Annotated in this window: 68 protein-coding genes, 1 tRNA gene and 1 pseudogene (2 of these 70 running past the window's edge); 51 read left to right on the top strand and 19 right to left on the bottom strand. The window is 71.7% G+C overall.

The features are described from left to right. From OG896_RS25080 to hutU, 3 genes are all read right to left on the bottom strand, one after another. Positions 1-725, bottom strand: partial view of a formimidoylglutamate deiminase gene (locus tag OG896_RS25080; RefSeq protein ID WP_329368932.1) — the 5' portion only. Its footprint begins 679 nt before the window's first position; 725 of the gene's 1404 nt are visible here — the first part of the coding sequence; its start codon is at positions 723-725; the stop codon falls past the left edge of the window. Further along, positions 716-1915, bottom strand: a complete 1200-nt coding sequence (locus tag OG896_RS25075) for an allantoate amidohydrolase (RefSeq protein WP_329374243.1) — start codon at positions 1913-1915, stop codon at positions 716-718. The genes OG896_RS25080 and OG896_RS25075 overlap by 10 nt, the downstream gene beginning before the upstream one ends. A gap of 182 nt (positions 1916-2097) precedes the next feature. Beyond that, the gene (hutU, locus tag OG896_RS25070) at positions 2098-3762 is read right to left on the bottom strand and encodes a urocanate hydratase (RefSeq protein ID WP_329368930.1); all 1665 of its coding nucleotides are present in this window, start codon (positions 3760-3762) and stop codon (positions 2098-2100) included. Between the two features lie 153 nt (positions 3763-3915). Between hutU and OG896_RS25065 the strand changes: the two genes are divergently transcribed. After that, on the top strand, positions 3916-5262 hold the full coding sequence (locus tag OG896_RS25065; protein ID WP_443057151.1) for a diaminopimelate decarboxylase: 1347 nt from the start codon (positions 3916-3918) through the stop codon (positions 5260-5262). A gap of 31 nt (positions 5263-5293) precedes the next feature. Here OG896_RS25065 and OG896_RS25060 read toward each other — a convergent pair whose 3' ends face one another. Then, complete coding sequence (locus OG896_RS25060; RefSeq protein ID WP_329368926.1) at positions 5294-5836, bottom strand: hypothetical protein; 543 nt, start codon at positions 5834-5836, stop codon at positions 5294-5296. 208 nt (positions 5837-6044) lie between these two features. Between OG896_RS25060 and OG896_RS25055 the strand changes: the two genes are divergently transcribed. After that, entirely contained in the window at positions 6045-7667 is a 1623-nt protein-coding gene (locus OG896_RS25055) for an LPXTG cell wall anchor domain-containing protein (protein ID WP_329368924.1), read from the top strand. Between the two features lie 91 nt (positions 7668-7758). Here the strand turns inward: OG896_RS25055 and OG896_RS25050 are convergent, their stop codons facing one another. From OG896_RS25050 to OG896_RS25035, 4 genes are all read right to left on the bottom strand, one after another. Then, the gene (locus OG896_RS25050) at positions 7759-8784 is read right to left on the bottom strand and encodes a MurR/RpiR family transcriptional regulator (protein WP_329368922.1); all 1026 of its coding nucleotides are present in this window, start codon (positions 8782-8784) and stop codon (positions 7759-7761) included. Positions 8785-8848: 64 nt separating this feature from the next. After that, entirely contained in the window at positions 8849-9340 is a 492-nt protein-coding gene (locus OG896_RS25045; protein WP_329368920.1) for a hypothetical protein, read from the bottom strand. Positions 9341-9573: 233 nt separating this feature from the next. After that, complete coding sequence (locus tag OG896_RS25040; RefSeq protein ID WP_329368918.1) at positions 9574-11757, bottom strand: MMPL family transporter; 2184 nt, start codon at positions 11755-11757, stop codon at positions 9574-9576. A 219-nt stretch (positions 11758-11976) separates the two neighbouring features. Next, on the bottom strand, positions 11977-13335 hold the full coding sequence (locus tag OG896_RS25035) for an acyl-CoA synthetase (RefSeq protein ID WP_329368916.1): 1359 nt from the start codon (positions 13333-13335) through the stop codon (positions 11977-11979). A gap of 89 nt (positions 13336-13424) precedes the next feature. Between OG896_RS25035 and OG896_RS25030 the strand changes: the two genes are divergently transcribed. Continuing rightward, the gene (locus tag OG896_RS25030) at positions 13425-13844 is read left to right on the top strand and encodes a hypothetical protein (protein ID WP_329368914.1); all 420 of its coding nucleotides are present in this window, start codon (positions 13425-13427) and stop codon (positions 13842-13844) included. Between the two features lie 418 nt (positions 13845-14262). On the opposite strand, the gene OG896_RS25025 is transcribed toward OG896_RS25030, so the two are convergent. Next, on the bottom strand, positions 14263-15651 hold the full coding sequence (locus tag OG896_RS25025) for a cystathionine beta-synthase (protein ID WP_329368913.1): 1389 nt from the start codon (positions 15649-15651) through the stop codon (positions 14263-14265). A 236-nt stretch (positions 15652-15887) separates the two neighbouring features. Between OG896_RS25025 and OG896_RS25020 the strand changes: the two genes are divergently transcribed. From OG896_RS25020 to OG896_RS25000, 5 genes are all read left to right on the top strand, one after another. Beyond that, entirely contained in the window at positions 15888-16949 is a 1062-nt protein-coding gene (locus OG896_RS25020) for an SGNH/GDSL hydrolase family protein (RefSeq protein WP_329374241.1), read from the top strand. A 520-nt stretch (positions 16950-17469) separates the two neighbouring features. Beyond that, positions 17470-18879, top strand: a complete 1410-nt coding sequence (locus tag OG896_RS25015) for an NAD(P)/FAD-dependent oxidoreductase (RefSeq protein ID WP_329368911.1) — start codon at positions 17470-17472, stop codon at positions 18877-18879. A 412-nt stretch (positions 18880-19291) separates the two neighbouring features. Continuing rightward, on the top strand, positions 19292-20767 hold the full coding sequence (locus OG896_RS25010; protein WP_329368909.1) for a cyclopropane-fatty-acyl-phospholipid synthase family protein: 1476 nt from the start codon (positions 19292-19294) through the stop codon (positions 20765-20767). Between the two features lie 224 nt (positions 20768-20991). Beyond that, positions 20992-21077 (top strand) — tRNA-Leu (locus OG896_RS25005). Between the two features lie 98 nt (positions 21078-21175). Beyond that, positions 21176-22975 (top strand): tyrosine-type recombinase/integrase, encoded by a 1800-nt coding sequence (locus OG896_RS25000; RefSeq protein WP_329368907.1) that lies wholly within the window; start codon positions 21176-21178, stop codon positions 22973-22975. Here OG896_RS25000 and OG896_RS24995 read toward each other — a convergent pair. After that, positions 22955-23428 (bottom strand): hypothetical protein, encoded by a 474-nt coding sequence (locus tag OG896_RS24995; protein ID WP_329368905.1) that lies wholly within the window; start codon positions 23426-23428, stop codon positions 22955-22957. The genes OG896_RS25000 and OG896_RS24995 overlap by 21 nt on opposite strands. A 1-nt stretch (position 23429) precedes the next feature. Next, a complete protein-coding gene (locus OG896_RS24990; RefSeq protein WP_329368903.1) occupies positions 23430-23858 on the bottom strand; it encodes a helix-turn-helix domain-containing protein in 429 nt (142 codons plus the stop codon). Between the two features lie 243 nt (positions 23859-24101). Between OG896_RS24990 and OG896_RS24985 the strand changes: the two genes are divergently transcribed. From OG896_RS24985 to OG896_RS24900, 18 genes are all read left to right on the top strand, one after another. Next, positions 24102-24332 (top strand): helix-turn-helix domain-containing protein, encoded by a 231-nt coding sequence (locus tag OG896_RS24985; RefSeq protein WP_329368902.1) that lies wholly within the window; start codon positions 24102-24104, stop codon positions 24330-24332. Then, positions 24329-24613 carry a hypothetical protein gene (locus tag OG896_RS24980; RefSeq protein ID WP_329368901.1) on the top strand — a complete coding sequence of 95 codons (285 nt, stop codon included), beginning with the start codon at positions 24329-24331 and terminating at the stop codon, positions 24611-24613. The genes OG896_RS24985 and OG896_RS24980 overlap by 4 nt, the downstream gene beginning before the upstream one ends. 95 nt (positions 24614-24708) lie before the next feature. After that, entirely contained in the window at positions 24709-24921 is a 213-nt protein-coding gene (locus tag OG896_RS24975) for a hypothetical protein (protein WP_329368899.1), read from the top strand. Beyond that, a complete protein-coding gene (locus OG896_RS24970) occupies positions 24918-25271 on the top strand; it encodes a hypothetical protein (protein WP_329368896.1) in 354 nt (117 codons plus the stop codon). The genes OG896_RS24975 and OG896_RS24970 overlap by 4 nt, the downstream gene beginning before the upstream one ends. Next, positions 25268-25648, top strand: a complete 381-nt coding sequence (locus OG896_RS24965; protein ID WP_329368894.1) for a hypothetical protein — start codon at positions 25268-25270, stop codon at positions 25646-25648. The genes OG896_RS24970 and OG896_RS24965 overlap by 4 nt, the downstream gene beginning before the upstream one ends. Further along, a complete protein-coding gene (locus tag OG896_RS24960; protein WP_329368892.1) occupies positions 25645-25995 on the top strand; it encodes a hypothetical protein in 351 nt (116 codons plus the stop codon). Before OG896_RS24965 ends, OG896_RS24960 begins: the two co-directional genes overlap by 4 nt. After that, complete coding sequence (locus OG896_RS24955) at positions 25992-27329, top strand: Rad52/Rad22 family DNA repair protein (protein WP_329368890.1); 1338 nt, start codon at positions 25992-25994, stop codon at positions 27327-27329. Before OG896_RS24960 ends, OG896_RS24955 begins: the two co-directional genes overlap by 4 nt. A gap of 74 nt (positions 27330-27403) precedes the next feature. Beyond that, complete coding sequence (locus OG896_RS24950) at positions 27404-27973, top strand: hypothetical protein (protein ID WP_329368888.1); 570 nt, start codon at positions 27404-27406, stop codon at positions 27971-27973. After that, positions 27973-28707, top strand: a complete 735-nt coding sequence (locus tag OG896_RS24945; RefSeq protein ID WP_329368886.1) for an exonuclease domain-containing protein — start codon at positions 27973-27975, stop codon at positions 28705-28707. The genes OG896_RS24950 and OG896_RS24945 overlap by 1 nt, the downstream gene beginning before the upstream one ends. Further along, positions 28704-29210, top strand: coding sequence for a hypothetical protein (locus OG896_RS24940; protein ID WP_329368884.1), 507 nt, complete (start codon positions 28704-28706; stop codon positions 29208-29210). Before OG896_RS24945 ends, OG896_RS24940 begins: the two co-directional genes overlap by 4 nt. Continuing rightward, positions 29207-29755, top strand: a complete 549-nt coding sequence (locus OG896_RS24935; protein WP_329368882.1) for a RusA family crossover junction endodeoxyribonuclease — start codon at positions 29207-29209, stop codon at positions 29753-29755. Before OG896_RS24940 ends, OG896_RS24935 begins: the two co-directional genes overlap by 4 nt. Further along, the gene (locus OG896_RS24930) at positions 29752-30000 is read left to right on the top strand and encodes a helix-turn-helix domain-containing protein (RefSeq protein ID WP_329368880.1); all 249 of its coding nucleotides are present in this window, start codon (positions 29752-29754) and stop codon (positions 29998-30000) included. The genes OG896_RS24935 and OG896_RS24930 overlap by 4 nt, the downstream gene beginning before the upstream one ends. Further along, positions 29997-30212, top strand: coding sequence for a hypothetical protein (locus tag OG896_RS24925; RefSeq protein ID WP_329368878.1), 216 nt, complete (start codon positions 29997-29999; stop codon positions 30210-30212). Before OG896_RS24930 ends, OG896_RS24925 begins: the two co-directional genes overlap by 4 nt. Continuing rightward, entirely contained in the window at positions 30200-30637 is a 438-nt protein-coding gene (locus OG896_RS40475) for a WhiB family transcriptional regulator (protein WP_443057150.1), read from the top strand. Before OG896_RS24925 ends, OG896_RS40475 begins: the two co-directional genes overlap by 13 nt. Before the next feature lie 111 nt (positions 30638-30748). Beyond that, the gene (locus tag OG896_RS24915; protein WP_329368876.1) at positions 30749-31195 is read left to right on the top strand and encodes a hypothetical protein; all 447 of its coding nucleotides are present in this window, start codon (positions 30749-30751) and stop codon (positions 31193-31195) included. A gap of 86 nt (positions 31196-31281) precedes the next feature. Continuing rightward, positions 31282-31632 (top strand): hypothetical protein, encoded by a 351-nt coding sequence (locus tag OG896_RS24910; protein WP_329368874.1) that lies wholly within the window; start codon positions 31282-31284, stop codon positions 31630-31632. A 113-nt stretch (positions 31633-31745) separates the two neighbouring features. Beyond that, complete coding sequence (locus OG896_RS24905; RefSeq protein ID WP_329368872.1) at positions 31746-32162, top strand: hypothetical protein; 417 nt, start codon at positions 31746-31748, stop codon at positions 32160-32162. A gap of 73 nt (positions 32163-32235) precedes the next feature. Beyond that, on the top strand, positions 32236-32409 hold the full coding sequence (locus tag OG896_RS24900) for a hypothetical protein (RefSeq protein WP_329368871.1): 174 nt from the start codon (positions 32236-32238) through the stop codon (positions 32407-32409). Positions 32410-32417: 8 nt separating this feature from the next. Here the strand turns inward: OG896_RS24900 and OG896_RS24895 are convergent, their stop codons facing one another. Further along, a complete protein-coding gene (locus OG896_RS24895) occupies positions 32418-32627 on the bottom strand; it encodes a type II toxin-antitoxin system prevent-host-death family antitoxin (RefSeq protein ID WP_329368869.1) in 210 nt (69 codons plus the stop codon). 66 nt (positions 32628-32693) lie between these two features. Here OG896_RS24895 and OG896_RS24890 point away from each other — a divergent pair, with 66 nt between their 5' ends. The 15 genes from OG896_RS24890 to OG896_RS24820 all read left to right on the top strand — a co-directional run bounded on the left by OG896_RS24890 (position 32694) and on the right by OG896_RS24820 (position 40893). Further along, a complete protein-coding gene (locus OG896_RS24890) occupies positions 32694-33272 on the top strand; it encodes an endonuclease domain-containing protein (RefSeq protein WP_329368867.1) in 579 nt (192 codons plus the stop codon). A gap of 103 nt (positions 33273-33375) precedes the next feature. Further along, a complete protein-coding gene (locus OG896_RS24885; protein ID WP_329368866.1) occupies positions 33376-34800 on the top strand; it encodes a hypothetical protein in 1425 nt (474 codons plus the stop codon). A 106-nt stretch (positions 34801-34906) separates the two neighbouring features. Then, positions 34907-35323 carry a hypothetical protein gene (locus tag OG896_RS24880; RefSeq protein WP_329368864.1) on the top strand — a complete coding sequence of 139 codons (417 nt, stop codon included), beginning with the start codon at positions 34907-34909 and terminating at the stop codon, positions 35321-35323. Continuing rightward, the gene (locus OG896_RS24875) at positions 35320-35499 is read left to right on the top strand and encodes a hypothetical protein (RefSeq protein WP_329368861.1); all 180 of its coding nucleotides are present in this window, start codon (positions 35320-35322) and stop codon (positions 35497-35499) included. Before OG896_RS24880 ends, OG896_RS24875 begins: the two co-directional genes overlap by 4 nt. Before the next feature lie 290 nt (positions 35500-35789). Beyond that, on the top strand, positions 35790-36134 hold the full coding sequence (locus OG896_RS24870) for a hypothetical protein (RefSeq protein ID WP_329368859.1): 345 nt from the start codon (positions 35790-35792) through the stop codon (positions 36132-36134). Positions 36135-36222: 88 nt separating this feature from the next. After that, a complete protein-coding gene (locus OG896_RS24865) occupies positions 36223-37125 on the top strand; it encodes a hypothetical protein (protein ID WP_329368857.1) in 903 nt (300 codons plus the stop codon). Then, positions 37122-37259 (top strand): hypothetical protein, encoded by a 138-nt coding sequence (locus OG896_RS24860; protein WP_329368855.1) that lies wholly within the window; start codon positions 37122-37124, stop codon positions 37257-37259. Before OG896_RS24865 ends, OG896_RS24860 begins: the two co-directional genes overlap by 4 nt. Beyond that, positions 37256-37636 (top strand): hypothetical protein, encoded by a 381-nt coding sequence (locus OG896_RS24855; protein WP_329368853.1) that lies wholly within the window; start codon positions 37256-37258, stop codon positions 37634-37636. The genes OG896_RS24860 and OG896_RS24855 overlap by 4 nt, the downstream gene beginning before the upstream one ends. 71 nt (positions 37637-37707) lie before the next feature. Then, entirely contained in the window at positions 37708-38202 is a 495-nt protein-coding gene (locus OG896_RS24850; protein ID WP_329368851.1) for a hypothetical protein, read from the top strand. Positions 38203-38246: 44 nt separating this feature from the next. Beyond that, on the top strand, positions 38247-38648 hold the full coding sequence (locus OG896_RS24845; protein ID WP_329368849.1) for a hypothetical protein: 402 nt from the start codon (positions 38247-38249) through the stop codon (positions 38646-38648). Beyond that, positions 38639-39136: a hypothetical protein gene (locus OG896_RS24840; RefSeq protein WP_329368848.1), complete on the top strand. Its 498-nt coding sequence runs from the start codon at positions 38639-38641 to the stop codon at positions 39134-39136. The genes OG896_RS24845 and OG896_RS24840 overlap by 10 nt, the downstream gene beginning before the upstream one ends. After that, complete coding sequence (locus OG896_RS24835) at positions 39133-39495, top strand: DUF6283 family protein (RefSeq protein ID WP_329368847.1); 363 nt, start codon at positions 39133-39135, stop codon at positions 39493-39495. The genes OG896_RS24840 and OG896_RS24835 overlap by 4 nt, the downstream gene beginning before the upstream one ends. 124 nt (positions 39496-39619) lie before the next feature. Next, complete coding sequence (locus tag OG896_RS24830) at positions 39620-39988, top strand: hypothetical protein (protein WP_329368845.1); 369 nt, start codon at positions 39620-39622, stop codon at positions 39986-39988. 43 nt (positions 39989-40031) lie between these two features. Continuing rightward, a complete protein-coding gene (locus OG896_RS24825; protein ID WP_329368843.1) occupies positions 40032-40436 on the top strand; it encodes a hypothetical protein in 405 nt (134 codons plus the stop codon). A 103-nt stretch (positions 40437-40539) separates the two neighbouring features. Beyond that, positions 40540-40893: a hypothetical protein gene (locus tag OG896_RS24820; protein WP_329368841.1), complete on the top strand. Its 354-nt coding sequence runs from the start codon at positions 40540-40542 to the stop codon at positions 40891-40893. Positions 40894-41025: 132 nt separating this feature from the next. Here OG896_RS24820 and OG896_RS24815 read toward each other — a convergent pair whose 3' ends face one another. Further along, positions 41026-41304, bottom strand: a complete 279-nt coding sequence (locus OG896_RS24815; protein ID WP_329368839.1) for a hypothetical protein — start codon at positions 41302-41304, stop codon at positions 41026-41028. 180 nt (positions 41305-41484) lie between these two features. Here OG896_RS24815 and OG896_RS24810 point away from each other — a divergent pair, with 180 nt between their 5' ends. From OG896_RS24810 to OG896_RS24770, 9 genes and pseudogenes are all read left to right on the top strand, one after another. Beyond that, positions 41485-43074: a hypothetical protein gene (locus OG896_RS24810; protein ID WP_329368837.1), complete on the top strand. Its 1590-nt coding sequence runs from the start codon at positions 41485-41487 to the stop codon at positions 43072-43074. A 249-nt stretch (positions 43075-43323) separates the two neighbouring features. After that, a complete protein-coding gene (locus OG896_RS24805) occupies positions 43324-43695 on the top strand; it encodes a hypothetical protein (protein WP_329368835.1) in 372 nt (123 codons plus the stop codon). A gap of 67 nt (positions 43696-43762) precedes the next feature. Beyond that, on the top strand, positions 43763-44062 hold the full coding sequence (locus OG896_RS24800; protein ID WP_329368833.1) for a hypothetical protein: 300 nt from the start codon (positions 43763-43765) through the stop codon (positions 44060-44062). 345 nt (positions 44063-44407) lie between these two features. Continuing rightward, positions 44408-45046, top strand: a pseudogene (locus OG896_RS24795) (DUF3560 domain-containing protein); the annotation flags it as partial. A gap of 354 nt (positions 45047-45400) precedes the next feature. Beyond that, positions 45401-45880, top strand: a complete 480-nt coding sequence (locus OG896_RS24790) for a hypothetical protein (protein ID WP_329368831.1) — start codon at positions 45401-45403, stop codon at positions 45878-45880. Positions 45881-45958: 78 nt separating this feature from the next. Further along, positions 45959-46702 (top strand): DUF6011 domain-containing protein, encoded by a 744-nt coding sequence (locus OG896_RS24785; protein ID WP_329368829.1) that lies wholly within the window; start codon positions 45959-45961, stop codon positions 46700-46702. A gap of 70 nt (positions 46703-46772) precedes the next feature. Beyond that, positions 46773-47285 (top strand): hypothetical protein, encoded by a 513-nt coding sequence (locus tag OG896_RS24780; RefSeq protein WP_329368827.1) that lies wholly within the window; start codon positions 46773-46775, stop codon positions 47283-47285. 11 nt (positions 47286-47296) lie between these two features. After that, positions 47297-47431, top strand: a complete 135-nt coding sequence (locus tag OG896_RS24775; protein WP_329368826.1) for a hypothetical protein — start codon at positions 47297-47299, stop codon at positions 47429-47431. A 265-nt stretch (positions 47432-47696) separates the two neighbouring features. Beyond that, positions 47697-48170, top strand: coding sequence for a hypothetical protein (locus OG896_RS24770; protein ID WP_329368824.1), 474 nt, complete (start codon positions 47697-47699; stop codon positions 48168-48170). A gap of 115 nt (positions 48171-48285) precedes the next feature. Here the strand turns inward: OG896_RS24770 and OG896_RS24765 are convergent, their stop codons facing one another. From OG896_RS24765 to OG896_RS24745, 5 genes are all read right to left on the bottom strand, one after another. Further along, positions 48286-48531, bottom strand: a complete 246-nt coding sequence (locus tag OG896_RS24765; protein WP_329368822.1) for a hypothetical protein — start codon at positions 48529-48531, stop codon at positions 48286-48288. Between the two features lie 564 nt (positions 48532-49095). Continuing rightward, on the bottom strand, positions 49096-49902 hold the full coding sequence (locus tag OG896_RS24760; RefSeq protein WP_329368820.1) for a phosphotransferase family protein: 807 nt from the start codon (positions 49900-49902) through the stop codon (positions 49096-49098). Between the two features lie 16 nt (positions 49903-49918). Next, complete coding sequence (locus OG896_RS24755) at positions 49919-50830, bottom strand: aldo/keto reductase (protein WP_329368818.1); 912 nt, start codon at positions 50828-50830, stop codon at positions 49919-49921. Next, complete coding sequence (locus tag OG896_RS24750; protein WP_329368816.1) at positions 50827-52026, bottom strand: JmjC domain-containing protein; 1200 nt, start codon at positions 52024-52026, stop codon at positions 50827-50829. The genes OG896_RS24755 and OG896_RS24750 overlap by 4 nt, the downstream gene beginning before the upstream one ends. Before the next feature lie 17 nt (positions 52027-52043). Further along, on the bottom strand, positions 52044-52190 hold the full coding sequence (locus OG896_RS24745) for a hypothetical protein (RefSeq protein WP_329368814.1): 147 nt from the start codon (positions 52188-52190) through the stop codon (positions 52044-52046). Positions 52191-52469: 279 nt separating this feature from the next. Between OG896_RS24745 and OG896_RS24740 the strand changes: the two genes are divergently transcribed. Next, the gene (locus OG896_RS24740) at positions 52470-53756 is read left to right on the top strand and encodes a transcriptional regulator (protein WP_329368812.1); all 1287 of its coding nucleotides are present in this window, start codon (positions 52470-52472) and stop codon (positions 53754-53756) included. On the opposite strand, the gene OG896_RS24735 is transcribed toward OG896_RS24740, so the two are convergent. Beyond that, positions 53757-54005, bottom strand: partial view of a hypothetical protein gene (locus tag OG896_RS24735; protein ID WP_329368811.1) — the end only. 267 nt of this gene lie beyond the right edge of the window; 249 of the gene's 516 nt are visible here — the last part of the coding sequence; its start codon lies off the right edge, out of view — the gene reads right to left on this strand; the stop codon is at positions 53757-53759.

Here is a 54005-nt window from a genome sequence, read left to right as displayed (position 1 = left end):
TCCGCGAAGGCGGCGTAGCCGTCGCGGTCGGAGAAGGCCCGCACGGAGTGCAGGGCCGCGCCGATCCTGGCGTGCTCGCCGCCCCGGAGCCGCGACCAGCGGTCGTACCACCGGTCGGCCGTGCCGTCGCCGAAGCGCCGCTGCACGCCTTCCAGCGGGAGGTAGCCGTCCGCTGTCAGGCCGCCGCGCAGGTAGGCGGTGTCCAGCAGGGTGATCCGGATACCCGCGTCGGCGGCGGCCGCGATCAGTGCCTCGCCCATCGCGTTGGGGTCGGCGTACGCGGTGCCGTCCGGCTGGTGGTGCAGGTAGTGGAACTCGCCGACGCAGGTGATGCCCGCGAGCGCCATCTCGGCGTAGACCGCGCGGGCCAGGTCGAAGTAGGAGTCGGGGGTGAGGTGCAGGGCGGTGGCGTACATGGTCTCGCGCCAGGTCCAGAACGAGGTCGGCGGACGCGCAGCGCCGACCGCCGGGTCGTTCCGCCCCGGCGGAGGCGTGCCGGGTTCGCCGCCGACCTGGGCGGTGCCGCGCAGCGCGCGGTGGAAGGCGTGGCTGTGCGCGTTGGCCAGCCCCGGCACGGTCAGGCCGCGCAGCACGGTGGCGCCCGGCGGCGGGGAGGCGGCGCCGGTGCGCACCTCGGTGATCCGGCCGCCGTCGGCGGTCAGCAGCACGCCCGGCTCGACCAGCGGGTCGAGCCAGGCGTGCTCCAGCCAGTACGTCACCGGCACGCGAGCCCCTCCAGTACGTCGGCGAGCGCGGTGACGCCCGCGGCGCAGTCGTCCTCGGCCGCGAACTCCGCCGGCGAGTGCGAGACGCCGGTGGGGTTGCGTACGAACAGCATGGCGGTCGGCACCGCCGTGGCGAGGATTCCGGCGTCGTGTCCCGCGCCGGTCGGCAGCACCGGGGCCGGCGTCGCGTCCGCGCCGAGCAGCGCGGCGAGCCGGTCGCGCAGGGCGTGCGCGAACTCGACCTCCGGGGTGAAGGACTCGCGGACCACGTCGACGGCGACGCCGTCGCGGGCGCCGCTGTCCCTGGCGGCCCGCTCGATCCCGGCCACGACCGCGGCGAGGGTCTCCTCGTCTGCGGCGCGGGAGTCGAGCCAGCCGCGGACCAGGGAGGCGATGGCGTTGACGCCGCCCGGTTCCACGGCGATCTTGCCGAAGGTGGCGAGCGCGCCGGCCAGCCGGGCCTGCTCGCGGGCGGCGAGCACCGTGCCGGCGTAGGTCAGCATCGGGTCGTGCCGGTCCTCCAGCCGGGTGGTGCCCGCGTGGTTGGCCTCGCCGCGGAAGTCGAAGCGCCAGCGGCCGTGCGGCCAGATCGCGGAGGCCACGCCGACCGGGTGGCCGCCGAGGTCGAGGGCGCGGCCCTGCTCCACGTGCAGTTCGACGAACGCGCCGACGCGGGCGAGGCGTTCGGGGTCGGCGCCGATGGCGTCGGGGTCCTGTCCGGCCCGCTCCATGGCGCGGGCGAGCGTGACACCGTCGGCGTCGCGCAGGTCGCGCGCGTCCTCGGCGGTGAGCCGACCCGCGGTCAGCCGGGAGCCGACGCAGGCCAGGCCGAAGCGGGCGCCCTCCTCGTCGCCGAAGTTCACCACCGCGAGCGGCCGGCGCGGCGCGGCGCCCCGCGCGCGCAGCTCGTCGATCGCGGCGAACGCGGAGACGACGCCGAGCGGGCCGTCGAAGGCGCCGCCGTCGGGCACGGAGTCCAGGTGCGAGCCGGTGACCACGGCGTCGCCGGCCGCGGGGTCGCCGAGCCAGGCCCACTGGTTGCCGTTGCGGTCGAGTTCGTAGTCCAGGCCGCGGACGCCGGCCTGCTCGCGGAACCAGGCGCGGCAGTCGGTGTCGGCGGGTGTCCAGGCGTAGCGGCGGTAGCCGCCGCTGCCGGCGTCGCGGCCGACCGCGGCCAGCTCCCGCCACATCGTCTGGAACCCGGGGGCCCGCACCTGCGGCTCCGCGGCCGGGTCATGTCGCCGCCCGGGTGCCGCGGCGGGCCGGCGCCGGTCCTCCGGGCGCTGCGGGCCCCTGCCTTCCGCGCCCGGGCGTTCCGCGCCCCTGCCTTCCGCGCCCGGGCGTTCCGCGCCCGGGCTCCCCGCGGCGTCGCTCATGTGGCGTCGCCTTCCCGCATGGGCACCCGCACGCCCCGCTCCTGGGCCACTTCCTCGGCGCGGTCGTATCCGGCGTCCACGTGGCGGATGACGCCCATCCCGGGGTCGTTGGTGAGCACCCGGCGGATCTTCTCCGCGGCGAGCGGCGTGCCGTCGGCGACGGTGACCTGCCCGGCGTGGATGCTGCGGCCGATGCCGACGCCGCCGCCGTGGTGGATGGAGACCCAGGACGCGCCCGAGGCGACGTTGACCATGGCGTTGAGCAGCGGCCAGTCGGCGATGGCGTCGGAGCCGTCGAGCATGCCCTCGGTCTCCCGGTAGGGGGAGGCGACGGAGCCGGCGTCCAGGTGGTCGCGGCCGATGACGACGGGCGCCTTGAGGGTGCCGTCGGCGACCATCTCGTTGAACCGCTCGCCGGCGCGGTCCCGTTCGCCGTAGCCGAGCCAGCAGATGCGGGCGGGCAGGCCCTGGAAGTGGACGCGTTCGCCGGCCAGCTTGATCCAGCGGGCCAGCGACTCGTTCTCGGGGAACAGGTCGAGGATCGCCCGGTCGGTGTGGTGGATGTCGGCGGGGTCTCCGGACAGGGCGGCCCAGCGGAAGGGGCCCTTGCCCTCGCAGAACAGCGGGCGGATGTAGGCGGGCACGAAGCCGGGGAAGGCGAACGCCCGCTCGTATCCGGCGAGTTTGGCCTCGCCGCGGATGGAGTTGCCGTAGTCGAAGACCTCGGCGCCGGCGTCCTGGAAGCCGACCATCGCCTCCACGTGCCGGGCCATGGACTCGCGGGCCCGCTGGGTGAAGTCGGCGGGCTTCTCGGCCGCGTAGTCGGCCATGTCGGCGAAGTCCATGCCGAGCGGGAGGTAGGCGAGCGGGTCGTGCGCGGAGGTCTGGTCGGTGACCACGTCGACAGGGGCGCCCATGGCGAGCAGTTGCGGCACGACCTCGGCGGCGTTGCCCAGGACGCCGATGGACAGCGGGCGGCGGGCGTCGCGGGCCTCGGTGGCCAGGCGCAGCGCGTGGTCGAGGGAGTCGGCGCGCACGTCGAGGTAGCGGTGCTCGATCCGGCGGTCGATGGCGCGCGGGTCGCAGTCGACGCAGATCACCACGCCGCCGTTCATGGTGACCGCGAGCGGCTGGGCGCCGCCCATGCCGCCGAGGCCGGCGGTGAGGGTGATGGTGCCGGCCAGGCTGCCGCCGAACCGCTTGGCGGCGACGGCGGCGAAGGTCTCGTAGGTGCCCTGGAGGATGCCCTGGGTGCCGATGTAGATCCACGAACCCGCGGTCATCTGCCCGTACATGGTCAGGCCGAGGGCTTCGAGGCGGCGGAACTCCTCCCAGTTGGCCCAGTCGCCGACCAGGTTGGAGTTGGCGATCAGCACCCGGGGCGCCCACTCGTGGGTCTGCATGACGCCGACCGGGCGGCCGGACTGGACGAGCATGGTCTCGTCCTGCTTCAGGCCGCGCAGGGTGCGCACCATGGCGTCGAAGGAGTTCCAGTCGCGGGCGGCCTTGCCGGTGCCGCCGTAGACGACGAGCTTGTCGGGGTGCTCGGCGACCTCGGGGTCCAGGTTGTTCTGGAGCATCCGCAGCGCGGCTTCCTGCTGCCAACCCTTGGCGCTCAGTTCCGTGCCGCGCGGTGCGCGTACCGGCCTCGGTCCGGTCATCGGGCAAGCCTCCTCGTGGTGGCGGCGTGGTGGCGGAAGACGGTGCGCGCGCCGCCGGGCGGCGCACCCGTAGCAATATATTCACATCCTCGTCTGATGAATACCTCTAGTCAACAGGACCCGGGTGGAAGTCCCGCGCGGGAAGGTGGTGGGATGGCGGGCATGACGGATGAGCTGGGGATACGGCGGGGGCACGCGCTGCGGGCCGCGGTGGAGCAGGGGCTGGCCGGGGAGGCCGAACCGGTGGTCGGGTTGCTGGACATCGCGGGCATCGCCGCCTCGGCGACGGCCCTGCATGCCGCGTTCGCCACCCCTGGTGTGACCGTGACCCATACCTTCGCGGTGAAGGCCGCCTCGCTCGTGCCGGTGCTCGGGCTGCTCGCCGAGTGCGGGCTGGGCGCGGAGGTGGCCAGCCCGGGCGAGCTCGCGCTGGCCCGCGCGGCCGGCATCCCGGCGGAGCGGACCGTGCTGGACTCCCCCGCCAAGACCCTCGCCGAACTGCGCGAGGCGCTCGAACTCGGTATCGCGGTCAACGCCGACAACCCCGAGGAACTGGCCCGGATCGACCGGCTGCGCGAGTCGGCGCCCGCCGGCTCGCCCTTCGCCTCGCCCGTCGGCCTCCGGGTCAACCCGCAGGTCGGCGGCGGCAGCATCGGGGCGATGAGCACGGCCACCGCCACCTCCAAGTTCGGCGTGGCGCTGCGCGACCCGGGCGCGCTGGAGTGGGTCCTGGACGCGTACGCGCGGCGGCCGTGGCTCAACCGGCTGCACACCCACACCGGTTCACAGGGCGTGCCGCTGGAACTGATGGTCGCCGGGGTGCGGGCGGCCTACGAGCTGGCCGAGCGGATCAACGCCGCCGCCGGACGGCAGCAGGTCACCGCGCTCGACATCGGCGGCGGCCTGCCGGTGAACTTCGGCTCCGACGCGACGGTGCCGTCCTTCGCCGACTACGCCGACCTGCTGCGCGCCGAGATCCCCGGGCTCTTCGACGGGCGCTACGGCATCGTCACGGAGTTCGGCCGCTCCCTGCTCGCCAAGAACGGCACGGTGCTGGCGCGGGTCGAGTACGCGAAGTCCGCCGGCGGGCGGCCCATCGCCGTCACCCACGCCGGCGCCCAGGTGGCCACCCGTACGGTGTTCGTGCCCGACTCCTGGCCGATCCGCGTGCTCGCGCTGGACGCCGAGGGCGCGGAGAAGACGGGCGAGCCAGTGGTCCAGGACGTGGCCGGGCCTTGCTGCTTCGCCGGCGACCTCGTCGCCAAGGGGCGCGCCCTGCCGCTGCTGGAGGCCGGCGACCATGTGGCGCTGCTCGACACCGGTGCGTACTACTTCTCCAACCACTTCGCCTACAACTCCCTGCCGCGCCCCGCGGTGTACGGGTACTGCGTCCTGCCCGACGGCGCGGTCGCGTTCTCGCCGGTGCGGGCGGCGCAGACCCAGGAGGAGCTTCTCGCGGAGAGCGGCGCCGGATTCCCGTCCCTGCGGCTGCGGTCGTAAGGACGCGGGGGCGGCGCGGCGCCCCCGGGGGTCAGGGGCGGCGCCTGCCGCCCCCGGGAGCCGCGTCGCCGGCGGCGATCCCCGTGAGCTGGTAGAGCGCGGGGTTGCCGTCGGGACGGAACCACAGCAGGGCGTCGTGGGAGCGCTCGATGCGGGCGACCCGGCGGGACCGCAGCCACAGCCCGGCGCCGACGCCCCCGAGGAGCATGCCCGCCGCGCAGGGCAGGACGACGTTCGCGGCGGCGGCGACCACGAACACCAGCAGCAGCCACCAGCGGCGGCGGCGCAGCCACGCCCGGGCGGTGACCCTGCGGTCCTGGAGGAAGACGGACTTCGCCGCACGCGAGGCGGCCTTGGCGCGTTCGGCGTGCCGGCGGCCGCGGACGAGGAAGGCCGTCACCGCGGCGATGACGAACAGCGCGGCACCGGCCAGCACACCGATCCGGCGGCCGGTCGGGCTGAACGTCACGGCGGTGCCCGGCACGGCAGCGATCACGCCCAGCCACCACAGCCAGACCGCCGCCACCCGCACCGCCACCGCCACCCGCGCCAATGTGTAGGCCCCGCGCACCACGTCGCGCTCCCTCCGTCGTCGTCCCGGCCCGCCGTCCCGGTGGTACGGCGGCGCCGGCCAAGTGCTGGGGAGGGAGACTACTTCGCGATTCTCAGATTTTCGTTAAACCAGATGTCATTCCGCTGAGCACAACCTTTTGCCGGGGCCGAGGGTCGCAAGGGGTGTTCCGTACCACCACCATGCTCCAAGGGACTTGGGGGAAGATCCCGTGATTCCGCTCCTCAAATGGCGCCGTTCGGCCGCCGCGCTGACCGCCCTCGCGGTCGCGCTGCTCGGCGCCGCCGCGGCGCAGGCGCCCGCGCATGCGGCCGAAGGGCCCACCCTGGCATTTCAGATACAGAAGACCAGCGTGGGGGTGCCGCAGCCGGACAACTCGGGGGACCCGCCGCAGATCAGTTGGGCGCTCGCCCCGCCGAAGAGCGGCCCGACCGTCACGAACGTGGTCGTCTCACTGGACCTCTCCGGGATCAGCTCCTTCATCACCGCCGACAACGGGTACCCGGATGACACCGTCACCTGGAAGAGCGCCGAGCTGGGCGTCGGCGGTGCGGGCGGGCTGGTCGACCTCCACGCCAAGCCGGGCGCCGCGCTGGGCACCACGGGCACCGCGGTCCTGTCCGGCACCGCGGACAACGCGACGATCACCCCCCTCACCGTGCGGGTCACCGTCGGCGCGGTCGGGCTGGTGGTCAACAAGCCGACCCAGGTCGACCACGCCAAGCCGGGCGACAGCCTTGAAGCGCCCCTCACCATCGCGAACACCGGGCAGCTCCCGGCCGACGGGGCCGACCTGAGGGTGACCACCACCGAGGGGCTCGGCTACGCGCAGCACTTCTCCAACTGCGTCTACAGCAAGCAGACCATCGACAACGGCTATGCGACGCTGAACAACAACGCGGTCTGCCACTTCGCCACCACCATCGAGCCCGGCAAGAAGTACCGGCTCTCCGCTCCGGTGGGCATCGACGTGACCAGCAGCGCGCTGTGGGACCTGGTCCGCTTCACGGTCAGCCCGAAGCCCGGCACGCCGACCGGCAACAACGTCCGCGCGGACGGCCCGGTGCTCTCGCTCGTGCCGGACGGCGCGGCCCCCAGCGGCGGGACGAACACCTCCGACTGGACGATCGACACCGACAACACCGCGGACATCGCGGCCGGCGGCGACACCGTCAGCGGCAAGCCCGGCGACACGGTGCAGGTCATCGCGTCGATGCGGAACAAGGGCCCGGCCACCGTGGACATCGAGACCAGCGACGACCAGCTCGGCGTCATGTTCGACGTCCCCAAGGGCACCACCGTGGTGAAGATCCCCAAGGCCTGCTACACGTGGGGAGAGGGCGGTCCCCACGACCAGAAGCTCGGGGCGCCCAAGTACATCTGCTGGGTCAACCCGCCGCTGCGGGTCGGCGCGACCGTGAAGATGCCGTTCACCCTGCGGATCGACGCCGACGCGCCCGCGCTCGCCACGGGCACGGTCCAAGCCACCACCGTCTACGACAACAAGCTGCCCTTCGACCCCGACGTGACGAACAACACGGCCGCGGTGACCGTCCACGTCAAGGGCGGCGCGACGGCCACCCCGACCTCCTCGGCCGGCGCCACCAGCACGGGCGGCACTTCGGGCGGCAACCACCTCTCCACCCAGACCGGCGCCGGGAGCACGGCCGGCGGAAGCTCCGGCACCTCCGGCTCCACCGGCACGCTCGCCTCGACCGGCGGCAACGGCACCCAGCTGCTCACCTGGCTGGGAGCGGCCGCCCTCGCCTTCGGCGCCGCGGCCTTCGCCCTCGCCCACAGCCGCAGGACCCGCCGCACGACCACCGGCTCCTGACCGGGGCGGCCACGCTCCACGCACCAGCAGAACCCGGCAGACCAGCGACACCGGCACCGGCACCAGCACCACCCGCGGCCCGCGGGGGCGTTCACTCCATGAACACCCCGCGGGCCGCGGCATGCGCGTCGAACTCCTCCAACCGCGCCTGCGCGTCCGGCAGGTCGTCGCACATCGACTCCAGCAGCACCCGGCCCAGCAGCATCGGCGCGCACGCCGTGTCGAAGGCCAGCCCGGTGCCGACGGCCGCGGGCAGCAGCAGGTCGCTGTGCGCGGCCACCGGTGCGAACGCGCTGTCCGCGACGGTCACCACGGTCAGCCCGGCCGCCCGCGCGTAGCCGAGCGCGTCGGCCACCTCCCGCGGGTGCCGGGGCAGCGCGAAGCACAGCAGGGCGCTCGCGCCCGCCCGGACCGCGGCGTCGATCCGGTCGGCGAGCATGGTGCCGCCCTCGTCCAGCAGCCGCACATCGGGGTGCACCTTCGCCGCGAAGTACGCGAACCCGCGCGCCTGGGCACCCGCCGCCCGCAGCCCCAGCACCGGCAGCGGCCTGGACCCGGCCAGCACCGCCCCCGCCCTGGCCACCGGCTCCGGGTCGGCCAGCAGCTCGACCAGGTGCCGCAGGTTCTCGATCTCCGCGTGCACCGCCTGCTGGTACTCGTTGTACGAGGTCGTGCCGGCCGGATCGGGCGCCGGCGCCACCTCGCGCAGGTGCTTGCGCAGCGCCGGGTACCCGTCGAAACCGAGGGCGACCGCGAACCGGGTCACCGACGGCTGGCTGACCCCGGCGAGTTCGGCGACCTCCACGCTGGACAGGAAGGCCGCCTCGTCCGCCTGCCGCACCAGGCAGTGCGCGATGCGCCGCTGGGTCGGGGTCAGCCGGTGCGCCTCGAAGAGCTTCAGCAGCCGCGCGGACGCACCGCTCCCCGCGCTTCTGCCCGCGGCCCCACCACCCGTGGCGCTCCCGCTCCCGCTCGCGCCGTTCACGTCACCGGCGTCGCCGCCGTCGCCGACGTCATTGCCCTCGCCCGCGTCGCCCACGCCGTTCACGCCGCCCGCACGGTCCGCCCCGGCACCGCCGGCACCGTCAGCCTTGTCCGCCCCGTCAGCACTGCCCATGCCCGTCCGTCCCTGGTCCGAACCGCCCGGCCGGGGCAGCCCACGGGCCCCGCCGACCGTCTATTCACAGGACATGACTCTGCATGAACGTATGCAGTCCGGCAAGCGCGGGCGCTCCCGAGCACCGCCAGTACGGATCGGCGGCCTCGGCGTGCACTCCGTAGACCGCGACCACCTCGATGAGCAGCGCCACCGCGTTGGCGACGCATATGCACAGCGCGAGCGTGCCCTGCCAGGACTCGGCACCGCGCGCGCCGGCCCGCGCCGCCGTGCGGAAGAACAGCACGCACAGCACCGACGCCGCCACCCCGCACAGCAGCGCCGCGTAGCCCACCACGAACTGCGTCCAGGGCACACCCAGTTGGTGACAGAGCGCCTCCTCCCGCCGGCCCTTCCGGTCGTCCAGCCACACGCCGGCCACCAGCAGCGCCACTCCGAGCAGCGCGAGCCCCGGCGCCGCCAGCACCCGCCGCCGCCACCGCGCCGACGGCAACTCCACCTCCGGTGGCCGCCACTCCGGCGCCGCGACCCGCTCCGTTCCCCGCTCCCCCGCCATTTCAGCCTCCCCCGGCAACTCCGCACATCGATCCACCCGTTGGCCCGCCGGACCGCCCGAACACCCGCCCGCCCCGGGGCCGGCCCCGTACGACAAACCGTCACCCCGCGCAGCGAAGAGCCCGAATCCGCTCACGCTCCGCAATCAATCCGTGACGGTGTCAGCGTAGCCGAAGGGCCGGACAGGTGTTCCCACCTGTCCGGCCCCTGTGGATAACTCCCGCTCGGCGCTGCCTACCGCCGCCCGGTCTCGTCCAGCTCCGGTGCGTCGTACGAGCCCCCGCCGGCGCCCGCGGCGACCACACCGGCGTCGTCCGAGTCGACGGCGCGGTCCGCGTGACCCGGCCACCAAGCGGCGTGCCCGATCAGCGCGGTGAGGCTCGGCGTGAAGAACATCGCCATCACGAAGGCCGCGACCACGATGCCGAAGGCGATCGCGAAGCCCATCTCGGTGAGGAACGAGTTCCCGGACAGCATCAGGGTGGCGAAGGTCGCCGCCAGGATGAACCCGGCCGAGGCGATCGTCGGACCCGCGTGCCGCAGCGCCTCCGCGGCGGCCTCGCGTGGCTCGCGGCCCTCGCGGGCCTCCTCCCTGAGCCGGGCGATCATCAGGATGTTGTAGTCCGTTCCGATCGCCACCACGAACAGATACATGATGATCGGCAGCATGAAGATCAGCCCGCTGCCGCGGCCGAAGATCAGCACGGTGGCACCGAGCGTCGCTCCGAACCCGAGGGCCACCGAGGCGATCAGGTACCAGGGCGCGACGATGCTGCGCAGCAGCAACCCCAGGATCACCATGATCAGGATCGCGGCCACCGGGAAGACCGTGCGGTAGTCGTGGTTCACGGCCGCGTTGATGTCCCGGTAGATCGAGGACGTGCCGCCGACCACCGCCTCGGTTCCCGGCGGAGCGTTGTCCTTGGCGGCCGTGCGGACGTCACCGACCGCCGCGATGGCCTTGTCGCTCGCGCCGGAGTACTTCAGCGTCAGGTTGAACAGGGCCGTGGTGTGGTCCTTGTTCAGCCCGGTGCTCTGGTCGAAGGTCGCGCTGGCGACGCCGTCGGCCTGGCTGAGCTTCTCCTTGTACGCGGTGAAGTCGACACCGTTCAGCGGCTTGCCGTCGGTGCTGGTGAGGAAGACCGAGGTCGGGTCGGCAGCACCGGCGGAGTACGCCTTCTGCATGCTGTCCTGGACGACCATCGACTCCTTGGTCTTGGGGATGGACCCGGAGGCGAGGTCGTAGTCGGCCTTGTAGCCGAGGGTGCCGAGCGCCAGCAGCAGCATCACCAGGCCGGAGACGATGGCGACCAGGCCGGACCGGCGGCCGAGCATCCGGCCGATCGAGGTGAAGCGGGTGCCGGACGGCTCCAGGTGCCACTTCTTGCCCGGCCAGAACAGCGCCTTCGGCGGGATGAGCGAGCAGATCGCCGGGAAGAGCGTGAGACCGGCGATCAGTGTGACCGCGACCAGGATGGCGAGCGCCGGGCCCAACTGGGTGAGGAAGCCCAGGGTGGACAGGGCCAGCGCCAGGAAGGAGATGATCACCGCGCCGGCCGCCGAGGCGATCGCCTCACCGACCCTGGTGACGCTGTTGATCATCGCTTCCTTGGGTTCGTCACCCGCCCGCAGCCGTTCTCGGTAGCGGAACATGAGGAACAGGAAGTAGTCCGTGCCGACGCCGAGCACCACCACGATCAGCAGCGCGGAGATCGAGCTGTTGGCCTGCAGGCCGAAGAGCTTGGTGGCGTAGGCGATCAGGCCGTTGGACGTGGTGAACACCAGGCCCATCAGGATCACCAGCGGCATGATCGCGATCAGCGGGGACCGGAAGATGATCAGCAGCGTGATGATGATGATGAGCAGCGAGCCGATCAGCGCGACGGCGTCGGAGGTGTTGCCCGCGTCCTGCTGGTCGAGGTTCTGCGCGGCCTGACCGCCGACCTGGACCTTCAGATGGGTGCCCTTGGCAAGGTCCTTGGAGTCCGTGCGCAGCGCCTTCGCCGCGTCGGCCTGCTTCGGCTGCCCCTGGGTCTTCTTGTCCATCTGGACATAGGCCGTGTCGTACTTGCCGTCCTTGGACTCCGTGCCCGCGACGACCTTCTGCACCTGGTCGATGTGCTTGCCGTCCAGGGCAGTGGTGATCTTGGTGATGTCGGCCTTGTCGGCCGCGGTCAGCGGCGCGTTGTCGCTCCGCTGGTAGAGGACGATCGCCGACGGGGTGAAGGCCGCGGGGAACGCCTTCTCCTGGAGGTCCATCGCCTTGATCGACTGGTAACTACTGGGCAGGAAGCTGCTCTCGTCGCTGTTGGACGGCAGGCTCGGCGCAGTAGCGACGATCGCGACGGCGGCGACGAGCCACGCGACGATCGTCCATACGGGATGGCGGACGACTGCGCGTCCGATGCGGTGGAACATGCGGTGCTGCCTCCATGGCAGGACGTATCACCGCCACCCTTTGGAGCGGTTCCCGGGCATCGGCGACCCGAACGGCGCGCGCGCCGGCCGGAGATTTTCATATGGGTGGGTTGTGACCCAGATCTTACTTGCCGCCCGGCAAGGGGCAAACCACCACCCCCGGGCAACTCCTGCGCGTCGCAGCCGCGCGAGCAGAAGGACCCGGTATGACTACCCCGATCACAGCGGCGGGAGCAACCGCTTTTGCGGCTTTCCCATCGCGTTACGCGGCAGTTCACCGAGGAAACGGACCTGCCGCGGCCGCTTGTGCACCGAAAGGCGGGTGGCGACGAAGTCGGTGAGCTCGCTCGCGCTCACCCCGTCGGCGACCACGTAGGCGACGATCTCCTGTCCCAGGTCGGCGTGGGGCGCGCCGACCACCGCCGCCTCGCGCACCGCGGGGTGGGCGAGCAGCGCGTTCTCCACCTCGCCCGCGCCGATCCGGTAACCGCCGGACTTGATCAGGTCGGTGGACGCGCGGCCGACGATCCGGTGCGTGCCGTCCGGGTCGATCGCCGCGATGTCGCCGGTCCGGAACCAGCCGTCGTCGGTGTACGCCGCCGCGGTCGCCTCCGGGCGGCCGAGGTAGCCGTCGAAGAGGGTGGGGCCGGTGAGCTGGAGTTCGCCGATGCCGTCGGCGGACTCGGCGATCCTGGTGGCGATCCCGGGCAGCGGGACGCCGACGGCACCCGGGGCGCGCGGCCCGTCCGCCCGGGCGGAGACGGTGATCAGCGTCTCCGTCATGCCGTAGCGCTCGACCGGTTCGTGCCCGGTCAACTCGGCCAGCGAGGCGAAGACCGGAGAGGGCAGCGGCGCGCTCCCCGACACCAGCAGCCGCGCGCCGGACAGCGCGCGGGCCGCGGCCTCCTCGCGCGCCACCCGGTGCCAGACGGTGGGCACGCCGAAGTAGAGGCTGCCGCCGGCCGCCGCGTACGCCGCCGGGGTGGGGCGGCCGGTGTGCACCAGACGGCTGCCGACCCGCAGCGCGCCGAGCACGCCGAGCACCAGGCCGTGCACGTGGAACAGCGGCAGCCCGTGCACCAGGGTGTCGTCCGCCGTCCACTCCCACGCCCGCGCCAACGCGTCCAGGTCCTCGGCGATCGCGGCCCGGGAGAGCATGACGCCCTTGGGCGGGCCGGTCGTCCCCGAGGTGTAGAGCACCAGCGCCGGCCGCCCGCCGCCCGTATCCGGCTCCCCCGCGTCATCGACCGCCGCGCTGAAGTCGGCGCGCTCCGCGAAGTCCACGGGGAGCAGTTCCGCGCCGGAGTCCCGCAGGACGTGCGCCCGTTCGTCCGGTCCCGCGTCCGGGGCGACCGGCACCACCGGCACCCCGGCGAGCAGCCCGCCCACCACGGCCGCCACCGTCTCCAGCGACGCGCCGGCCTCCACCGCGAACGCCTCCCGCCCCGACACCCGCCGGGCGACCGCCCCCGCGGCGCCCAGCAGCTCCTCGTAACTGCACGCCCTGCCGTCGACCCGCAGTGCGTCCGGACGGTCCGACCCTCCGTGCAAGGCGGTGAGCAGCGGCACCGATGCCATGGGAATCCTCCTACTGGGCAGCCCGCCCCCAGGAAAACCGGGGGTTAGCCCCAGTGTCGCCCAAGCGCCGCGCCTCCTACGGTTGCCCTATGGACGCCCGCGACCCGGAACTGAAGAAGGAACTCGCCGCCACCTTGCAGGCGCGCAAGACACTCGGCGAGGAATACGAGTCGGAACTGGTCGACTCGTTCATGGAGAAGGTGGCCGAGCGCGTGGACAGCCGCGTCGAGCAGCGGGTGCGCCGCGAGCTGGCCCAGCAGCAGACGTCGTCGGCGCGCGCCGACCGCCGCCCGATCGGGCCGCCCCAGAGCAACCCCCGCTTCGCCCGTTACGGCTTCGCGGGGTTCACGATGATCGCCGCGATCCCGCTCTCCGCGATCGGCGTGGCCAACGCGGGCACCACCGGGCTCCTGATCAGCTGGGCCGGCATCGTCGCGGTCAACCTCGCCCAGGGCGTGGGCAACTTCTTCTCCAAGGACCGCCACCCCGACCGCGACGACTGGTCCTGAGCACATACCGCTCCGCGGCGGACGACCTCGCTGAGAGGGCACCCCTTCGCCCGGGTCGCGAGCGAGCGAGCGAGCGGGAAAAGCGGCGAGCGAGCCCAAAAAAAAGGGGGCGAGGACCGCCGCACCCCCGGGGCATTGCTGCCCGGGGGGCGGGACGACGGCGGTCCTCGCCGGGACGCGTGCCGGGTCAGGGCCGGGCCTGCGCGTCCAGGGTCACCATGGAGTCCGGGAGCCGCTCCGGAAGCCTTGGCGCCACTTGGGTGCCGATGCGGCCGGGCGAACCGGCCGCGCTTTCGACATCACCCAATCTGCCGGACCCGTGTTAAGCGCGTGCTGCGTGGACGTGTCGCGGGCGTACCAGTTCGCGGAATGCGCGGCCGGAGCTACCGCGCACCGGCCATCCGGTGCGCGGTACCCCTCAGGAACCGCCGTGACCGGCGAGGAAGGCCAGCAGGTCCTGCCGGCTCACGACGTTCGTCGGCTTCCCCTCCACCAGCACGATCGCCGCGTCCGCGTTCTCCAGCACCGTCATCAGGTCGCCGACCCGCTCCCCGGAGCCGACCTGCGGCAGCGGCGGGCACAGGTGCTTGTCGAGCGGGTCGTCCAGGGCGGCGCGCTTGGTGAACAGCGCGTGCAGCAGTTCGCGCTCGACCACCGAGCCGATCACCTCGGCCGCCATGACGTCGGGGTGCCCGGCACCGGGCTTGACCACGGGCATCTGCGAGACGCCGTACTCGCGCAGCACCTCGATCGCCTGCCCGACCGTCTCGTCCGGGTGCATGTGCACGAGGTTGGGCAGCCCGCCGTCCTTGTGCGCGAGCACGTCGACGACCCGCGGCTCGCCCTCGTTCTCGTCGAGGAAGCCGTGCGAGCTCATCCACTCGTCGCTGAAGATCTTCGAGAGGTAGCCGCGGCCGCTGTCGGGCAGCAGCACCACGACCACGTCGTCCGGGCCGAGCCGGGCCGCGACCTCCAGCGCCGCGACGACCGCCATGCCGCAGGAGCCGCCGACCAGCAGGCCCTCCTCGCGGGCGAGCCGGCGGGTCATCTGGAAGGAGTCCTTGTCGGAGACGGCCACGATGTCGTCGGCCACCTCGCGGTCGTAGGCGGTCGGCCAGAAGTCCTCGCCGACGCCCTCGACCAGGTACGGGCGCCCGGAGCCGCCGCTGTAGACGGACCCTTCCGGATCGGCGCCGATCACCTTCACCCGGCCGTCGCTGGCGTCCTTGAGGTAGCGGCCGGTGCCGGAGATGGTGCCGCCGGTGCCGACGCCGGCCACGAAGTGGGTGATCTTGCCCTCGGTCTGCTTCCACAGCTCGGGACCGGTGGAGTGGTAGTGCGACAGCGGGTTGTTCGGGTTGCTGTACTGGTCCGGCTTCCAGGCGTTCGGCGTCTCGCGCACCAGCCGGTCGGACACGTTGTAGTACGAGTCGGGGTGGCTGGGGTCGACGGCGGTCGGGCAGACCACGACCTCGGCACCGTAGGCCCGCATGACGTTGATCTTGTCCGCCGAGACCTTGTCCGGGCAGACGAAGACGCAGTGGTAGCCCTTGCGCTGCGCGACCATCGCCAGGCCGACTCCGGTGTTGCCGGAGGTCGGCTCCACGATGGTGCCGCCCGGACGCAGTTCACCGCTCTCCTCCGCGGCTTCGATCATCCGCAGGGCGATGCGGTCCTTGACCGAGCCTCCGGGGTTGAAGTACTCGACCTTCGCGAGGACGGTCGCCTTGATCCCCGCGGTCACGCTGTTGAGCCTCACCAGCGGGGTGTTGCCGACGAGGCTGATCATCGAGTCGTGAAACTGCACCGTGTGTCTCCGGGTTCTCCGAGATGGTGGCACCAGGTTAGAGCCTGGTGGAAACGCGGACGCTGCGGTCGGCGTTGAGGTGGGTAGGGGTGTCACGTCGACGTGGGAAAGGGATGTCACGCGTGGCGTGCGTCGCGGCGGGTCGGTGCCCGGTCTTCGGCGTGTGGCGGGGGAACGTGTGTGCGCGGTGGCGCATGGTGGTGTCCGGACAGTCCAGGGAGGTGGCCGACTCGATGATGTCCAGGGCGAGGGTGGCACGGCGGATCGCGACCGCGGCGGCGTTCGGCGGTGGCGGGATCAGCCTGCTGAGCGGGGCCGCGGTGGGGCTGCTGCTGACGGAGGCACGGCTGGCCAAGCGGATGGTCGGCGGGTCGGACGACATCCCGCCGCGGGCCGACGGCCGGTACGGATCGGCGTTCGCCCACCGTACGGACGAGGCTCCGCTCCGGTTGGGCTTTCTGGGTGATTCCACCGCGGCGGGACAGGGGGTGCGGCGGGCCCGGGAGACCCCGGGGGCGCTGCTCGCCTCGGGGCTCGCGGCGGTGGCGGAGCGGCCGGTGAAGCTGATGAACGTGGCGCTGCCCGGCGCCCAGTCCGACGACCTGGACCGGCAGGTCTCGCTGCTGCTGGACTCCACGCTGCCCCCGCCCGACGTCGCCGTGATCATGATCGGCGCCAATGACGTGACCCGCCGGATGCCGCTGTCCACCTCGGTGCGGCTGCTGTCCGACGCGGTACGGCGGCTGCGCGACACCGGCAGCCAGGTGGTGGTCGGCACCTGTCCCGACCTGGGTTCGGTGGAGCCGGTCTACCAGCCGCTGCGCTGGCTGGCCCGGCGCGCCAGCCGGCAGCTCGCGGCGGCGCAGACCATCGCGGTGGTGGACCTGGGCGGGCGTACGGTCTCGCTCGGCGACCTGCTGGGCCCGGAGTTCGAGGCGCGGCCGCGCGAGCTGTTCGGGCCGGACAACTTCCATCCCTCGGCGGAGGGTTACGCGACGGCGGCGATGGCGATCCTGCCGACGCTGTGTGCCTCGCTCGGACTGTGGCCGGAGGCCGACGAGCGGCCGGACGCGCGGCGCGGCGAGGGCTTCCTGCCGGTCGCCGAGGCGGCGGCCGAGGCGGCGGCCGAGGCCGGCACCGAGGTGGCGGCCGCGCATGCCGTCTCGGCGGGCCCGCGCGGGCGGTGGGCGCTGATGAAGCGGCGCCGGCGGCGCCTGGTGGAGCAGGAGCATCCGCAGGACGACAGCGGGGACGCGGCCGAGACCTCGGCCGAGGGCGCGGCCCGACGCGGCGCGTGACCGTAGCCGGGACGCGCGGGCGCCTTGCCGGCGCCCTACGGCCGAGCCGGCCCGTGTCCGGTAGCCCCGGTAAGCCCTGGCCCCCTGGAGGCCGGGGCTTACCCGCGCCGCCCAGGCACCCAGGAGGCGGCCCCGCGCGCTCAGTTGAGACCGCGAACTTCCCTGGTGAGCGCGTCGGACGGGGCGCCGGCCCGTCCGGATCATGGGCACGCGGAATCCTTTGTGAAACTCTTCACATGAAGTTCCCGCCCAGTGGGTCAACTTTCCGGCGCCCGGGGCCCCAAATCCCCCTGAATCCCTGGGCCATCCGTGTTTCCGGGGCATTGCGGAGGGGAGAACCACAGCGGACGGGCCGGCGATCGACGCTGCTCAGCGACGTGTATAACGGCTGGTGGCCGCCCTGGGCGCTCGGTTTCCGCGCCACCCTGGGCCGTGAAGGTGCGCAGTGTAGCAGAGGGTGTCCATACCCTTGTGAAGGGGCTCACGAGGTACACCCCCGGACGTGCTGGATACTCGAACCATGAGCACCACGGAGCGTCCACGGATTCTCGTAGTAGGCGGCGGTTACGTCGGCCTGTACGCGGCGCGCCGCATCATGAAGAAGATGCGGTACGGCGAGGCGACCGTCACGGTTGTCGACCCGCGCTCGTACATGACGTACCAGCCCTTCCTTCCCGAAACCGCAGCAGGCAGCATCTCCCCGCGGCATGTCGTCGTCCCGCTGCGACGCGTGCTGCCCGGGGTCGAGGTGCTCACCGGGCGGGTCACGACCATCGACCAGGACCGCAAGGTCGCCGCGGTCGAGCCGCTGGTCGGTGAGCCGTACGAGCTGCCCTTCGACTACCTGGTGATCGCGCTCGGCGCGGTCTCCCGCACCTTCCCGATCCCGGGTCTGGCCGAGAACGGCATCGGGATGAAGGGCGTGGAGGAGGCGATCGGCCTGCGCAACCACGTCCTGGAGCAGCTCGACAAGGCCGACTCCACCACCGACGAGGAGATCCGCCGCAAGGCGCTCACCTTCGTCTTCGTCGGCGGCGGCTTCGCCGGCGCGGAGACCATCGGCGAGGTCGAGGACATGGCCCGCGACGCGGCCAAGTACTACCCGAACGTCAAGCGCGAGGACATGCGCTTCATCCTCGTGGACGCCGCCGACAAGATCCTCCCCGAGGTGGGCCCGCAGCTCGGCAAGTGGGGCCTGGAACACCTCCAGGAGCGCGGCATCGAGGTCTACCTCAGCACTTCCATGAAGAGCTGCGTCGACAAGCACGTGGTGCTCGCCAACGGGCTCGAGGTCGACGCCTCCACCATCGTGTGGACCGCCGGCGTGAAGCCGAACCCGGCGCTGGCCAAGTTCGGCCTGCCGCTGGGCCCGCGCGGTCACGTGGACACCGCGCCCACCCTCCAGGTGCAGGGCACCGACTACATCTGGGCCGCGGGCGACAACGCCCAGGTGCCGGACCTCGCCGCGGGCGAGGGTGCCTGGTGCCCGCCGAACGCGCAGCACGCGCTGCGCCAGGCGAAGGTGCTCGGCGACAACGTGGTCTCCGGGATGCGCGGCTTCCCGCAGCAGGACTACAAGCACGCCAACAAGGGCGCGGTCGCGGGCCTGGGCCTGCACAAGGGCGTCGCGATGATCGTGGTCGGCAAGACCAAGATCAAGCTCAAGGGCCGGCTCGCCTGGTACATGCACCGCGGCTACCACGGCCTCGCCGTGCCGACCTGGAACCGCAAGATCCGGGTCTTCGCCGACTGGACGCTCGGCATGTTCCTCAAGCGCGAGGTCGTCTCGCTCGGCGCGATCGAGAACCCCCGCGAGGAGTTCTACGAGGCAGCGCGGCCGATCCCGGCGCCCGCCGCCGAGAAGAGCACCGGCAGCACCGAGGCCGGCGCGGCCAAGGGTGCCGCCGACGCGGAGAAGGTCGCCTCCTAGCAGGGCTCGGCAGGAGCAGAAGCGCGGTTCGAAGGGCGCCCGCCATCCGTGGTGCGGGCGCCCTTCGGCATGCCCGCGCGAACTCCCTTGGCACGCCCGGCCGTACGCGGTTCCGCGCGCCCGCCCGGCTCCGTGCCGTACGCCCTGCCGCGCACCCCTCGCCGCGCGCCTCTCGCCGCGTACCCCTCGCCGCGCGCCTCTCGCCGCTCGCCCGACGTCGCGCAGCCCCGCCCGGCCCCTCCCGGCCCCGTTCCGCATGCCCGGGCGGCCTGCGCACAGCACCCCTCCCGACGGGCGGCGACGCGCCCGGCTGAGGGGCATTCCACCTCTTCCGGCCCAACTGCGTGTATCCGCAACGTAGATTTCCGCGTCAGGCGCCTCAAGTGCGATTTTCAGTCGTACGCTCAGATCCATGGTTGACGCGGCTCATCGCATCCTCGACATCGCCGAGCACGTTCTCCCCGGCCCGTTCCCGTTGCGCGTGCGCGCTTGGGACGGCAGTGAGGCGGGACCGGTCGGCGCACCCGCACTCGTCTTCAGGAAGCGCCGGGCACTGCGCCGGCTGCTGTGGCGGCCGGGCGAACTCGGCCTGGCCAGAGCGTGGGTGGCCGGCGACCTCGACGTCGACGGCGACCTCTACACCGCGCTCGACACGCTCTCCGGGCTGATCTGGGAGCGCGGTGAGCCCGACCCGGCGGCCGGCCGCGGCGAGGGCGTACGCCAGGCCGCGGTCGCCCTGCGCGACCCGGCGACCTACCGGCTGATCCGCAGCGTGCTGTCCCTGGCCGGCCCCGGGCTGCCGCCCTCCGCGCCGCCCGAGGAGGTGCGCCGCCGCAGCGGCCTCGCGCACACCAAGCGCCGCGACAAGGAGGCGATCGCCCACCACTACGACGTGGGGAACGCCTTCTACGAGATCGTGCTCGGCCCGTCCATGGTCTACTCGTGCGCGCTGTGGGCCGATTCCGGCCTCGCCGCCGCCGAGGCGGGGAACGAGGCGGGGGACGAGGTGAGCGACCAGGTCAGCGCCGACACCGCGCGCAGGCGGGCCGCGGCCGCCGCGACCGCGGCGTCGGTGGCCGGCGCGTCCGCGGAGGGCACCGATCCGGTCGGCGCCGCCGGGATCTCCCTGGAACAGGCGCAGTACGCCAAACTCGACCTGGTCTGCCGCAAGTTGGGGTTGCAGGAGGGACAGCGGCTGCTGGACGTCGGCTGCGGCTGGGGCTCCATGGTGCTGCACGCGGCCCGGCACTACGGAGTGCGGGCCACCGGGATCACGCTCTCCGTGGAGCAGGCCGCCTTCGCCCGCAAGCGGATCGCGGAGGCCGGGCTCGCCGACCGTATCGAGATCCGGGTGCAGGACTACCGCGACGTCAAGGACGGCCCGTACGACGCGATCTCGTCGATCGGGATGGCCGAGCACGTCGGCAGCGAGCGCTATCTGGAGTACGCGCGGACGCTGTACGCCCTCCTCAAGCCGGGCGGCCGGCTGCTGAACCACCAGATCGCCCGCCGCCCGCTGCGCAGCGAGGAGGAGTACCGGATCGACGAGTTCATCGACCGCTACGTCTTCCCCGACGGCGAACTCTCCCCGGTCGGCACCACGGTGGGCCGGCTGGAGGAGGCGGGCTTCGAGGTGCGCGACGTGGAGGCGCTGCGCGAGCACTACGGGCGCACCCTGCGCACCTGGGTGGCGAACCTGGAGGCGCACTGGAAGGAGGCCGTCGCCGCGACCAGCGCCGGCCGGGCCCGGGTGTGGCGGCTCTACATGGCCGCGTCCGCGCTGTCCTTCGAACGCAACCGCATCGGCGTCAACCAGGTGATGGCGGTGCGCACCGACCCGGTCGGCCGGTCCGGGCTGCCCGCCACCCGCTCGGCGTGGCTGTCGTGACGCGTTCGACGGCCGTTCGACAAGCCCGAACTCCGGTTGCGGAGAGCGATTTCACGTCACTTGTGCGTGAGGGCTGATGCTGCTGGGATGCCGCCTGTGGTGCGACGAGACCGCGGGCGGCGCCCTGACCACACGTCAGTAACCCCTAAAATAAGACAACATGGCCACTTAGGCGCCCTGTTCACGACTCTCAACCCGGATACGCTTTTCTCTGCGCCCCGCCGGCCCGGATGGTGGAACGCAGACACGGCGAGCTTAAACCTCGCTGCCCTTTGAGGGCGTGCCGGTTCAAGTCCGGCTCCGGGCACCATCTCTCGCTGGGCACCCGACCAGCGAGAACGGCCGGTTCCGGGCGGCGTCTGCATGTCACGTGGGAAAACCGTGGGAACACAGGCGTACGGTCCGGCCATGGCGAGTGTGGTTCCACGGATTGGCAAGGCTGGCAACGTGACCAGCTATCAGGTGAAGTGGCACCTGGGCGGACCCCGGAGCGGGCCCTGGCAGACCGAGCGGTTCACCGACGAGACCGCGGCCGAGATCTTCCGGGGAGAAGTCGAGGCGGCCGGGCATCAGTGGCCGGCGGGGTGGGTGAAGGGCAAGGGCTACATCACCCAGGCGGACGGGGAGAACGCGGACGGCGACCGGTTCAGGTTCCGGGTCTACGCGACGCGGGAGATCGACAACCGGACCGGCATCGAAGAGCACTACCGACAGGCGTGTTACCGCGACTTGGAGAAGTGGATCTTCCCGACGTTCGGTGAGTGCGACGTGCGGTCCGTCGAGCACTTCTCCAGCGACACGATCCGCCCGTGGGTGCGGCAGCTTGAGCAGACGCTCGTCCAGCGCGGGCAGACGCCGAAGCTCGGGCGGGCGAAGATGCGGCAGATGAGCCCGAAGACGATCCGCAATCTCCACGGGTTGCTGAGCAGCATCCTAGAGGCAGCGGTCAAGGCCGAGCCACCGTTGCGTGAGCGGAACCCGTGCAAGCTCACGACGCTGCCGCGTACGGACGACGACGGGACCAGTGGCGAGGACGGCGAGGACGTCGAGTTCCTGACGCCGGAGGAGGTCGACGGGGTCGTCTCGCGCCTTAGACGGCGCAGCGACCAGCTGCTCGCCATCGTGAAATACGGGACGGGCCTGCGGTGGGGCGAGATCATCGCGCTGGCGCCGATGTGCATCCCCAACGAGGGGCAGAGCGGGACGCTGCGGGTAAGGCGTGCGTGGAAGAAAGATGGCCACGGTGGGTACTACATCGGGACACCGAAGACGAAGCGGTCACGGCGGACGCTCCGGGTCAGTGCAACGGTCGTGGCTGCGCTGATCGAGCTGGGCCTGCTGAGCCTCGACAACAAGGAGACCTTGTTCTTCACCGGCGAGGCCGGCCAGCGCCTGCACTACAGCAGCTTCCACGACCGGTGGAACCGGGCAGTGAAGCAGGCGAAGAAGGACGGGGTGTTGCCGCGCGAGAAGCACCCGACACCGCACGATCTCAGGCATTCGCACGCGGCAGCATTGATCTCGGCCGGTCACTCACTGACGTACGTGCAGCGGAGGCTCGGGCACGAGTCCATCAAGACGACCAGCGACACGTACGGGCACCTGCTGCCCGAGGCCGACGACGCCGCCATGGAGACGATCGAGCGGTCGCTGCGAGGCGGCCAGGCGCCGACTGAGGTCGTCCTGGAGGCGGGCGCGGATGCGATCGGCGGGATGGTGTACGTCGCCCAACTCGACGTTCCGGTGGGGTTCCGTGATCAGGAGGTCGCTCGGGAGGTCGTGGAGCAGTGGCATCTCGATACGGGGCGGCCTGCGCGGTTGGAGACGTGGAGCACGTCGTGGTGGCGGCGGTCGGCGCCGGGGGGCCGGAACGTGTTGCGTGACGCGCTACCGGATCGTGTGTGGATCGTCAGCGCCGGGCCGGTGCTGTTCCAGTCGGACGGGGAGCAGGTGATCACGGGGCGGGCCGATTCCGAGGTGTCCGGCCGGTGGGTGTGGGAGTGGGATTCGCGGTATACGGACGAGCCGGCGGTGTCCCGGGTGGAGTGGCTGCCGGATGGGGAGTCGCTGACCGTGGCCGAGGTGTGGGGGACGGACGAGATCGCGGTTCGGGAGACGTTCGCTCAGGCCCTGGAGGATGCGCGCCGCGTGTGCCGGCACACGCCTTTCAGCACGGGGCCCGGGGGTTCAGGGCTGGTCTTGGCGTGATGCGGTCGGTGGGATGGTCTGGCGTCGGCGGGTCGCTGTGGGGCGGCGATGAAGTGCGCTGCTGACGCCCCACGTTCGCACGTTGAATCGGTCGTCCCGGGACTGGAGGGTCTCGATCACGAGCAGGTTGTACTCGTCGAGCATTTCCTTCAGCTCGTGTTCCAGTTCCGCCACTCGCTGGGCGTCTGCACCGGGCGAGGAGGAGGCGACCATGATCAGCCGTCGGGGTTGGGCCGCGGCGTTGAGGTCAGCGGTATGCCGTTCTTCCGCGAGGGCGAGCCAGCGACGGACCAGGACCAGGACGGTGCCGGTGCCGCCGAGCAGGAGGAGGCTGGTCCCTCCGAGGGCTGGGACCCAGTCGCGTGCGCGGAGGCCGTCGGCGTCAAGTGCCATTCCGCCGACGACGGTTGCGGCTACAGCGACGATGCCCCACGTGGTGAAACGGTCGCGCACCCTACCCCCTCGCTCTGTGGTCGTCCTCCCCCTCGACCCGGGCTTGCGCTCGAATCGCGTGCTCGATGTCCAGAACCAGGTTTTCGCGCACGACTGGGTGGGTGATCCCGAGCACGTCTGCGATGCCCTCGGGAGTAGGCACTGAGCGTACCGCCGCTTTGGGCCATTCGTGGTCATTCGTGTCTGAAAGTAGATTTGCTTCTCTCATCATGTCGGGTAGTTGCACACCCAACGCCTTTGCCAGACCCTCCATTTGAGCCGGACGAGGGAGTGTTTCGCCGCGTAGAGCGCGGCTGATGGCGGATGGACTCATGCCGACGTCGGCAGCAAGTGCAGCCCGTCCTCCGCCGCGGGGGCCGAGGTCGTAGCCAGCCTTCGTGGCGGCCTCGCGGAGGTAGGCGCCAAATTGCTGGGCGTTGGGGTTGGTCATACCGCGAGGCTAGCGCGCACGCATGCACGCATGCACGTGCGTGCATGCGTGCATTTGCCCAGGTCACATGATCGATCGCACGTCGAGCCTGCCCACGGCGGTTGTGCGCCGTAGCGCACCGCCGCCGCTTGCGATTCGAGCCGACACGCGGAATTCGCGAACGTGCACGCATGCATGCACATATGTAGTAACGTGCATGCATGCACGCAATTACGGCATGTGCGCAGATGTGGCGGTATGCACATGATTGAGATTCGAACGGAACTGGTGCGCAAGAGGGCAGCGGAGCAAGGCCACGACTCCGCGTATGCGATCGCCCAGCAGCTCCAGGTGTCCGCGTCGACCATCAGCCGCTTGCTGGTCGGGGACATCCAGCCCTCTCTCACGACGTTGGTGGCCATCCGGGATCTCTACGGGATTTCCCTCGATGACCTGGTGGTCTCCACGCCGATGACGGTTGGAGCCGCGGCATGACCGACGGCATGACCGACCTCCAGAACTTCACGGTCGAGGAGACAGCTGGCCTTCTGCGCTGTGGCCCGCGGCACTTGGAGGACAACCTCTCCCGCTACCCGCACCAGAAAATCGGCCAGGCCGTTGCGTTCGACGCCGCGGACATCTTGCGGATCAAGGAGATGTGCCGGGTCGAGCCGGCCTCGGTCGAGTCCACCACCGCGGAACGGGCCACCACCGCGCAGCGTCCGCGACTGGCGGATATCAGGCCCGCGCCGCCCCGACGCCGCAACGCTTCCTGATCACACCGCGAAACGGGGCCGCCCCTGCTTGCCGGCCGGGCGACCCCCACAGCACCTACCCACCCAGAGACAGACAGAGAGCGAGGCAGGCACTGATGAGTGCACAGCCTACTCAGGCCCCCGGCGGGGACCTGATCGACAAGGACGGTCACGTGTGGCGCTGTGCCGTCGAGACCCGCGACGGCAACGCGCTGTACTACCTGGACGGTACGTCCGGTTGCCCGTCGTGGGTGATGTCCACTCAGGCGGAGCTGGAAGACCTGTTCGGCGCCAAGATGCGCCCCTTCACCGGGGGTGAGGGTCGATGAGCGTTCTGCGGATCTTCCCCGGGGTGCTCGGCCGCCGCGCGGCGCTGCAGGCGGACCGTATCCGGCGGGACACCCTCACCCAGCTCGCGGCCGCGCTGCGCGCCGACCCGGACAACCGCGTGCGGGATGCGCTCGACGCGCTGATCGATGCCGTCCGGGACGTGGACGACTGCGAGGGCCGGACCGTGGACAAGTTCGTCCAGGACCTCGAGGACGAGGCGCAGATGACGAAGCCGGTCATCGCCATGTCCGCCGAGGAGTTGCAGCGGGTCGCCCGTGAGGCGGCCATCGCCGTCAACGCGGGCGTCGTGCTCGGCGTCCCGGCCCAGCGCGGGAAGGCGGCGGCATGACCACCAACGACGAGCAGGCCGTGCGGGTGCTGCAGGAGCAGATCACTGCGTGGTCGCGGCGGTGCCGGGCCTCGGAGGACGAGCTGCGGACGGTGCGGATTCGGTCCGAGGAGGCAGAGGCCGCACGGGCGGACGTGCCGGAGCGGGAACTGTTCGTCGCGACGTACGAGGACGAACTCGCCCTGTTCGCGACGTCGGAGGCGGCGCGTGAGTGGTGTGACGACCTGACGCGCCCGGCTGTTGGGCCGCGGGACTGGGCGCCGTGGGTGGACGACCGCCAGCAGCAGGTGTGGACCTGCCCGGACACGGACCGGCCGACGGGTACCGCGCCGGGGCTGATCGTGCGCGTCGTCACCCGGCTCGGATGTGCGTCGTGACGCACAGTCCGTATCTGCCGTATCTCGACGCTGTACACGAGGCGCTGACCGAGGCGGGCTACACCCCGGCGTCCCTCACCGCGAGCCCTGCCACGACCGGGCCGGATGAAGAGTTCGTGGCGCTGCTCTCGTGGCCGGACATGCAACTTCGGTGGTCGTCCCTGGACGGCTGGCGGCACGAGGCCGGCCACTGTGGCGGTGAGCTCTTCGTGGAGCGGCTGGCCGCACCGGACGCGATCACGACCTGTGTGGCGCTGCTGGGGGATGGTCACCCGCCGTTGTCCAGCCGCGTCCGGTGGCACCGCGCCGCCGAGGTCGAACGGCACGCTGGTGGTGGTGTCTGGTGAAGCGCACGACGAATGCCCCGGCGGCGAAGGCCGCGAAGCGGGCGCCGAAGGCCGCCCCGGCGGAGGCCGGTCCGGCGGAGTTGTCGGGGCGTCTCACCGAGCAGCAGCGGCGGGTGCTGCTCGGCGGGCTGAGCCCGACCCGGGTGCACCAGACCCCCGAGGGGTTCTCCCACCTCCAGCAGTGGGACGTGCGGCGCTGGCTGATCCGGATCTTCGGGTTCGGAGGGTTCGACACCGAGATCCTGTCCGTGACGGTTCTGCGGGACGCTGCACAGCGGGCCGAGGGCGGCCGCTACCGGTACGCGGCGGTCTACCGGGTCCACCAGCGGCTCACCGTCAAGGACGTCCACGGGAACCGGTTGGCGTCGTTCGACGGTGTCGCGACCGGCGCCGCCGAGCGGTGGACGCCTGGCGAGGCGCACGACGACGCGGTCAAGGAAGCGGACTCCCAGGCGTTGAAGCGCGCGGCCGTCAACATCGGCGACCAGTTCGGGCTGTCGCTGTACGACAGCGGGTCGTTCGATCCGGTCGTCCGGTGGGCGGCGCCGTACGGCACGCCGGCCGAGGATCCGCCCGCCCCGGCGCGGCCGGTCCAGGATCAGCCGCTCTCAGCCTCTCCCCCGGCCCCAGCCCCGGTGGCGGAGCCGGTGTCGGAGGCCGAGGCGCCGCAGCGCGACTACCTCCAGGAGGCGCAGGACGCGCCGGATGCCAAGACCGCGTGGGCCGTGCGCCGTGAGGCGAGCAAGGCCGGGGCGGAGCGGCCGTACCTGGATCAGATCTCCGCTATCGCCCGCACGAAGCCGAGGACGGCCCGCCCGCCGGACACGGACAGCCCGTCCGGACAGTCCGGGTCCGGGCCGGTGCCAGTGTCCCCGGACAGTCCCGACGCTGGCGCGGACACCGCGCCGGTGACGGGCATGTCCGCGCAGGACAGCAGGTCACAGACGTCCGAGGACATGTCCGCTACTGCGGACACGGACAGCGGACACGCCCCGGACGCGTCCGGGCCGGAGGCGGACCTGTCCGTCGTGGACGGGTGGGAGGCCCCGCCGTACACCGGCGTGGAGCCGGGTGACGACTGGGCGTCCGCGCCGTCGGACGGGTCCGACCCGTGGGCTGTCCAGTCCGCTGCGGGCTCTCCCGAGGCAGCCGACCCCGACCCGGAGCACGCGAATGCCGTTGCCGCGCTGCGGGCGCTCGCGGCTGAGCGCGGCATCCCCGACCTCGATGTGGAGGCGGACGCCTGGCGGCTGTACGGCGTGCCGCTGGAAGACCTGACGGCGGACACGCTCCGCCGCTTCCGTGACCAGCTCGCCGACCGCCCGGCCGCCTGACCCTCCCCCCTCTATTCGTTGCGGGCCGCCTGCTCACGCGGCGGGCGGCCCGCCCCCAAGCAAGGAGTTTCCCCATGACCGTTCAGACCCTGGCCGTGGAAGAGGCGGCGTTGGCCGCCATCGAGGAGCAGATCACCGCGCGGCTCGCGGCGGTGCGCGCTCGCCGCACTGCGGTGCACACCGAGCTGCAGAAGGAGTTGGTGTCGACCGGCGTCAAGTCCGCGGACGTCCTCGCCGGGACCCGGAAGCTGGCGGTGGTCTCGCGGTCCGAGGCGCCCGCGCCGAAGGCGAAGGTCACCGACAAGGCCAAGCTCGCACGGTGGGCGGAGAAGTACGTGCCACACAACGTCACCGTCGAACCGACGCTGCGGCCGGCGTACGAGAAGGTGCTGCTCCGGGACCTCACCATGGCGGGCAGCACGCGGATTCTGCTGGACGGCCGGTCCCGGCCGCTGACGGTGCCCGGGGTCGAGCTGGCGTCGTCGCGCGGCGCGTCGCACTCGATGCGCGGCCTGGACGCGGCGGCGGTCGCCGAGGCGTGGCAGGTCGGGGCGTTGGACCACGTGGAGAGCCTGAGCACCCTGCCGGGCGCCGCCGAGGCCCTGCACGCCCTGGCCACCAGCGTCGAAGGGGCGGTCGCCTGATGGACGCCTACGACGTGCTGGTCGGGTTCGACCTGGAGACGACCGGGGTGGACCCGGAGACTGCTCGGATCGTGACGGCGTCGCTGACGCTCGACGGGGCGGTGCCGGTGCAGGAGCCGGTGACGTGGGTTGCTGACCCGGGGGTGGAGATCCCCGACCGTGCGGCGCGCCTGCACGGCTACACCACCGCTCGGGCCCGGGCCGAGGGTCGGCCGCCGGTCGAGGTGATCGGCGAGCTGGTCGCACATCTGGCGCTGTACGCGCGAGACGGCGTCCCGATCGTGATCATGAACGCTCCCTATGACCTCACGGTTCTGGACCGAGAGTGCCGACGGCACGGTGTGACGCCGCTGGTCGACCTCGTCGGTGACGACGGGCTGTGCGTGCTGGACCCGTGGGTGCTGGACAAGAAGATCGACCAGTACAGGCGCGGGCCGCGCAAGTTGGAGAGCCTGTGCACGGTGTACGGGGTGGAGCTGCGGGACGCGCACACCTCGGCGGCGGACTCGGCCGCGGCGGTGAGCGTGGTCCGGCGCATCCTGGAGCGCGAGCCCGCGTTCGTTGCGGCGCCCCCGGCATTCCTCCACGAGAAGCAGACCGACTGGGCGAAGGTCCAGGCGGACGAGCTGGCCGCGTACTTCGCGCGGACGCCCGGCAAGGGGCACCGCGCGGACGGGGTTCTCCGGTCGTGGCCGGTGGTCCCGTACACCCAGCGTGAGACGGCGGAGCAGTGAGCGCGGCCACCGTCCCGTCGGCCCTGGCGTCAGCCGGGGCCGGCGGGCCCGCCGGCCCGCTGTCCGTGTTGCGTCCGGACGAGCAGCCGGACTGTCCGAGCTGCTCGTGCTGCACGGCCGCGCTGTGCGCGAAGGGTGCAACGCACGAACTCGGGTGCGTCCAGTTCTCCAACCCGGCTGCTCGGGAGACCGTGCGCGGGTGTCCGTGCTCGGCGCCGGACAAATCCGGGACGGTCGCGCACCGGACGGTCCTGGAGCTGGCCGTGCAGCACGCGGCCGAGCTGCCGCTCGACGCGGAGACCGAGACGGTGCTGCGGCAACTCGCCGGGCAGCGTCAGTCGGCGACGGCGCGGGCAGGGGCGGGGACAGCAGATTCGTTTTCGCGGACGGTGCTGCGGACGCTGCGCACCTGGCGGTACGTCACGACGAGCGAGCCGGGCGAGCTGCTGGTGACCGACGCCGGTCGTCGGTACCTGGCTGCGCGGGCGGGAGGTGCGGCGTGAGTACCGATACGGACGCGCCCAGCGCGCAGCCGACGCGGCAGGTGCGGTTCGTGGCGTACGGCACTCCGGCCGGCCAGGGTCAGGTGAGTTTCCTCGGCAAGGGTCGTCCGGCGGTGCACACGAACCGGGCGCGTCTGCTGCCGTGGCGTGAGGCGGTGTCGGCGGCTGCGCAGGAGGCGGCCGGGACGCACCCGCACGTGATGCTGCCGAAGGCCCTGGACGACCGGACGCACCCGTGCGTCCGGTGCGATCGGCCCCGGGCCCAACACGGGCTGCTGGACGGGCCGCTGGAGGTCGACCTCACGGTGGCCGTGGCTCCGTCCGCGGCCGCCGTACGCCGCGGTGATCCGGCTCCGGCGAACCGTACGCATTCCGACATCGACCACCACGCGCGGGCCGTCCTCGACGCCTTGTCGCACGCGGCCGTGTGGCACGACGACGCCCAGGTGGTGGACCTGCGGGTCCGGAAGATCTGGACCGTGTCCGGGACGGCTCTGGATCGGCCCGGCGCGCAGGTTCGTGTGCGGAAGGCGGTGTGGGCATGACGACGCTCACGGAGTCCGACGTTTCGTCTGCGGCGGTGACGGCGCGGGACGGCGTGGATCTGGTGGCGGTGCGGCGGCTGATGTCGGGGGAGCACCCGAAGCCCGGCGGTCACCGTGAACGGCGCGCGGCAGCGCGGCTCTTGGACGGTCGGCCCGGCATGTCGGCCGGGGCGATCGCGGCACTGGTGGGGGTCAGCGAGCGAACGCTGCCCAGGTGGCGGCAGACGTGGGAGGCCGAGCAATGACCGCACCGAAGACGCCGAGCGTGGTGCTGGACTGGGGGGACAGTCGGCACTGGTCGGCCAAGAGTCGCCCGTGTGAGTACTGCCCGGGGCTGACGCACCTGCTCGATGACGAGGGCCGTCCCGCGCACAAGACGTGCGCGGAGGCTGCCGCCGCGGCGGCAGCGGTGGCTGTCGTGGACGCCTACCGGCAGGAGGGCGCATGGGCTCGGTGAGGGATGACTTGTCCTGGCGGGACCGCGCCGCCTGCCGCAACGAGGACCCCGAGCTGTTCTTCCCGAAGCAGGCCGGCAACAAGCAGGAGGAGCTGGCCAAGGAGGTCTGCGCGCGGTGCCCGGTGCGTGAACAGTGCGCGGACGAGGCGCGGTTGGTGCGTCCTGGGTACGGGGTGTGGGGCGGAGCGTCGGTCGCTGATCGGCGTGCGGGGGGTGTGAAGCAGAAGAGCGGCGGCACCCGGCAGCTCAAGCCGTGCGGGACGTCCGCCGCGTACCACCGCCACATCGAAGCCGGGGAAGTTCCGGATGACCAGTGCCGGGAGGCGCAGCGCGTGCGGCAGGAAGAGCGGCGGGCGCGCCTCCGCGCCGAGCGGGCGAAGGCGGCTTCCACCCGAGAGAGCGAGGGCGCCGCGGCGTCCGGTTGACCGGGCCGGGCGGAGCTGCTGCCAGTGCTCCGCCCGGTCCTGGGTCCGCGCCCGCCGTCTGGGAGGTCCGGGGGCGCGGACCGTCCATTCCAACTTGCCTACGTAGGAGCCATGGTGACGACGACCGTCGTACGGATCACCCACGAAGCGCTTGACGCTGCACTACGCGGTGACGCTGCTGGTGCAGTGGACCTGCTGGCCGACCTTGCGGGCACCATTCCCGACGACGACCTCGAGGCGGTCGCCCGGCTGCTCGCGCAGGCTGCGGTCGCGGCGGTGTACCGGACGCGCGGGCGTGTGCTGGACGCCGACGAGATGTGGGTGCTCACCGTGGCACCGGGGGCGGCCGAGCGCGCTCCCGAGCTGCTGTGGGCGTATCGGTACCTCACTGCCGCCGGGAACCGGGACACCGGGACGACCGATGCGCTGTGGGCCGCTGTCGCGGGCAGGGGGCGGGATCGCACGATCCGCGCGCTGTGTGATCTCGCCGGTGCGGCGGCCCGGGTGACGCTCGACACGCGGCTCGGCACCCGCGGATCGGCGTTGACGATTCGGTGAGCACGACGCCTCCTCACCGGGCGACGAGGGCGCTCCCGCACCGCTGGTGTCGGCAACTGCACGCCGCCATCTCGATCGCTGGCCTTGTGCTGTTCGTCGGGATGCTCGCGCGCGGCGGGCTCGGGATCGTCGCGGCGATCGCTGCCGCTGCTCTCGGCATGTGCGTGGTGCAGCTCGTCGCCGGCCGGCATCGCGGCCCGGTGAGGTTGCGTCCGTGTGCGGGCGTCCGGATCCGCCGGGGGTGGGCGGCGGTGGCCGTGGTCTTCGACGCGCTGGTCCTGGCGTACGTGGTGTTCGTGGTCCTGGCCGTGCCCGGCCTCGGGCTCGGGACCGGCTGGTTCGTGGCCGGGGCGGGGCTGTCGTACGCGGACGTGGCGGGCGCTGTGGCGCTCGTCGTGTTCGGCGAGGTCGCGCACGTTCTGGCGGTGCGCCGGTGATACCCGCCGGCGCCCGCCCTTGGTTTCCGGCCCGCGGGCCACCCCCACCTTGTTCGTTCGTCTCGAAGGAGAGAGTCCCCTTGCCGAGCCTTGCTCACGGAGAAGTACCGGTTGTGCGGCTGGAGTCCGCGGCCGCAGTCGTAGAGGCGGCGCTGAGCGCCGCGCAGCGCCGCGACCTGTTCGAAGCCCCGGGAAGCACCGTCGTCGCGATCGTGGAGCTCACGAGCACCTCGTACACCGGCCACGCCGAGGACATCGACAAAGACCCGCAGGTGAAGGTGCGCGTGTCCGGGTGCGAGGTCGCTCGTACCCGGGACGAGGAGACGGCGCTGCGGGAGGCCCGGCGGGCGATGTACCGGGCCCGCGAGGTGCACGGCACTCTGGACTCGATCGAGGGCGGGCCCGACCCGGCCGGGGCGATCCTGTCGCAGGCGTTCGTCGCGTATCCGGACGAGGCCGAGTTCCGCCGCCAGGCAGAGGAGAAGGGCGCACGGGCGCGCGCCACCGAGCGAGCGGAACACCTCCGTTGACCCGCGACCCGGGCACACGGTGAGCGCGCCGCCGCCGCGCGGCCGCTGCCAGCGGTGCCGACACGACCGCCACGTGTTCTCGTACCGGTCCGTACGGGACGGGCTGGTACGGGCGTTGTGCGTCGGCTGCTACTCGGCGACGTCGCTCATCGAGAAGGCCGGCCACACCGTGTTCTGGCCGCGTGGCTCCGAGGCCGAGCCGGGGCATGCCGGTGGGGCCGCGCTCTTCGAGGACGGCCGTAGGTGAAGCAGCGGTCAGTCTGTCGGCCCCGGTGCGGGCACGGCGGTTTCGCCGAGCGCGGCAAGGGCGCGCTCGTAGAAGTCCATCGGGACGATCGCGGCTGCTCGTTTGCCCCGGCTGGTGAGCACGGTCACTTCGCCGCTGTAGCGGGCGCGGCCTACTGCATCCGCGAACGAGTTGCGCACGTCCGCGATGCGGGCCTCGTGCTCGGTCCTGTTCGTCATGGCGTCACTGTACGACATAGCCATCCGTTCGTGTACGCCAGAGCCATGAAGGCTATTATGGGTCACATGAACGAAGAGCCCATGAAGGGCGGGCGGACGCCTGCCCTGGAGACCTCTCTGCGTACCGACTACGGCCACTTCAACGGCTCGGATGGAACGTGCCTGCACGCCACCGTCTACGGCCTGACGTGCGCTCAGTACGAAGAGATGCGCGACCGGGCCGGCGACTGCTGCGAGCTGTGCCGTACCCCGGGCCCTGAGACTCCGCGCGGATCACTCGTGATCGACCACTTCGACGGCATGGGCGTGAACTTCGTTCGTGGCCTCCTGTGCGACCGGTGCAACGCGCTCATGTCGCGGTACGACGGCACGGCTCCGTGGGGACCGAGCACCGAGCACCGCAAGGACGAGGCACACGCGTACCACCTGGCCGCGTATGGGGCTCCGAGCGCCGAGGACTTCGCCCGCGCGAACAAGGTGCTCACCGATCGCCAGCGGCACCAGGTCGACATCTCCAAGCCCTACGTGCCCACGCAAGGGATGGACGACTACGACATCCAAGCCATGGCGCACGACATCCGGACCAGCCTCACCCCGAGAGAGGTCGAGCGGCTCGCCTCCATCCTCATCGTTCCCTGGCCTTGATCTCCCTCCCCCTCACCCCCCACCCGATGCACGCGAGAAGAGACCGAATGAGCCGCGACGTAGTCGCCTCGGCACAGTCCCCCGCTGGGGGTGTTCGGCGGTGATGAGGCCGCACGAGCCCGCCACGGGCGATGAGGTCGGCATCGATGACGAGTGGCCCGCGACGTTCGCACAGGTCCCCGACTGGATCACCCTGCACCCGCAGCTGAAAGCACAGTCAGTCCGCGAATACGCGTTCCTCATGGCGCACGTGCCGACCGACGGGCGGCGCCGGGTGGCGTTCCCCGGGCAGGCATCGATCGCCCGCGCGCTCCAGCTCGGCCGGAGCGACAAGGTGACGCCCTACACCCGCGCGCTCGTCGACGTCGGCGCGGTGCGGATCGAGGAGATCGCCACTCCAAAGGGCCGCGCGTACCGGTACGTCCTGCGCTTCAACCCCCCACGGGGGTACGACGGTCCGCGCTGCCTGTCGGACTTCTACGGCCTGTCGACGGACGAACTCGAAGACCGGTGGGCCGGGTTCTCCATGGCCACAGCGCCGGTCACCCGATCAGTGGAGGGGTCCCCCCAAAAAGAGGGCCATCCCTCCACCCAAAAACCGGGTGACCCATACCCCCAAAAACAGGGCCCTAAGAAGACCAACAAGAAGCAGACCAACTTGAAGAACAACCGCGCTGTGGCTGACGCCGTAGGCCAGGGTGCAGGTGGTTTCGCGAGTGCGGGCGCGGAGACGAGCGCGGGTGGGCAGAGCGGGCAGGCCGTGGGCGGCTGCGCCGCGTCGGAAACCCCGGATCTCCCCCGGCAGCGCCAGACCGGCCGGGGCCCCCGTACGACGAAGACGCGGCCCCGGCAGGAGTCGGACGCGTTCGTGGCGGTGCGCGCCGCTGTCCCGCACGCTGTCGCTGCGCCGGGCACTCGGCTGTACCCGGGGCTGCACCGGGCCATCAACGATCTGCTGGCGGGCGCACCGGGCGTCCCGCGGCGGTCGCCGGACCAGGTGATTGCTCGGATCAATCGCAGGTGGTTCGGTGAGCAGGCCGATGCCCGCTCGGCTGCGGACTACCGGGGGTGCGACCGGTGCACGCCGTCCGGGTGCGGTGCTCCCCGCCGTTCCGAGACGAACCCGGACGGGTGTGACCGCATCCGTAACCGGAACTCGTGGTTGGCTGCGGCGATCCTGGCGCGGGACTGCCCGGACCCCGGGTGCGAGGACGGGCAGATCATCGGCGGCGGCCCGTGTGTGGCGTGCCGGGAACGGGCCGCCACGCGGCTCCAGGGTGCCCAGGACGCCGCTACGGCTGCTGCGGGCGCCGCTGCGACGTGGGAGGCGCAGATCGCCGTCCAGGACGCCGCTACGGCCGCCCTGGACGGATGGACAGCTGATCGTGACGCCGAAGAGCGGCGGCTGCGGGCTGTGCTGCAGCAGGCCGGTGTCTACGGCGAGCTTCTGGAGCACCGGGTCGAGCAGCACGTCACCGGGTGGTGCCGCAAGCACCCCCGCCCGAACCAGCCGGCGGTGACAGCGTGAACACCCGTCCCTCGTCCTTCCACGTCCCAGGTGGCCGCACCGGTGCGGCCAGGGGTAGCCGCATGGATGCGGCCAGGGACGGCTGCACCGACGGGGTGGTCAACGCATGAACCGCTCCGCCGTCCAGGCCCTCGCCGAGGTCCTTCGGAAACTCGGCCGCTACGGCGCCTGGCTCGACCCTGCCAACGCCACCCCCGAACAACTTGCCTCCGTCGCAGAAGCCCTGACCGAGGCCCGCCACGCGCTCGACCGAGCCTCCCGCCCCGCCCCCACCACCGCATGCCGCCGCCACCCCGGCGGCCCGACCGAACCCGGCACCACCGCCGGCTGCCTGCTCTGCCGCACCACCCGCGCCCGCAGCGCCACCTCGCCGACCGACGCCTTCGACCCCGACATCACCGAGGTCCTGGCCGCGATCGCCGAGCACGGCCAAGACGCCGCCGCCACCCGCTACGGCGGACTCAGCGTCACCCGCGCCCTGGCCGCCACCCACCGCACCAAGACCCCCAAGAGGACCCCATGACCACTGCCGAGCGAGACCGGCTCGCCGCCGAACTCGCCGAGCAGCAGGCGGCGCGCGAGGTGGACCGGCGGCAACTCGCCACCGCGCTCGACCAGCCGTCCTCCCGCCCGTGGCCCGACCTCATCGCGATGGCCGGAGCCAACCACGCCGCCGAGCAGGACGGGAGCGAGACGTGACGCGAACTCCCGCTCAGGAAGCAGCGCTCGCCGCCATCGCCGACCGCGCCCTGTACGTCGGCCGGGACCCCGGGCGCCCGGACCACGGCGCCGGCATCCGTCCAGCCACCCTCCGCGCGCTCCTGGACAAGGGACTGGTGACGTACGGCCCGTACGAGCCGACCCGCGGGCGCCGGCTGATCGCCCTTGGCGACACCTCCGAACGAGCGAAACCAAGCATTGCAACTTGTATTTGCAATCCATGTTTGCAATCTTAGTTATCACCGGCAATTGCTCAACAGGAGGAACCCTTGCCCATCGACTACTTCGAGGTCCGCGAAGGCAGCACCACCGACTACGACGCCGTAGGCCGCTACGCCACCCTCGACGCCGCCTACGCCCTGGCCATGGACATGTACCGCTCCCGCCACGGGAGCACGGAGCTGACGCTGCGCTCGACGGAAACCGACGGCCTCGCCACCTGGTCCCTGTGCTACGAGGACGCCGACATGTGGATCGAGACGGACTGGCACATCGCACCCGTCACCCTCCCCGCCACCTACCTCCCCGGCTGCGCGCACTGCGACAAGAGCGCCTACGACCACCGGCACGGATACCTCGGCCACCGCTACGCGGCCCGCAACGCGACCACGTAGCCCGGCCCTGGGTGCCGCCTCGCCCGAACCGAGACGGCACCCCACCCCCGCACCACACACCCACACGCCGCTTCCGAAAGGCCCACCGATGCAGCCCCGCCCCGACTTCGCCCGCTACGCCGTACAGCACCCCGACGGCCGCTACCTCTACCACCTGACCGGCACCAACCAGTGGGGCTTCAACAAGGAGATTCTCGCCGACGGACAGCCCATGACCCGCCTCGGATCCTCGTCTTGGTGGTCCACCGACCACGAAGCCGAGCGCATCACGCTCATCACCCCCGGCCGCCCCACCGTCACCGGCTACGAACTCCGTGACACCGACGCCCTGTCCGTCCGCTACCCGGCCACGCTCACCCCGGACGAGTGGAACGACCGCCTCGCCGACGCCGACTCCACCGACGTCGAGATGACGCTGCACCGGCTCTACCACGCCGTCACCACTGACACCGACCCCGTCGAAACACACGACGACGGCCCCTTCACCGTCATCGGCGCGGGCGAGCTACCCGCAGCGGACGGCCCCACCTGGACCGTGAACCTGATCGACCAGATCACCCAACGCCCCGAGTACGCCCGCCTTTTCCCCGGACGACTCGACGGCCTCCGCCAGCACCTCATGGACGTCATCAAGCGCATGCCGCGCGTCCAACACGTCCTCAACGACTTCCAGAGCCGCCCCGGCGTCTACGTCTCTCTGCGCGTGCCGTTCGAGCAGCCGGAGGCCGTCTGGCGCCCGGACATCAGCAACCGCACCGGCAAGACCCTCAAGACCGGCCGACACCACCAGGTGCTCGTCGACCACACCCTCACCCTCCCCATCCCCTACTCGATCGGCGCCGACAACTACGAGACCGCCCGCGCCGAGTGGGACCGCCAAGTCGAGTACTGGACCGGCGTCGTCGCCGCCGCCAACGTCGTCGCCTGCAACCACTGCGGCGGCAGCGGCTACCTCGGCGACAGCCCCGACCAGTACCGCACCCCGCGATGACCACCCCGTCCCCGGCAGCCTGCGCGGCCCTGTGCACCGCCATCGGCTGGGCAGCCCTCGTCCTCTCCCTCGCCCTCACGGCGCGCACCACCGAACACCCCACCCACACCCCCGAGGAGAACCAACGCTCATGACCAGCAACGACCGCCCCTACTCCGACGCCGACCTCCGCACCGAGGCAGCCGCCCAGCACCGGGACCTCACCGCCGACCCCGACTACATGGGCTGCGGAGAGCGCATGACCGACACCAAGTGGACGTCCCTCACGGACGCCGACTTCGATGCCGCCCAGCAGTCCATCTCGGACCTGCTCACCTCGGCCGCGGACACGTCCAAGTGGGCCATCTCGATGGGAGCGGACGGCCTGGAGCCCGCCGGCCAGGTCCTCCGCATCGGCTCGGGGGACCAGCACCTCGCCCGCATCTACTTCGCGTTCGCCTCGGACGTCCCTGAAACGGTCCGGAACAGCGTGGTCGCGGCGATCGCCCAAACCATCGCCGACCAACTCTGAACACCATCAACGTGGCGCCGCCCCGTCCGAACCGGGGCGGCGCCACACCCAACCCTTACCAGAAGGCACCCATGGGCATCAGGGACACGTTGATCGACTTGTTGTGGAAGGGGCACGTCCTGCCCGCCCGCGGCGAAGAGCTGGTCGAAGGACACCGTCGCGTAGTGCGGGCCGAGGCGTTCACCGAGGCCGCCGACGAGCTGGTGCGCATCGCCAACACCGTTGAGACGGCTGTGGCAGACCACTTCGGGCCCGCGTCCGGCATCAGCTCCGGAACGGCGGAGATGATCCGGGAGGCCGCAAAGACCGTACGCGGCATGGCCCGGCCCGGACGGGAGAGCAAGAGCACAGGCGCTCCGGTCTTCTTCCAGCCCGGCCACACCTACTCGCACGGCGAGTACCGGTTCATCTGCGAGCACCTCACCACCCACCCCCTCTACGGCTACCCCGCCGCCTGGGGCTGGTTCGGCCGCGGCCCGGCGCTCAGGCACCACACCTTCAGCCCCGCCCAGTACAAGCGCCGCACGTGGACCGACATCACCTCGACCTCCGTACCCCTCACCTGACACCGCCGGCCCGGCCGACTTCCCCGGCCGGGCCCCTCTCACCCGTGATCGAGGACACCTTGACGACACCCGACAACACCACCCCCGCACCGGTCATCACCCCAGCCGCACACCAGATCTGGGCCGACAACGACAAGCGCAGCCGCGGCCGATACGTACGCATCCTCCAGACCGACGACGCCCACGCCACGGTCGTCCAAACCGCCTACAACGAGACCGACCACGTCGCAGCCGATCTGCCCGGTGCGCGGATCACCCGCATTCGTCTCGACCGGCTGCGACCGACATCGACGGGCTACCGACCACTGCTCTTCGCGGACGGCACCCCCATGGAGGCGTTCCTCCACCACACCCCCACCTCCACGACTACGACCGGCTCCTCCGGCGCCCAGAACCCCACCCACCAGCACCGAACCGACCAGGAGACGAACAAGCCATGCCTGTAAAGCAGTTCACGATCGACCACCTGGCCGACCTGGGTGTCCCGCCCGACCACCCCGACGACGTCCAGTACAACGAAACCATCCTCGTCGACGAGCACCTGAGCACGCTCAAGTACAGCCAGCAGCGCCGATGCGTGTTCCGCGACGACGACGGCCGCACCTACGAAGTGACGTACGAGGCCGATCTCGACGCCGGCGACTACGAACTCGGCCCGCCGCCCGAGAACCACGGATGGCACGGGGACACGGTCGAAGCCGTCGAGGTGGAGCAGCGGCCGGTGATCGTCGCCCGATGGGAGCCAGTCACCGACGGCCCCGCCGTCGACCGGCCCCACCTCGGCGCGATCGACTCCCTCGCGGCCATCTGGGAGGAGTCCGGCGCCCGTACGACGGTCGCCCGCGACGCCGCCGCCGCGTGGATCATCGAGCACGCCGACGAGATCGGCCAGCTCCACGACGAGTACCTGGACTCGGCCGGGAACGCCCAGTGACCGCCCGGCTGGTACCGCACTGCAAGGTCCCGTGCACGCGCTGCCCGTGGCGCAAGGACGTCGAGCCCGGAGAGTTCCCGACCTCCCGGTACGAGGAACTGCGCTCCACGAGCGAGCAGCGCCCCGGCGCAGAGCCCGGCATCGGGGCGCCCATGTTCGCCTGCCACAAGACGAAGGAAGGCCGCGAGAAGGCGTGCGCCGGGTGGCTAGCCACCGTCGGACACCGGCACCTCGGCGTGCGCCTGGTCGTCGCGTACGGCTGGCTGCCGGCCGAGGTCCTGACGCCGGGCGACGGCTGGCCGGCCCTGTTCGCCACGTACGCCGAGATGGCCGCCACGCAGGCCGGCGAGGAGCGGTGACCGGCCCCAGGCGCCCACGGCCCGTCCACGGCCAGCCCATGCCGCGCCTGCCGCACGCCGAAACCGGCGCACTCCACCACCACATCGACAGCGGGCACCTGCTCGCAGAACCGGAACTCCCACGATGAACCGTCTCCTGGCCCCCGCCGCGGTCCTCCTGGTCGCCGGCCTGGCGACCGGCTGCGGCCGCGCCCTCACCCACCCGCCGCACACCACGTCCACGCCCGTCTGCACCCACGTGACCACCACCGTCAACGGCGACTACGTCACGGCCGGACGCCGGCCGTGCCTTCTCACCACATCTCCCCCCGCCCACACCACCGTCACGCGGCCGGCGAACACCACGGCCACAGCACCCACCAACCGGTCCACGACGCCGACCAAGACCGTCAAGCCCACGCCGACACGCACTCCGGTCCACCTGAGCAAGACCGCCGCTCCGGCCAAGACCTCCAAGTCCAACTCCTTCTCCCGTTCCAGCCGGAAGCGCTGAGCCCGGGCCTCACCCGCGAACCCCCCACCACGAAGGAGGCAGCATGAGCTGGGACAACGCAAACCAGATCTTCGACAGCGCCGCCGAGGCAATGATCAACAGCGGCCGCACCCCAGAGGTGAAGCGGAAAGTCCTGGGCCACCTGATCAACCTGCTCCAAGACTGTGGCTGGACCACCGAAGCCGATTCGCTGGAACTCGTCCGCGACGATCCCGCGATCGTCGCGGCCTTCGCCGACCACGACGTCCATCTCCACGACGACGACGGCCTCACCGACTCGGACAGCGCAGTCCTCGCCCTGATCTCCGAGATCGCCATGCAGCTGGAGGACGCCACCGACGACGGCGAGTATCACGCCGCCGTTCTCATCGGCCATCTCGCCACCGGCCGCAGGACCGTCGAGGAAGCGCGCGCCGAGCTAGCCGAGATCACGCTGCGGCACGTCTGACCGCGGCGGCACCGCACCCCACGAGTGGCACCCCGGCCCCGGGGTGCCACTCACTCCCGGCCCTGCGCGTCGCCCGACTCGCCCCGGCCACGGCAGCCGCCTCATGCCGTTCTGGGACCTGCGCGACCAGCTGCTCGTCACCAACCGCAAGCTGCCCGCCCGCGCATACCTGGACGACCGCGCGGTCCGCTTCACCGACTGGCACCAGGCCCTCCGAGACATCGCCAGTACGCCGCTCCGTGACCGATCAACCCACCGTGAGCAACGACAAAAGGGGCATCACCCCATGCCTCCAAAGCAGTTCGAGACTGGCGAGCAGTACCACTGCCCGTGCGCAGCCGTCCGTGTCACCGAGTACACCCGCGGCACCCGGTGCCACGACAGAGCCGTCAACGTCGACGCCAAGGCGAAGGGCAAGCCCGGCCGAGCCGCCGGCGCCGACCGCACCAGGCCCTGACCGGCCCCTGGTGCTCGGCGAAGAACCCGCCTCACGGGCCGGACCGGGCCGCGCTCGCCGGCCGCGACATGCCGCTCTGAGGCCGCATTGGAGCTGTGTCGATCCGTCGGGCCAGGTCATGGCCCGGGACGGTCATGGCTTCCTGGCGATCGACCGCACGGTCGGCTTCCTCTTGCGTGGCACGTCGTATTCCCGCGCGATCCCGCGCACCGTTTCATTGCTCCACGGGGTGTGCTTGGCCATCTCGTCGGTGCTCAGCGTCGGATGGGCGCGCAAATCCGCGGCGATGGCCGCGCGCATCCCGGTGCGGGCTTTGACCAGCGCTTCCTCGGCGTCGGTGAGGTCGGCCAGTGCTTCACGGAGCTGGTCGCTAGGCACGTAGACCTGCGGCTCGGGCTTGTTGGCGCTCATGCCGGAAGCATGACACAAGTCGGCTTGGCCAAACCAGGATGGCGCGCTTCCACCTCGATCGGAGTAGGCAGCGACACGTCTTCAAAAACATTTGGCCAATCACATTTGGCCAAGTCGATTTGGGTAACATCCGAGGTGTCGGGACGGATCAACCGCCCCACCGGAGCAAGGGAGCGCGACATGACCGCCACCGCCACCGCCATCACCCCGCCCGCCGAGGCCCCGCTGTACCGCCGAGCCGAGACGCGCCTCGCCGTGATCGGCAAGGGCAAGCGCATCCACTACTCGGCCAACGACCACAGCCTGTGCGGCAAGGCGATCACCCGCTACACCGACACCGAAGAGGCCGTCGGCCTCGACTACGAGCACTGCGGCGGCTGCATCCGCGTCGCCGAAGAGCGCGCGAACTCCATCAGCCTGGCGGGCGCCTCCCAGCTCATGGCCGCCCTGCACGACGTGGTCGACACCGTCGAGATCGTCGACGCCGGCCGCGCCACCGCCGAGGCTCCGGCCGAGGACGACCCCGCCAAGGCCACCGAGGACGGCGCCCCGGCCGCCGACGGCGACCCCGCCGAATGGTGCGGCACGCACTCCCGGTTCAACTTCCTCCACCGCTTCACCGACGACCTGCACGCCGTGTGCAACCGCCGCATCCGGTCCCTTGACTGCGCCCGGAAGAACGGTGTCCTGGTCGGCCACGAGAGCCTTCGCACACGGGCGGACATCGCAGGCAGCGAGCACGCCGACCTGTACACCTTCTGCCCCCGCTGCCTCGCCAAGGCCGGCTCTTCGGCCCCGGCTGCCGACGCCGAGCCCGCCGAGGCCCCTGCCATCGACACCATCCCGACCGCCACAGCCGAGGATGCCCCGGGCCCCGAGGTCGACGCCCCCGAGGCTCCGGCCGAGGACGCCGACGACGACACGCAGGAGAACACCGACACCCTCCCCGCCACCATCCGCCCCGGCGACCTGGTCGAAGGCGTGGTCGCCTCCAGCCACCCCCGCACCATCCGCGTCCGCGTCGACCGCGAGCCGTGGAAGATCAACTCGCGGTGCACCGTCTTGTGCGACGGGCGCGGCATTGACGCCGTCTACACCCACACCCTGCGCCTGGCCGCCGACGACGCCGAAGTCGACGGTGCCACCCCGGCCGACGTCCCCGTCGCCCTGGCCGCCCTCTCCCGCATCGCCTCCACCCAGACCCCCGCCACCCCGGCCACACCCGCCGACGAGCCCCCCACGGACACCCCGGCCGAGGCCGCAGACGACAGGCAGCCGGAATGCGACAGCACTCCGGCCCCCGCCGACCAGGGCACCGAGCCGCAGCCACAGGATGCCGCCGAGGACGACGACGCCCCCGCCTTCCCGGCCGACCTCATCCGCCTCTCGATCAACCGCCGGTCGGGAACCTTCCACCTCGGCGCGATGACCGAGCACGGCCCGGCGATCATCTGCGGCGGGTACAGGTCTCCCTCCCTGGCCCCGATCGGCGACGACACCGCGCACAGCATGTGCCCCACCTGCGACCGGTCCCTCGCGCTCTACCTGCTGGCCTCATCCGACCTCGAGCCGGAGCGCCGCCTGTCCGAAGGCACCAAGTCCAGCGCGATCGCCCACTACGTCTTCCCCGACGAAGGCCAGACGTACTGCGGCAAGGCCGCCGGAGACAGCACGCCCGGCAAGAAGGCCCGGGTGTGCTCGAAGTGCGACGGCCACCGAGCGGGACTCATCGCCTTCCGCGCCGCCACGGGCGACGCTGACGCCGCGTAAGACGGCCCCACCTGGGGCCCAGGCCGGCCGCTGCCGGACAGCGGTCGGCCGCCGGTCCCCCACTGCCGCCCCAACCCCCGCCCCGCTCTGGCCATCCAAGGCGGGGCTTCCTCATGCCCACTCGCGCCCACCTGCAAGGACACGCGACACGCGCTCCAAAGTCTTTTTGGCCAATTCTGTTTGGCCAAGTCAACTTGGGTAATATCTGAGGTGTCGGGACGAACGAAACACCAACCGGAGGACGGGGCCATGAACACCACCACCCACACCGCGAAGGCCGCCGCGAAGCCCGTCATCGGCCACTGCCTCCGGTGCCGCCGGGCGCTCACCAACCCGTCCCCCGACGGCTACGGCCCCAAGTGCCGCACCATGATCCGCCGCGCCGCCCGCGCCGAGGTCGTCGCCCAGTACAGGCCCCACCAGATCGAGAAGGCGCAGGAGCTGATCGAGCAAGGCGGCCTGATCCCGCTCCGCGCGAACCGAGTCTTCCTCGCCGCCTCCTCCGACGGCTCGACCGCCTACCGCACCCACCGCGCCGCCTGCACCTGCCCCGCCGGAATCCGGGGCCTCCACCCCTGCAAGCACCGCATCGCCGCCCACCTGCTCTCGATCGCCGCCTGACCCTCCCCACCCCGGCCGGGCGCACCACCAGCGCCCGGCCCCGCCCCCCACCCCCACGGAGCACCTCGTGCCGGTCCTTCCCCACTCCATCCCCGCCGCCACCCTCCAGGCCCTCACCACCACCCTCGCCACCACAGGCGTCGAGGTCGGCCCACTCAAGGCCCGCACCCGCCTCACCCACCCCCTGACCACGCCCGACGGCCGTCCGTGGGAGACCACCTACCTCGGCCTGATGTACGGCGACCCGATGTGGCGCCTGGCCGGCCCCGGCATCGAACACGGCATTCTCGCCACCGCCACGGACATCGCGGACACCCTGAGCGCCCCGAGCACCTACGACACCACCCCGCCGACCGACCGCCCGTGACACACCGCCAGCCGCAGCAGCCGTCACCGGCGCACGCCCACCCCCACCCCAGGAACGGAGCAACCCCCATGATCGAGATCACCCACACCCACGAAGACGGCACCCTCGCCGACGGCACGAGCAAGGGCGACGGCGCAGGCCCGATCCTCAAGACCTACGGCTTCCGCTGGATGCCCTCCATCCGCCTGTACGGCATCCGCGGCTCCCGCGACCGCGTCGCCCGCCGCGTCGCGATCAACCAGGCCGCCGACGCTCTGCGCGCCGCAGGCTTCGACGTCACGGTCACGATCGACGACACCCCCCCGCGCCTACGACCAGGTCAAGGCCCACCGGCACGAGCGGCTCGACGACCGCCGCGCCGCGCTGGAGGCCAAGGGCGAGAAGCTCGCCGCCCGCGCCGACGCCTTGCACGCCGCGTCGAACGCGATGGTCGAGCACATCCCGATGGGCCAGCCCGTCATGCCCGGCGCGCGAGGCCGCGCTCACCGCAACCTCCTGGACCGGTCGATCGACACCGCGATCCGCGCCTCGCGCACCGCCGCCGAGGCCGAGCAAATGCCCGACCGGATCGCGGGCTCGTACCGCCGCGAGGCACACCAGGAACGCCCCGACGTCACCGCCCGCCGCGTCGCCCGCCTGGAGGCCGAAGACCGCCGCCTTGTCCGCCAGCTGGCCCGCGTCAACGCCTCCACCGACGACCAGCGGTCGGCGTGGCGCGAGGAGATGGAGGCGAGGCGCGCGCTGATCGCCGAGCAGTTGCGCGGCGACCGCGCCCTGCTGGAGACCGCCAAGTCCCAAGGCCGCTACGGACGTTGGGACAAGAGCAACGTCCACAAGGGGGACCTGGTCCTCCTCCGCTTCGGGTGGCGGACCGTCGTCAGGGCGAACGTCAAGACCGTGTCCGTCGAAACCGGCTACTCGTGGACGGACAAGCACGGGTGGGAGGAGATCCGCGACGTGAAGTGCTCCCACACCGAGGAGTGAGCGCCCGGCCGGCCTGCGGCCCGCGCTCGTGAGCGGACACCGGGCGGACACTGTCCGGCCCGGTGTCCCCGCTGTCCGCCGGACAGTGTCCCCGCAGCTCAACCGCCCTTGCCCGGACACGAGGCAGGCGGTGTCCGCCTCGGCGCGGACACCGCGGCCCTCTCGCCCGGACAAGGGCGTCCGCATGTCCATCCCGACGTCCGCCCTGTCCGGCTGCCGCCCGGGGCATGGCGCGGCCTTGTCTCGACACGCCAAAAAAACTTACTTGGCCAAGTCGGTTTGGCCAAGATGACTTGGGTAATATTGGAGGTGTCGGGACGGAACGGACCGCCCCACCAACCACCGGAGGCCACGATGACCCCTCGTCCCCCCACCGCCATCCAGGCCGCCGCCCTCCTCGCCGCCCTGGCCGACAACTACAACCGGGTCACCCCGGCCACCGCCAAGAACACCCGCCAAGCCCTGCTGGTGTGCGGCTGGAGCGAGGGCAACCTCTCCCACGCCACGCTCACCGACGCCGGAGTCATCCGCGCCGTCCAGGTCGCCGAAAACCGAAACCGGTTCTGGCACGAGACCCGCGCCCCCCTCGTCCTTCCCGACCTGAACGAGCGCCACCTGCGGACCGTCCAGGAAGCCGCGAACAAGTCGATGCTGCCGCAGACCGTGTGGCCGTCCCGCTTCTACGGCAAGGACTTCGTCGGCAAAGACTGCCTGGTCATCTCCAGCGCCATGGGCCTCACCGTCCCCTCCGACGCCGCCCCCGACACCGCCCCCCTGCTGACCGTCCTGCCGGTCGGGTACTACCCGCCGCTCCCCGAGGACGAGGCGGCCTGACCACCCCCCGGGGGGGCCCGGCACCGACCGGGCCCCCGCGCCTCACCACTCGCCACCTCGCCGACGAAGGGAACACCGATGACCACCACCGCCACCCCCACCTCCCACGCGACCGCCTACCAGCGCGAGATGGCCCGAGACGCGCTCCTGGCCCACGACTCCGGATGCTGCACGGCCGCCGGCCGGTGCCGCCTCGGCGCCTTCCTGGAGACCCGACTCACCGCCCCGCTCACCCCCGACATCCGACCCGTCGACACCGCCGCGCGCACCCGCACCGCCGGAACCGGCCGCTCCCGCCGAACCGCCCGCCCCGACGTCCCCACCATGGCCCAGATGACCACCCTCACCCGCCTGCTGGACGAGCTGGCCGACGCCACCGGCGAACCCGCCAAGCACCGCGACAACGCCGCGCTGTTCCTCGCCAACGGCGACATGACCTTCCACCTGGCCAGGCTCTACCTCGACCGGCTCATCCCCGCCGCCCGCGCCCTGCGCACCCTCAAGGCCGCCGCCAGGCCCGCCCCCGCCGAATGCCTGGAGCCCGGCATGTACGCCCGCGACGGCAAGGTCTACCGCGTCGTACTCTCCGAAGCCGGCCGCCTGTACGCCAAGCTCTGGACCGAAGGCGACAACGACACCCCGGCCCGCTTCGAATTCGCCCCCGGCGCGATCCGCGACCTGCGGCCCGAGCACCGCATGTCCGCCGACGACGCCAAGGCATACTCCCGCCGCCTCGGGGCGTGCTGCGTGTGCGGCAAGACCCTGACCGACCCCGCCAGCATCGAACGCGGCATCGGCCCCGTGTGCGCCGACAAGGTCTGACCCTCCCTCACCCGGGGCCGCCCGCACGGCAGGCGGCCCCACCCCCACCAACCGCCCACGGAGGCAACCCGTGCCCACTCCTGTGACGCTCGCGCTGGCCGTCGTCACCGCCCGTCCCACCATCGGTATGCGCCCGATCCCCGCGCCCTACGACCCCGCCCGCCTCACCCTCGTCCCCGCCGCCGAACTCCACCCCGGAGACCTAATCGTCGGCGACCTCGGCTCCCGCGCCGGGCGCGCCGGACGCCTCCGTAACAGCGACTGGCTCTGCGTCCCCTACGTCGCCCAGCCCGGCCCGTTCCGCACCGACTGCCACGCGTGCGTCGACTGGATGAACGGCTACACCGGCCCGGCCGTCGTCACCTACCCCCACACCCCCGAGGACGCCGACGCCCCCATGGCGATCATCCCCGCTCCGGCCGACTACACCGCCCCACCGGAACCGTGCCTCCACACCTGCACCTGCACCTGCACCCGCGGCTTCCTCCCCTCCACCGCCCGGTACTCACCGCCCTCCCGGTGCTGGACCTGCCACGGCATGCCCTGCCCCGCCTGCACCACCGCCCACACCAACACCCACTGAGGAGACCCCCGATGCGCCGCTCCCTTCGCGACCAGATCCGCGACCTGCTCAACCTCGTCCGCGAGTCCCTCAACAGCCCTGGCTTCTGGCTCGGATGGCTCATGACCGCCTATCTGCTGTGGAACTCCCGCCACAGCCTCACCTGACCCCCACCAGACCGGTGCCCGCCCAACGCGGGCACCGGCCCCACCGATCGGACCGGCCGGCCTAGGCCACGATGTACGACTCGCCGCCATCCCGCCACTGACCAGCCCGGACAGTGCCCGGGCTCCCGAGAGCGGCCTTCCTCCCCACGCAGGGACGGAAGGCCGCTCTCGTGCGTGGCATCAGCCACGCGCGCAGTGCCTGCCGCTGGGCACTGCGGCCGCACTCCCCGCGGCAGTCTGGAGATCCACCGAGAAGGGGCGTCACGTGAACACCGAGCACAACCAATCCGCCGCTGTGCGGGCCGTCGTCGCCTACGCGGCCTTCGAAGCGGCCCACTGGGTCGGTGACTACCTCGTCCAGCAGGACACCGACGCCAAGGCGAAGGGCAAGCACGGCCCGGCCGGCATCGCCGCCTGCGCGCGCCACACCGCCAGTTATACGGCCACCCAGGCGCTCGCCCTCTACGCCGCCAACCGCTACCTTCGCGTCGGCATCACCTGGCGCCGCGCGGCCGCCGGCCTGGCGCTGTCCGCCGCCACCCACTTCGTCGCTGACCGCTGCGCCGGGCACTGGTCGGACGACAGCGACGACGCACCGCTCCTGGTCCGCGCCGCCCACGCGGCCGGACACAGCGGCTGGCTCGTCGCCGATCCCGGGGCGGGCCCGCTGATGGACCAGGCGTGGCACCACGGGTGGATCGCACTCGCCGCCGTGGTGGTGTCCGGACAGGACGACTGACCGCCCCGGACACTGTCCGGACCGACGGCAGCCCCGCCCGGCCCCGTCCGCGGGGGTGCCGTCGGAACCCCCGCGACCTTCACCCAGGCGACAAGGATCTTGCCTGGAAGCTCGATCACCTAGCAGTGCGATCCGGCCGCCGGCTCGCCAGTTCCTCGGCGACACCCCACGCCAGACCCGTCACCACGCTGAAGACGGCCGACGTCGCCATCCACACCACCGACCGCGCAATATGGCCGCTCACCAGAAGCGACATCTGGGCGCCAGCGGCGTTGTCGAGCGTCACGAAGGTCACGACCAGTACTACCCGCCGCGCGTATCGGAGCATGGAGACGGCTCGGATGCTGATGACGCTGGTCAAAGGCCGATGCCACCACTCCAGCAGCCGACTCCGGATGTGGGTAGCCCGGTCGGGCTCCGCCGCACCTGTCGTCGCCGATGACCGACGAAATGTCAAGTCGAACTCCTCAAAGAACAGCGCTCGGCCATCTCGCAGAACGCCAGGGAGACCCGGATGGTTGTCGCATCCGTAGCCGCTGCGACGGCCACCGCCCCGGCCGGACCGTCTCCCAACAGGGGCGGCCGGGGCGACGATTGGGCCCGCCCCTGGCGAGATCGCTGCGCGCCGCCTGCACGCAGCGTGCATTCGCCAGGAGCGGGGGTTCTGGTCACGCCTCGTCGGACGGCAGGCATGACGACCTGAGTGGATCGAGTCCACCAGGCAGGGCGGCACGTCGTACGTCGACCAGCCTGGCCCGATCCAGGAGCCGGTACAGCCTGCGCTGGGTGACGTGCCGGCGCCACCACTCCTCGACTCCGTGCAGGACACGGCGGGCCCGGTCCCTGACGGTCGGGGCGGGCGGAAACATGATCCGCTGGATGTTCCGCGCCCTGTTCTCCTCGGCCGTCAGAAGCCCAGCTCGCTTCATGATCGCTTCCTCCGAGGGGTTCCGGCACACCGGTCGATCAGGTCCCGAAGGGCGGGGACGAGGTCGGGATGGTCGCCGCGCGATGCCGACAGCAGCAGATCGGCGGCTACGACCAGGAGCGCGGCGCGCCCGTCTGGGCTGGTCAGGTCGTCCGCGAACGTGGCGAAAATCCGGTCCGCTGTCTGCGGCGCGAGGAGGCTGTAGGCGTATAGCAGCGCCGCGTCGTAGCCGCGCGGTGCCATGCCGAACCCCTCCCAATCCAGAAGTACGCCGGACGCCGTGAGGTTCGCCGGGTGTAGATCACCGTGGGCGCACCGCCAGTCCCGGATCTGCGGGGCCGGTTGGCCGGTCAGCTCCGGAACGCGCCGGTCGATCCACTGCTGCCGCACCGCCACCCTGTCCGTGCTCACCACGGCGACCTTCAGCAGGTCGGCGTGCAGGTCTCTCAGAAACGGCGGCGAGAGAACGAGTTCGTGACGGAGCACCGGGTCACGCGCGAGCACCGGTGCCGCCACGTACGCGGTGAGTTCGGCCCGGTAGGCGACGCCGTCCTGCTGGTGGTCGTGGACCGCGTGCAAGGCGGGTTTGTGCACGCCGGGAAACAGCGTCGCGGCCAACTCGGTTCCCTCCCACTGCTTGCCGCCCGCATCGTCGACCGGTGCGGACAGCAGCCGCAGCCAACACGCGCCGCGTTGTGGGTGCAACGCGAGCCGGCCGATGGTACGCCCGCGCCACCCCCACACGGGCGGCCCGTCCAGCGTCACCCCCAACGCGAGGGCCGCCCTGCACTGCGCCAGGATCAACCGCTGGGCATCGACGTCACACGGGGGTGGCGAGTACATCGAGCATGCTCCGTACGTTCGACGTGGGCACCTGCGCGCCGACCGCGGCCAGCGCCTGGGCCCAGTGTTCCGGATCATGGGTCGACAGCAGCACAGTGGAGATGCCGGGGCACGAGGCCACCGCAGCCAGGCACGCCACCGGAATACTGGCACCCGGCATGATCAGGTCGGTCAACTCCCGCGTGGCCAGGCTCGGCAGTTCCCCGCCGTGCAGCGGCGCGGACGCATGGACCTCCCAGCCCAGCCAGGCCGCCTGGAGGATCGGGCCGCGCCCCTCCAACGCGTCGAGAAAGGCGCCAGCGCTGACCAGGCTGACGGGCATCTGGATCACCCGAAGGTGGTGGTCGCCGCTACCTGCCGCCTCGCGGGCGAGCTTGTCCAGGCCGGCGATGGTGACCGCTCCGCGGTCGAACCCGTCCCACGTGGCAACGCCGTAGTACTGGACGTGGCCGAGCGCGACCGTCTCCTCCAGCGCCACGAACGCCGCCCGCAGGTCTTCCTGCAGATCAGCCGGCCGCACGGTCCGCTCCGGGTTGTGCAGGAACACGGTGTCGATTCGCCCGCGGCCGAGGTCGTCGCGGCTCCGCTCCACCTGCCACCGCACGTAGTCAGCGGCAATGCTGTGATAGGCGGCCGCCTCACGGTCGTCGATCACTCCAGCCCGAATCGCGGACCGCAGCCTGGTCGGCTCGATGAAGCCGACCTTCGTCCCGACACGGAGAATGGGATGGTCCGCGAGTGCCGGTGCGAGCAACCGGTGAGCGCGGCCGTGGCAGTAGTTCGGGGCGGTGTCGATCCACGCCGCCGGCGATCCGGCCACGAGGCGAGCCGCAGCCGTCATGTGCTCGCCGGCAATCCGGTACGTCCCCAGCCCCAGCGCGGCGGTCACAGTTCGACTCCAACCGACTGGATGGTGACGCACCTCGCGGCAACCAGCTCCGAAACAAGCTCGGCTGCCGCGGCAACCGGGATGCTGGCAGCGTCGGCGAGATCCCCCAGGCGCCGCCAGCCCCCGGTGACGAGGAGTTCCAGCAGGGGACGGACGGTCGGCGCGAAGTCGGTCTCGGACCCGGCGGCGGTCAGCCGCACGAAGTGCTGCCCTCCCTCGTCCACGCCGGTGATCCGAGCACGGCCGGTGGTCAACCGCACCTGAACCGACGGGTCTTGGGGGACGCTCGTGATGTACGGCAGGGAGGGGCGCAGCCGCCCTACATCCTGGGCATCGCGGGTGGCTGCGTACCAGTCCAAGGTGCTGGGGTCGGCCAGCGCGGTGGCGACCTGTCGGCCGAGGCGGCTCAGGAAGAAGCGCTGCTCTTCGACAGGAGCGTGCAGCGGCAAGTCGCTGCGGACCAGCTCGCTGCTGCGGAGCATCTCCGACAGGAACGCAAGGAGGCCCGCGCCGGTGTGCGGGGTCAGACCGCACGTCAGGTGCAGGCTCGGGGTGCCCTGGTCGGCGGTGACAGCGTGCCACCAGCCACGCGGCAGATACAGCACATCACCCGGGTTGAGCACCAGCTCGGCCAACGGATCCTCCGGCGGCTCTTCCGGGGCAGCGACGTCGCGGTACATAGGTTTGTGCCGCGTCGGACCGTACAGCTTCCACGTCTTGGAGCCCGAGACCTGGACCACGATGACGTCGTGGTCGTCCCAGTGCGTCCCGAACCCCTCGGTCTTCGTCCACGAGGCGTAGGCGTTGACCTGGACACCAGTCCGCAACCAGCCCTCCAGGCCGGCTGCCAGATCACCGATCGGGCCGTGGAGTTCGTCGATCGCATCGATGACCAGGCTTGCGCCTTCGGCCAGCCGCTGGTGCAACTCGTCCGGGTGAACGCGGTGCCACACCGTGTGCCGGCGCGTATCGACCGGCTCGGCGTACTGGTACTGCGGCAATGCCTCACCGTCCACGGACAACCGCAGGCGCGGCGGCTCCAGCCGGGCCCGGCCGATGAGGTCGTTGAGGGTGTCGAAGGACAGCAGTGCTCCGGGAGCCTTGATCACGCCGGGGACATGACGGTATTCGCGGGTGTACGCCTGGGCCAGGAACTCGTCCTGGCCCAGGCGCTCCGCGATGATCTCGTGGGTCATCGCAGGGTCACCCTGTCCTAGTCGTTGCCGTCGGAACGGCCGGTGGAACCGCCGTCGGACGGCGCGGTGCCGCGGGCACGAGCGGCAGCGATCTGGCGGCGTGCCAGGACCAGTCCGCCGCCCGGCGCTTCACTCGGAGTGGTGCTCTCTTGGATCTCCAGCATGGCTGTACCTCCGCGAAAGGGTTAAGACCGTTGTCGGCCCTCCCCCATCACAGCGGGTCATGCACGCCGCGTGGAAGCAGCAGACAGTTGCCTCCGGTTGCCTCCGGTTGCTCCCGTTGCCCCGGTTGCTCCGGTTGCTCCGCCCCTCCCCACAAGACCGAATCTCAGCCACACTGAGGGGAGTTCGGACAGTGGGAGACCGATATGCCCGATGACCGCCACCCGTTGGCCCGGCTCTTAGCGCTGCGTGGATGGACAGCGCAGTCTTACCTGCGGCGGGTGCAGGCGGAGTACGTACGCCGGGGGTACGGAAGGGACTTTGCCACCCGCAAGGAGAAGGTCAGCCGGTGGACGCGAGCCGAGCGGCCGCAGGTCCCCAGCGAGCTCACCCAGCTCGCCATGGCCGCGGTCGTGGGAATCCCCGCACACGACGTGGTGACCCGCGGGTGGCCGCAGTGGCTCCTGCTGGCGCTTCCGGGCGACCACGCGGCGTGGACCGCGCCCTGGACGACCGACGGCGCCGTGGCCGCCCTCGATGACGGAGGACCTGTGGATCGTCGCCGTATGCTCATCGCCTCGACCAGCACAGTCGGCGCGATCATCGCCCAGTGGGCCACCGCCTTGCCCGCACCAGCCCAAGACACCGGCAGAGGCCGGATCGGCACCACAACCGTCGACCACATCGACACCCGACTCGCCGCGCTGCGCCTGCTGGACGACGACCTCGGTGCCGACCACGTCTACGACATCGCACGAGCCGAGATCGGCCTGATCCGCCGGCTGATCACCGAGCGGTCATACAGCCTGGACACGCACCGCCGCCTGTGGTCCGCCGCCGCCGAAGCCTCACGGCTGGCCGGTTGGTGCGCCTACGACAGCGGGAACACCGCGGCGGCCGAGCAGCACTTCGTCACATCCGCCCGGGCCGCCGCCGAAGCCGGAGACACCTCGGTCGGCGCCGTCGCCGCAGCGTTCTGGGCGAACGCCCGGTACGGTGCCGCGCAGCCCGACCCCGGCAGCGCGGTCGACCTCACGACCAAGGCCCTCGCCCACGGCCGCGTGCAGTCCCCCCGCGTGGTCGCGCTTCTGAAGATCCGCCAGGCCCGCGCGCACTCCATCGCCGGGAACGCCACGGCGGCGTACGCGGCGATCGACGACGCGCTGTCCGCGTACCAGGCCGGCGACCTCACCGTCGACGAGGACGTGCCGCAGGTGTACTGGATCACCGTGGGGGAGATCCTCCAGTCCGCAGGCTCCGCCGCCCAGTCCCTCGGCGACCCCGGCCGCGCCCTGGCGTACTACGAAGCCGCCGCGGAAGCCGCCGATCCCCCCTACAACACAGTCCACGAGCCGCGCGGAGCCGCGATCTACCAAGCCCGCCGCGCGGAGGCGTATCTCGACCTCGGCGATGTCGACGGCGCGGTCGAGACCGCCCGGCACGCGGTCGAGCTGATGGGCGGCGTCAGCTCGGCGCGCGCGTCCAGCACGCTTGCCGGCCTGCACTCGGTCCTGGCACGCCACCGCCGACTGCCTCTGGTCGCGGACTTCCTGGAAGAGACGGGCTGATCAGGAAGCGCCGGCGGCGCCCTTGCCCTTGACGGGCGGAACACCCGCCGCTCTCCCCAGCTTGCCGACGTGATTCCGGTCGTACGGGGTGTGCTCGGCGATCACGCCGGGGCGAGCGCTGCGCTCACGCAGATGCCGAACGATCGCCTCGTGCAGAGACCCGCGGGACTTCTCGACCTTCTCCTCCGCGGAGGTCAATGCCTTGGTCAGGCGATCGAGTTCGGCCAGGGCCTCGGCAGCGATCGCGGG

It is taken from the genome of Streptomyces sp. NBC_00669 (genome assembly GCF_036226785.1).
Classification (GTDB): domain Bacteria; phylum Actinomycetota; class Actinomycetes; order Streptomycetales; family Streptomycetaceae; genus Actinacidiphila.
This window is presented reverse-complemented; position numbering and strand designations above follow the sequence as displayed.

What these genes read in the sequence shown, in the direction of transcription:
- OG896_RS24875 (WP_329368861.1), top strand. Translation starts at nt 35,320, where the DNA reads ATGACCACTGCCGAGCGAGACCGGCTCGCCGCCGAACTCGCCGAGCAG.
- OG896_RS24885 (WP_329368866.1), top strand. Translation starts at nt 33,376, where the DNA reads ATGAGGCCGCACGAGCCCGCCACGGGCGATGAGGTCGGCATCGATGAC.
- OG896_RS24825 (WP_329368843.1), top strand. Translation starts at nt 40,032, where the DNA reads ATGAGCTGGGACAACGCAAACCAGATCTTCGACAGCGCCGCCGAGGCA.
- OG896_RS24810 (WP_329368837.1), top strand. Translation starts at nt 41,485, where the DNA reads ATGACCGCCACCGCCACCGCCATCACCCCGCCCGCCGAGGCCCCGCTG.
- OG896_RS24965 (WP_329368894.1), top strand. Translation starts at nt 25,268, where the DNA reads ATGACCACCAACGACGAGCAGGCCGTGCGGGTGCTGCAGGAGCAGATC.
- OG896_RS24745 (WP_329368814.1), bottom strand. Translation starts at nt 52,190, where the DNA reads ATGCTGGAGATCCAAGAGAGCACCACTCCGAGTGAAGCGCCGGGCGGC.
- OG896_RS24980 (WP_329368901.1), top strand. Translation starts at nt 24,329, where the DNA reads ATGACCGACGGCATGACCGACCTCCAGAACTTCACGGTCGAGGAGACA.
- OG896_RS24915 (WP_329368876.1), top strand. Translation starts at nt 30,749, where the DNA reads ATGGTGACGACGACCGTCGTACGGATCACCCACGAAGCGCTTGACGCT.
- OG896_RS24805 (WP_329368835.1), top strand. Translation starts at nt 43,324, where the DNA reads ATGAACACCACCACCCACACCGCGAAGGCCGCCGCGAAGCCCGTCATC.
- OG896_RS24930 (WP_329368880.1), top strand. Translation starts at nt 29,752, where the DNA reads ATGACGACGCTCACGGAGTCCGACGTTTCGTCTGCGGCGGTGACGGCG.
- OG896_RS24790 (WP_329368831.1), top strand. Translation starts at nt 45,401, where the DNA reads ATGACCCCTCGTCCCCCCACCGCCATCCAGGCCGCCGCCCTCCTCGCC.
- OG896_RS24785 (WP_329368829.1), top strand. Translation starts at nt 45,959, where the DNA reads ATGACCACCACCGCCACCCCCACCTCCCACGCGACCGCCTACCAGCGC.
- OG896_RS24840 (WP_329368848.1), top strand. Translation starts at nt 38,639, where the DNA reads ATGCCTGTAAAGCAGTTCACGATCGACCACCTGGCCGACCTGGGTGTC.
- OG896_RS24830 (WP_329368845.1), top strand. Translation starts at nt 39,620, where the DNA reads ATGAACCGTCTCCTGGCCCCCGCCGCGGTCCTCCTGGTCGCCGGCCTG.
- OG896_RS24750 (WP_329368816.1), bottom strand. Translation starts at nt 52,026, where the DNA reads ATGACCCACGAGATCATCGCGGAGCGCCTGGGCCAGGACGAGTTCCTG.
- OG896_RS24860 (WP_329368855.1), top strand. Translation starts at nt 37,122, where the DNA reads ATGACCACCCCGTCCCCGGCAGCCTGCGCGGCCCTGTGCACCGCCATC.
- OG896_RS25045 (WP_329368920.1), bottom strand. Translation starts at nt 9,340, where the DNA reads ATGGCGGGGGAGCGGGGAACGGAGCGGGTCGCGGCGCCGGAGTGGCGG.
- OG896_RS24970 (WP_329368896.1), top strand. Translation starts at nt 24,918, where the DNA reads ATGAGCGTTCTGCGGATCTTCCCCGGGGTGCTCGGCCGCCGCGCGGCG.
- OG896_RS24925 (WP_329368878.1), top strand. Translation starts at nt 29,997, where the DNA reads ATGACCGCACCGAAGACGCCGAGCGTGGTGCTGGACTGGGGGGACAGT.
- OG896_RS24855 (WP_329368853.1), top strand. Translation starts at nt 37,256, where the DNA reads ATGACCAGCAACGACCGCCCCTACTCCGACGCCGACCTCCGCACCGAG.
- OG896_RS25030 (WP_329368914.1), top strand. Translation starts at nt 13,425, where the DNA reads ATGGACGCCCGCGACCCGGAACTGAAGAAGGAACTCGCCGCCACCTTG.
- OG896_RS40475 (WP_443057150.1), top strand. Translation starts at nt 30,200, where the DNA reads ATGGGCTCGGTGAGGGATGACTTGTCCTGGCGGGACCGCGCCGCCTGC.
- OG896_RS25035 (WP_329368916.1), bottom strand. Translation starts at nt 13,335, where the DNA reads ATGGCATCGGTGCCGCTGCTCACCGCCTTGCACGGAGGGTCGGACCGT.
- OG896_RS24950 (WP_329368888.1), top strand. Translation starts at nt 27,404, where the DNA reads ATGACCGTTCAGACCCTGGCCGTGGAAGAGGCGGCGTTGGCCGCCATC.
- OG896_RS25000 (WP_329368907.1), top strand. Translation starts at nt 21,176, where the DNA reads ATGGCGAGTGTGGTTCCACGGATTGGCAAGGCTGGCAACGTGACCAGC.
- OG896_RS24850 (WP_329368851.1), top strand. Translation starts at nt 37,708, where the DNA reads ATGGGCATCAGGGACACGTTGATCGACTTGTTGTGGAAGGGGCACGTC.
- OG896_RS24880 (WP_329368864.1), top strand. Translation starts at nt 34,907, where the DNA reads ATGAACCGCTCCGCCGTCCAGGCCCTCGCCGAGGTCCTTCGGAAACTC.
- OG896_RS24815 (WP_329368839.1), bottom strand. Translation starts at nt 41,304, where the DNA reads ATGAGCGCCAACAAGCCCGAGCCGCAGGTCTACGTGCCTAGCGACCAG.
- OG896_RS25075 (WP_329374243.1), bottom strand. Translation starts at nt 1,915, where the DNA reads ATGTGGCGGGAGCTGGCCGCGGTCGGCCGCGACGCCGGCAGCGGCGGC.
- OG896_RS25040 (WP_329368918.1), bottom strand. Translation starts at nt 11,757, where the DNA reads ATGTTCCACCGCATCGGACGCGCAGTCGTCCGCCATCCCGTATGGACG.
- OG896_RS25020 (WP_329374241.1), top strand. Translation starts at nt 15,888, where the DNA reads ATGTCCAGGGCGAGGGTGGCACGGCGGATCGCGACCGCGGCGGCGTTC.
- OG896_RS25015 (WP_329368911.1), top strand. Translation starts at nt 17,470, where the DNA reads ATGAGCACCACGGAGCGTCCACGGATTCTCGTAGTAGGCGGCGGTTAC.
- OG896_RS24865 (WP_329368857.1), top strand. Translation starts at nt 36,223, where the DNA reads ATGCAGCCCCGCCCCGACTTCGCCCGCTACGCCGTACAGCACCCCGAC.
- OG896_RS24820 (WP_329368841.1), top strand. Translation starts at nt 40,540, where the DNA reads ATGCCGTTCTGGGACCTGCGCGACCAGCTGCTCGTCACCAACCGCAAG.
- OG896_RS24990 (WP_329368903.1), bottom strand. Translation starts at nt 23,858, where the DNA reads ATGACCAACCCCAACGCCCAGCAATTTGGCGCCTACCTCCGCGAGGCC.
- OG896_RS24775 (WP_329368826.1), top strand. Translation starts at nt 47,297, where the DNA reads ATGCGCCGCTCCCTTCGCGACCAGATCCGCGACCTGCTCAACCTCGTC.
- OG896_RS24945 (WP_329368886.1), top strand. Translation starts at nt 27,973, where the DNA reads ATGGACGCCTACGACGTGCTGGTCGGGTTCGACCTGGAGACGACCGGG.
- OG896_RS24975 (WP_329368899.1), top strand. Translation starts at nt 24,709, where the DNA reads ATGAGTGCACAGCCTACTCAGGCCCCCGGCGGGGACCTGATCGACAAG.
- OG896_RS25010 (WP_329368909.1), top strand. Translation starts at nt 19,292, where the DNA reads ATGGTTGACGCGGCTCATCGCATCCTCGACATCGCCGAGCACGTTCTC.
- OG896_RS25065 (WP_443057151.1), top strand. Translation starts at nt 3,916, where the DNA reads ATGGCGGGCATGACGGATGAGCTGGGGATACGGCGGGGGCACGCGCTG.
- OG896_RS25050 (WP_329368922.1), bottom strand. Translation starts at nt 8,784, where the DNA reads ATGGGCAGTGCTGACGGGGCGGACAAGGCTGACGGTGCCGGCGGTGCC.
- OG896_RS24895 (WP_329368869.1), bottom strand. Translation starts at nt 32,627, where the DNA reads ATGACGAACAGGACCGAGCACGAGGCCCGCATCGCGGACGTGCGCAAC.
- OG896_RS24890 (WP_329368867.1), top strand. Translation starts at nt 32,694, where the DNA reads ATGAACGAAGAGCCCATGAAGGGCGGGCGGACGCCTGCCCTGGAGACC.
- OG896_RS24985 (WP_329368902.1), top strand. Translation starts at nt 24,102, where the DNA reads ATGATTGAGATTCGAACGGAACTGGTGCGCAAGAGGGCAGCGGAGCAA.
- hutU (WP_329368930.1), bottom strand. Translation starts at nt 3,762, where the DNA reads ATGACCGGACCGAGGCCGGTACGCGCACCGCGCGGCACGGAACTGAGC.